The sequence below is a fragment of the Anaerotruncus sp. 1XD42-93 genome (assembly GCF_009917605.1).
GTDB lineage: Bacteria > Bacillota > Clostridia > Oscillospirales > Ruminococcaceae > Anaerotruncus.
Genome location: NZ_QZEG01000014.1, coordinates 1 through 57,671 on the forward strand (window position 1 = coordinate 1; position 57,671 = coordinate 57,671).

A 57,671-nucleotide genomic window follows, 5' to 3' on the forward strand; every position below is an offset into this window, starting at 1 on the left:
CGCCAGCTCGAACCCGTTTTTACGGACAGCGCGCTTGAAAGATTTTATCCCATTTCCAACCTCAAAATTGGTGTTTATCTTACCAATCCGGAGTGGACCCGCTATCTGGAGGAAACCGGCGATACCGAAAATGAGCATGGGATTCCGGGAAAGTTCGAGTATATCGTAGATCTTGCCACCGGCGAAAAAACCGAGGTGATCGAAACTTGGGGGGAAGAGATAGATGCCACCTTTCCAATCCAAGACTTTCATATGGCAGCTATACTTCTGGAACATATTTTACAAAAAATGGAAGCACTTGCGATGCGGCAAACGGGAAAAAATGTCACTCTGCTGGAGTCTGCACATGGGATGCGAATAGCGTAAACGCGTCTAAATGCAACTGTAAAATATATGACAGCGCGATCCAATGCCTGGGATATGCAAAATATGTTTATGCCCAGAACAATTCTAAAAAATGGGGCAGTGCGACCAGCTATACTTATAAAACTGATACGGAAGATGAAAAAAACAGGCTGAAGCGGGACTCAAAAAGTTTGTGGAAGGTCTTAAAACAGGTTCCCATATCCGTATAGATAACAAGCATTCGGTCATCGTTACTTCTACAGGAGTGACCGGCTTCAATACCATTGAGGCGAATGCGGACGGTGCAAGCTGTAAAGTTACCACCAGATTACATCGCTATTCTGATATAGTGGAAAAAGGCCAAACCATATCACAGGGTGTCGTGATAGCACCCTGTGATTCTGTGCATAAGAAGGAGAATTTGTAATGAGAAAATATACTATGTTTGTTGGAAAATGGTTACTTTTATTTATTGGGGTTTCCGTACTTACTCTTGTAAATTCAATTTTTGCTTCTATATATAATTATTTCGGTGTTACCTATACACAATATGGCGCTCTAATTTTCTTCTTGAGCCTTGCAATTTTTATCCTGTTCAATCTTAGCATTGGAGTGTTGCTCTGTTTTCTACTCCACAAACTTCCATTTTTTCGGATCTGCTACCGGGTGCTGCCCCGCAAGCAGATTTTTGGGGCCATCTTCGGACTTGCGCTCGGATTTTTTGCGATTGACGCCAGAATCATAAACTTGCCCTATTGGATAGGCAGGTTTTCACCCAATGCGATGAGCTGCCTGTATTGCATAGGCGTTTTTATCGGCTACGAGCTTTTTTCAATGTTTGCGGTTAAGCGGGCGCAATCCCAAATAAAACAGCAGAATCACAGGGTGTCGTGTTAGCGCCCTGTGATCCTGTGCATAAGAAGGAGAATTTGTAATGAAAAAATATATTATGCTTATTGGAAAATTATTGCTTTTGGTTATTGCGGTTTATGTACTTACCTTTGTAAATTCGATTCTTGCGTCTATGCTAAATTATTTTTATGCTACCTATGAGCAATATTATGGTATTCTGTTCGAACTTTTAGGCTGGGCCGCGTTTGCCCTGTTTAACATTGGCATCGGGATGCTGCTCTGTTTTCTGGTACATAAGCTGCCGTTTTTCCGGACCGGTTACCGGGTATTGCCCCGCAAGCAGATCTTTTGGGTGATCTTCGGACTGATACTCGGATTTTTTGCGCTTGGTACTAGGCTCGTAGACTTGCCTTATGGGGAGATGGAACTGATGCTTCGTGTTCCTCTGCGTTTTATATTTCAGCACCTTCCATGTGGGTGGGACGAAATAGCCGCCGTCCCATGGATAGGAAGGTTTTTGCCTCATGAGGGGACCTGCCTGTATTGCATAGGCGTTTTTATCGGCTACGAGCTTTTTTCTCTATTCGCAGTCAAGCAGATGCAATCCCAGAAAGCGCAAGGATGAGGCTGCAATGTTTTTAGAAGAGGTTCCTTTGGATAATACCATCATACCAAAAGGAAAAACGCTGTTGGGCAGGATTCCCCGTCCAGCGGCGTTTTTGGCGGTTTGTACGGGGAATGGAAAAGTCCTCATAAAAAAGAAAAACCCCCTTGGAAATCCTGCTTTAAAAACGCGAAACAGATTCTCAGGGATACTTCTTTGTATCCGGAGCCAGGACAGAGGCGTCGGATTTTCTTGAAATTTGGGGTCAGCGGAGGGGGCATTGGACACTGTCGGCAAACGCAACATGGACGGTGGAAAACTGGTTGGAGAGGTATTCGGATGAGCTGCATTCCACAGAGGGCGTCCCTTTGATGTCGTGCAGGAGGATCGTGAAAGTGACGGTGGTGCCTTCCCCCGGCTGGGAGGAGAGGGTCACTGCCCCGCCGAGCATCCCAATCGCGAGCCTTGCAAGGGGAAGCCCCAGACCGTTCCCGGAGAATGGATGGTCCCCATGTCGGTAGGAGAAATAAGGCTCAAACACTTGGGGAAGGATATTCTCCGGAATGCCCAGACCGTGGTCTGAAATCGAGAAGAGCAGCCGCTGTCCGGCCTGCCGCACCCGTACGCGCACCCGGTTTCCCTCCCGGGTGAACCGGGAACAGTTGGAGAGAATCTGGAGCAGCGCAATCGAGAGGCGGTTGGTATCGCAGGACGCGGGCAGCGGGCCATCCGGAATATCAGATTCAAGGGGGATGCCGTTGCTTTCGAGTACTACCGAGACCGCTCCAAGCAGCTCCCGCAGATATTGATAAAGGTCTGCCGGGCGCGGTGAAAGCGGGGCAACTGCGTTGAACATGCAGGTATAGTCGAAGATCATCCCGCAGCTGCGCAGCAACTGGAACGCGTTCTGGTTGATGGACTCAAAATAAGGCCCGCTCGCCTCGATGCAGTCGCTTCCGGCGGAAGCACAGACATGCATCAGCCCATGAAGCGATGCAAAAATATTGCTCAACGGCAGCCGGTACTGGCTCGAAAAGCTCGAAAGGACCCGGTTCGCTCCCTGGGGATGCAGGCCGGTTCCGCTTGGGGAGGTAAAGACCGGCTGCACCAGATAGCGGGAAGGGTCTCCAGGGGAAAGCGCGGAAAGCCGCACCGCATTCTCCGAGAGCATCCCGCCCGGATTCATGCTGACAAAAAAGCCGCGCGCAGCAATCTCCTTTTTGACCTCGTCCGGGGCATGGCCGTTTAGAAGAAGCTGCACTCCATCTGGAAGCGCAAGACAGGGCATTGCCTGTACCGCGGCGTCGCTTGCCCAGAGGGGCGAGAAAGAACCGTCTGTGATGACGGCGGGGGTATTAGCGGCCTGAAACATACTGGTGATTTGTTGGAAGAACAGGTCGTCCTGCTGCTGCTTCATGTAATATTCCTTTCCGTATCGGGGGTCTTTTGTTATCTTCTCATTCGCTCATTGGGATATGCAGGGGATTTTTGGTGCCGGACGAAATTCGACGAATTCCGACAAATCAATTATAGTATATTACTTGGTGGTTTTCAATAAAAACCCTTACATAAAGCACGCAGGTTTGAAAAAAATAAAAAAAATCGTTTAAACTTTGACAAAGATATTGTAGTTTTTCAGGAATTGGTATAGAATATAACTATCAAAATTACAGGAGGTTGTTTCCAATGGCAATTAAAGTTGGTATTAACGGTTTTGGTCGTATCGGCAGACTTGTTTTCCGTGCGGCTGTTGCACAGCCTGAGAAGTTTGAGGTCGTCGGGATCAATGACCCGTTCATCGATGTTGATTATATGGTCTACATGACCAAGTATGATTCGATGCATGGTCGGTTCGAGGGTGAGGTCTCCGCTAAAGACGGCAAATTCGTCGTCAACGGCAAAGAGATCAAGGTCTATGACAAGATGAACCCGGCTGAGATTCCGTGGAGCGAGTGCGGCGCGGATTATGTGGTAGAGTCTACCGGTGTGTTCACCACCACCGAGAAAGCTTCTGCCCACTTCACAGGCGGCGCAAAGAAGGTTGTCATTTCGGCTCCTTCGGCGGATGCTCCGATGTTTGTCATGGGCGTCAACCAGGACAAGTACACCAAGGACATGAAGGTCGTTTCCAACGCATCCTGCACCACCAACTGCCTGGCACCGCTGGCAAAGGTTATCAACGACAACTTCGGAATCGTTGACGGCCTGATGACCACAGTCCATTCGACTACTGCAACCCAGAAAACGGTTGATGGCCCCTCCAAGAAGGACTGGAGAGGCGGACGTGCTGCCGCGGGCAACATCATCCCCTCGTCTACCGGCGCTGCGAAAGCGGTCGGCAAAGTTATCCCTGAGCTGAACGGCAAGCTGACTGGTATGGCGTTCCGCGTTCCGACTCTTGATGTCTCGGTGGTTGACCTGACTGTCAATCTCGCGAAACCCGCGTCCTATGACGAGATCTGCAAAGCGGTCAAGGCTGCTGCGGAAGGTCCGATGAAGGGTATCCTCGACTACACCGAGGACCAGGTCGTCTCTTCCGACTTCCTCACCGATCCCCATACCTCGATCTTCGACGCCAAGGCTGGTATCGCTCTGACCGACAAGTTTGTTAAACTGGTTTCCTGGTATGACAATGAGTGGGGTTATTCCAACAAAGTTCTCATGCTCATCGGGCATATGGCTGAGGTTGACGCGAAATAAGCAACGGCTGAAGTTTTCAATGAAACAAAAACCCGCTGTACAGAAAACGCTGTACAGCGGGTTTTATGCTTTCGATGAGAAAACAGTGGAAAAAATCTCAATTTGAATCTGCCTGCTATTGAGAAACCAAGGCCTTGGTGCCTTTTCGTTTTATGCCTCTTTGCCTTGCAGAAAATGAATGAGATTTAGCCGCCCATCAGGATATAGATATTGTGATAGAAGCCGGCATATTGACAGAGTCTTAATCGTATAGTATATTAGAATTATCTTAAATACTATAAGGAGGCATTATGGCAACATCAACAAGACTGGCGCGGGTTGGCAGGGAATGTGTGGCTTGTGGGAGCTGCCTGCGGGTTTGCCCAAAAGGCGCGATACGCATTGTGTCGGGTGTGACAGCTCAGATCGACGGCAATATCTGTATCGGCTGCGGAAAATGCACCAGAATCTGCCCGGCAGATGTGATTACGATTGTGCAACGGGGGGCTGTGGAATGAAACGGAACTGGTATGACTACCTTTGGGCCGCAGAGCTTCTCTATTGGGCATTGGGGCTGTGCAATATCCTTTTTGCCTGGTTGGGCATGTTCTTCTTCTTTATCCCCCTGCTAATGGCCGTGATTGGCGGAAACAAAGTATACTGCAACCGCTATTGCGGACGGGGACAGCTCCTGGGGCTGCTGGGCCGCAGACTTTCCCGAAATGTGCCGCCCCCTAGGTTTCTGCGCAGCTACTGGTTCCGCGGCGGATTTCTGGCATTTTTTATGGTGATGTTCGGGCTGATGCTGCGCAGCACCTGGATGGTATTTTCAGGCGCACCGCTGCGGCAGACGGTGACCCTGCTGTGGACGTTCAAGCTTCCCTGGCAATGGGCGGAGGTAGGGATGGTTTCGCCATGGATTGCCCAGTTTGCGTTTGGCTTTTTCGGTGTCATGATGACATCCACTGTTTTGGGCCTTTTCACCATGGTTCTGTTCCGCCCCCGGTCCTGGTGCGTATACTGCCCTATGGGGACGATGACGCAAGGCATTTGCAGACTGAGACAAAAGAAAGAGGATGTTGCTTGTGGAGGAAAGAGCAAAGAAGATTGCAGAGCTGCTCAAAATACTGGCCAATGAACACCGGCTGCTGATCCTCTGTGCGTTGATGCGGGGGCCGTTAGCTGTAGGGGAGATTCACCGATCTACTCCCCATATCACCGCTTCGGCGCTGTCCCAGCATCTGGGGCATCTGCGTATGGCGGGAATTTTGGAGTCCCGCAAGCAGGGGATGCATGTCATCTATGAAATCCGAGATCAACGGGTGACAGCTTTGTTGGAGGCCATCAAAGAGTATTACTGCGAGGAGCAGCCGGAGGACAGCGAAAAAGACAGCGGGTTTGGTCCTCTAGGTAAGCCCTGATCTGGGCAGATGATCTAAGAACCTGTATTCATAATCAGAGGATGCCGGATGGGCGAGGGATTTTGCTGCCCTGCAAGGCGAAAAAACGCAGACAATCCTTTGTGTATTGCAAGATTTTTCAACGCGGCAGGCCGGCAAAAGACCCGCTCAGACGGTGTCGAATGGTTGTGAATACGGGTTCTAAACTAAAGGGGCGGGATGGGTTATACCGGCCCGCTCTTATCCGTTTACATTGCTTTGGTTGGTGGTATCGGATGTAACTCGAGGAGGCAGCTCCCTACCATTCCTTATGAGAACACCACAAAAGTAGCTTGCCGCATTAGGTGAATTATGATATAATAGCTGCAAAGCAGCTATCATACCGGAGCTATGGCCAGGACGATGTGCAGGCAGAGCCTGCCCCCATCCCGATGGCCAATGATATCGCATCGCTTCGCGATTGTGGTATCATAACTACAGGCACGCCATTATACTGGGGTATGGTCCAGCCTGTCAGAGCGCTCTACGCTTTTGACAGAATCAAAAAAACATATACACAATAATGACTGTAAAGGAAAATGAGCAATGTGGAAAGAAAGCTACCGCCTAGGTGTTGAACGGATTGATAAACAGCATCAGAAGCTTTTTAAAATGACTGGCGCTCTGGTCCAGGCAGCGCGAGACGGTGCCGGAGAAGAAACCTACAAGAAAGCGCTTGACTTTTTAAAAGAGTATGTGGTATATCATTTTCAGGATGAAGAGGATTATCAGAGGGCAATCGGCTATAGCAGGCTGGAAGAGCATATCCAGCAGCACCGCGAATTTGCCGGAAAGGTACAGGAATACGAGGAAAAGCTGATCGAAAACGGGTATGACCAGCGGATGACCAAATATCTGGCCGGAACCTTGACTGCATGGCTGATCCATCATGTGGCAGACAGCGACCAGAAGCTGGTGGCCTGTCCGCGCAAGAAGGCGATGCATCATCAGTCCCAGCACTGCACCGGGCTGTTTGCAGAACGGACGGCCGATGTGCTCGAAAAGATGGCGTGCTTTGCCCGCAGCCAGATATCATTGCATGAGACCAACCATTTTGGCGAACTGGGAGATTTCTTTGTTGAAATCGAGCTGTGTGGAGAGCTGCGGGGGAAAGCGGTCTTTGGATTTTCCAAAGAGTTGTCCTTCAGCCTGATTCGGAGGATGATGCTGTTTGATCTGGAGGAGCCGGATGAGCTGATGCAGTCCGCCCTTTGCGAATTAAGCAATATCGCCTGCGGCAGCACTGCGGTTAAGCTGGACCGGCGTGGAATTATTATCCAAATCAAAACGCCTGTTTTTTCCTGTGGATATGAAGGGCCGGACAATGTGGGCGTTCAGATTGACACTGGAACCGGACGTCTGGAGATTGCGGTTTTTCTGGATGAACAGACGTTGGAACGCCGGTACCGCAGCGGCTATCTACGGTTTTCGGACCTCAAAGAGAAAGACAAAAAATGAACAGGACAAAAAATCGCCCCGACTGCATCTGCAACAGCCGGGGCGGTGTTTTATCGTCAGCACCCAAAAACACAGCGCTTATTTTTGGATTGCGGGCAAAAGCCTGACATGCACATCATTCCTCGTTCATCTCGGCTTCCATCTGTTCTTCAAACATGTGTGCGTATTCTTGGGTTTTTCCAGTGATATAGCCGACTGCCTCGAAGTAAGTCTCCAGCATATAGTCCATCGCGCCCTGCGGATCATAGTATGGGTTGACCTGATCGTCATTCTCCGCCTTAGCGTGCAGGTGATTTTGGGTATACAGCAGCGCAAGGTCCTGAATGGTGCGCGAAAAATCAATTCTCCAATCCTTTTTAGACATAGACAAGCTCCCCTTTTAAAATTGATCTTCTAAGCAGCAGCGAAAAGGCTGCGTCCGTCTTTGCGGGCGCCGGGCGTCCCCACCCGGAACAGGTCTTCCGCATCAGAACGGGTAACTGTGCGCGTGGTTCCGCCTGAGACATATACTCTGCCGCATTCCGGACAGATACCGGTATGCAGAACCACACTCTGGGAGACAACCTCCCGCCCATCTTGCCGGGCCTGCGCCTGCTCATGGAACACATGCTCCATCTCGTGGCTGCGCACAACGCTTGCAGCCGCATCCGGGTTGATCTTACCAGGCGTCTTGAACGAAACTCCCGGGTCGGTAGAACCGTCCTGGTATTTCCGGTTTTCGCAGGTTTCACATTTTTCCGGATCCATCAGGTTTTCCGGCTCCTCCTCATCCTCCTGCCCGGGGAGAAGCGGACCAGCCGATTCCTCCTGCTGAACTTCCTCCGCGCCGGACTGCTGCCATGCGAGCGGGTTTGCGCGTCCGCTCATACTGCCGGTGCCGATTTCTCCGCCGGACAGCGCGGGCATACCGGGCATACTGGTGCGCCAGTCTCCGGTGTCCCCCCCTGCGGAAATGCCCGGCGCCCGGTTGGAGGACGGATTCGGTGCGGAGGCCTTCACCTGAACGGGACTCCGCGCCTGCGAGAACCCCTGCCGCATAGACGGTGTGGAAGCCCCTGTTCTGCGCGGAATCGAATTTCGCTGATACAGGGGGAATCCTGCTGCTGACTGAAGAATGCCGCCAGTCATGATAAACTCCCTCCCAGATTCCAGATTTTAAGGTTGTTTTATGTAAACAATTATCTACTTTTCAGTATAAATAAAAATAGCTTGAAATACAAGAGAAAAAGTAAAAAATCTTCCTGCATAATTTTTCAAAAATGGGCCTGTTCCGGGGTTTTGTTTGGGAAGCTTCTGCCGAAAATAGAGGAACGGAAGAATGGTACATATAAAAACAGCAGGGATTCAGAAAATTAAGGATTGCACAAACCAAAATCCTAATATATAATAGTAAAATGGTAGGTGCCGGATATTGAGGCTTCGGCAGGACTGCCCCATTTTACGTCTTTGCTGTTGCAGGCGAAAGGCATAACAAAATAAAATAATAAAGAGAGGGTTTTTCTATGAAAAAATCGATAAAAACGGCCGTATGGCTGCGAGTGATCGTGATTTTTGTGGCATTGGTATTGAGCGCGGTGTTCACCATTACCGGACTGCTCAATATTCGAAGTTCCTCCCTTTCCTCCAAAACGGCGAATGAAATCCACGTGATTGCTCTGTCGGCGGAAAAAGCACATCTGAACTGGATCGAAAACCTCAGCTCTTCGATCAGCTTTGGAACCGAATTCACCGGAAGTACCGACTATACCAGCTGTTCGCTTGGTAACTGGCTTTATCATACCGACCGCACAGCCCTCCCTGATCCCAGGATTGATGCGATCATGAATGAGATCGAGCCGATCCACCAGCGTATCCACTCCTCCGCATCTGAAATCCTCGGCTGTAAGGACACCGACCATGCCAGGGCACAGGATATCTACCTGAACCAGACTAAGGCGGACGTAAACACTCTGCTCGGCAAGCTGGAAGAGGTGATTGCGATCATCAATGAAGTGGTTGTCGATGATGCCCGTCTGCTCCAGAATGCAGAGCTGCAAACGATCACTGTGTTTGTTATCTCGATGCTGATGATCTTTATTGTCTGTATCCTCCTGATCCGCTACATCATGCATAGCGTTGTTTCTCCAATCACCATCATCACCGAATCGAGCCAGAAGCTCGCGAAGGGAGAACTAAATTTCCAGATAGACATCCACAGCGAGAATGAGATTGGCGTACTTGCCGACAGTCTCAACTCCTCGGTAAAGACTTTGAGTACCTATGTAGAAGATATTTCTGACACCCTCACAGAGATTTCGGAAGGTGACCTGACCCGGGAAAACAACCTGCACTATATTGGCGATTTTGTGCGGATTGAACAGTCGATCAAGATTATCCTTGACCAGCTGAATGATATGGTAAGCCGGCTTGCAGCTACCTCGGAAGAGGTTTCCCGTGGCGCGGAGCAGGTCGCAAGCGGTGCACAGTCCCTCGCACAGGGGTCGACCGAACAGACCACCGAGATCGAAAAACTGCTCGAGCGGGTTCATCTCGTCTCCGGGCAGATCGGGGAGAGCGTCCAGAGTGCACGCGATACCAACAGTGCGGTTGCGGCGATGGGAGGACAGATTGATGTTTGCAGCCAGACAATGAAGGATATGTCCGGCGCCATGCAGGAGATCAGCTCAAATTCCAAGGAGATCGGCAACATCATCAAGGCGATTGAGGACATCGCCTTCCAGACCAACATCCTCGCACTGAACGCTGCGGTGGAGGCTGCAAGGGCAGGCACCGCAGGCAAGGGATTTGCAGTCGTGGCGGATGAGGTGCGCAACCTCGCTGCCAAGAGCGCGGAAGCAGCGCAGAGCACGACCGCCCTGATCGAGAAGTCCCTGAAGGCGGTTTCCCGCGGGGTTGATCTGACCGGTTCCACACAGGATTCCCTCGACGCGGTGATTAACGATGCACGCATCGTGACCGACAGGGTCCGTGAAATTTCCGATGCATCCGCCGCGCAGGAGATGTCGGTTTCGGATATCTCGGTCGGCCTCGCGCAGATCTCACAGGTTGTCCAGACCAACTCCGCTACCTCCGAGGAGAGCGCTGCGGCAAGCGAGGAGTTGTTCGGTCAGGCGCAGATCGTGAAAAATCTGGTTGGGCAGTTCAAGATCAAGACAGCTATTGTTTCGGCTGGCCATCGGGCTGAATTCTGATTTCCCATATCCTTTCAGAGGGCGTCTGCCGGTTCAGGCAGGCGCCTTTGTTGTTGTCTGTTCCCCTTCTCGGTTACACCGGGGGGCTTTCTTTTTTCAGAGTCCTTGTTTGCATTCTGGCAGGAGGAGCTGCGAAAGCCTCTCACTGGCCTGGCTGCGAACCGGGCAGCGTTTTCCGCAAGGCTTACCGCTTACTGTTGAAAAAGACAACCATTCTTCCTCTTTAACTGGCCTATAACCGGATCTGTCCCGCCCAGGCCCAGAAAGCCGTATTTGCATGGAAGTGCATTTCCACAAAAAAGGGGGGGAGCTACAAGGTACGCCGGAATGGCCGCCTGAAGCGCTCGCCGTGGTTCGCAGCCTGTACGCTGCGCCCAGCCTGGGCGATAACCGATGCTGCAACTCCACGCTTGCAGCCCGCGCATCCACGGCCCTCTTCCTCGTAATTTTCGAAAAGAGGGGGAAAACATAAAAAGGCCCGCGCCTGTGGAGGCAGGCGCGGGTATTTACGCAACTGAAAGTAGGAAGTTATCTGGAGACTTTTTTGAAAGCAACCGCACCGGCAGCGGCCAGCGTACCGATCCCACCGAGGATCGCGGCTGTGACCATGTCGGAACCACCGGTCGAAGGAACCGGTTTTTTCAGGCTGACCTTCTCAATGACCTCATCCTGCACCGCATCGAGGTCCAGCTCGGTGTCCGAAACGATATAGTTGGTGAGTTTGCGGGTCTTAATGCTCCAACCCTCAATATCATCCCAGTTCTCATAGTAAGTAAATTCGCTGGTGATATCCGAGAGGGTCCCGTCCGGATTGCGGGTGTAGATATAGACGTGTTTCGGGTTCAGGGCATTGTCGGAATCGGTATTCCACGGCACGCCCAGTGTCAGAGTTGCGCGGGAAGTGGAGGGGACGGTCGGTGCGCCGACAAAGGTATAGAACCAGAGCTCTGCGCCTACCGGGTCCGCATATTTGCGATAGATCTCGCTGTCCGCCTTGGTGGAGAGCTTGGCATAAAATTTGGAAGCTTCGCTGCTCGCATCAAACCGGAGGGTCGCCATCTCGCCCCACGAGATATAGTTTTCGTCGTTGGATTCGGGTTTGAAGATAAACCCGTCGCCCGCTTCCGCATCGGCGGAGGAACCCGACATCTCGTCATTGCTGATCCAGAAGGTCAGCTCATATTCCGCGGTGTCGTATGTATCCACCGAAACGCCGTTGTCCACCAGGATATCCTTGTAAACGCTGGTTGCAAGGTCGCCTGCATTGACATATTTGCGGGGCTTGAAGGTCACTTCAACGGTCGCCTTTTTTTCTCCGGCCTCATGGGTGGAGCCGGTGGTGACCTTCAGATAAGCGGTGCGCTTGTCAGGCGTGCTGCCGCCAAGATTCTTTCCGTTGACCAGCTCGACCGATTTGATCAGCGAGCGGCCTTCTCCTTTTTTGGATGCCTTGAAGCTGAACAGGCTTCCATCCCCCAGCTTGTTGATTGCATTGGCATTTTCGCCGCTGTCCTTTACCTGATAGGTGGTGCCATCCCGTTTGGTAAAGGTGATGCTGGAATCCAGGTCTTCAACCGGGATATAATAGGTGCTGTCCGGGCGGACTTCGTCAAATACCAGCCCATTTCCAGAGAGTGTCAGGTCACCATGGCTGTTATACGCATCGGCGGCAAGGGCGGATACCCCCATGCCGGCGACCAGCGCAACGGCCATCACGCAGGAAAGGATTCTCTTCATTCGTAATTTGCCTCCTTTGAAAAATCCAGCTTTGAAATCGTAACCAACAGGGTCCTCCAATCCCTCTCTGTTACGTTTCCAAGTATAACTATTTGTATATTCAATGTCAAGGTATCGTGCTTTCCAAATTATTCATATTGCACTATATATACCTCTGAAAATCCAATATAACCCGTCAATATTGCTGAATTATTCCAATTTCAGGGCCTTTTATGAAAAAGGTTCCTCTATTTCCTGATACATGATATACTTTAAGTATTATTTTCCTTTGCTGCCAGTATTTTTGGAAACGCACAAAACCCCGCTGTGTTACCACAGCGGGGCCTACATTTCCATATACCCACGCACAGGGCGGTTGGAGAGACCCGTCCCGTTTTGGGGGTTGTGTGCGGCTGTCCGGAGGGAACATCCGCATACCCGCAGCTTACAACCGGCCTTGCAGCCTGTTTTCCGCCTCGGGGTGGGCTTGCATATCACACTGTGCCTCCAGCCTCTGTCCCCTCCGGGCCAGACAGCAGCCTTTTGTTGACCACTGTATCCGAAACGCACAAAGGTCTATACAGTGAAACATGCTTCCCGCCGGATCCCGTTGCACAGAACCCGGCTGTTCAATTTGTCGCACGCGAATCCAACTCAGGGTCAGGCTCGCGAGAACTTGTCCGCGTGCCTTTGCTTGCGCTGGGTACGCGGGCGGATGCAGAGCGCCGCTTCCCACTTTCCAGCCGTTCCGAGACTGTTCAGCGCGAACGCTGCCCGAACCCGTCCCGGCTCGGTCCACAGGAGGCGATGCTGTAACCCGGATGGCCAAGCTGTCGGACAGAGCCTCCCAAAAGAGAAAGCCTGTCGTTTACAGCTGCCCGCCCGGAAGCAATCGGTTCTGTCAACGACTGGAACCCTCCGTTCCATTGATTGCTGAACCTATTATACCGCGAATCTGGTAGAAAGTCAATCTATTTTGTAACCGTTTTGTAACTTTTGCAATTTTTTTGTTACCGGTTTGTAATACTTCCCGCAAAGAACGTTCTGGTTCGACCATTTTACAGCTTTTTTCGGGCCTTTAGAAGGGTTCGCAGAGAGGCGCGGGAAAAGATTTATTCCCACATTTCACACTCTGTTCAAAAAGTGATGTTATAATATGCACAACATACGTCTGTGCATATTGTGTCAGGGCGAAAACCGGCGGGACTGGTTTTCGCGCCGGTTCTTAGTGTGTAAGCGGATGGGGCGCCGGCTTCCAACAGGGAAGCCTGTGCGAGAGCTATGATATTTATGGGAGGAGCATTATGATATTAAAACGGTTTTTGGCGATATTCTGTGCATTTGCGGTTCTGCTTGGCGGATGCGGAAAGGACGACTCCGCCCCGGAAAATCCGGAGGATGCCTCTTCTGTTTCGGAATCAGAAGAATCGGTCCCGGAAGAATCGGAACAGGAGTCGTCAGATGAAGGCTCCAAAGAAGAGTCCGAGACATCCGGCGACACTTCCAGTGCAGGGGGAGAAAGCAGCGGAGATGGTGCTTCCAGCGGGGAGGAAAGTACCCCGGTTCCGGAGCAGCCCAAGTCCCCGCCGCGCGTCTCGCTCTCCAACCGCATCATTGAGCTGGGCGAGGTTCTGGTTTTGCATATCTCCAATGTGGAAAGCTCAGAGGTCGTTGCGGACACCGACCTGCCGCACAACTCCCTGTTCTATCCGGATGGTGATGGGTTGACCGTCCTGCTCCCGATCTCCTATAATGAAGCGCCCGGCAACTATACCCTTTCGATTCAGGCGCGGGATAAGACCTTCGACTATACCATTATGGTTGTTGACCGGGAGTTTGAGGTTCAAAACCTCACGATTTCTGAGGACACCGTCGGTGCGACCGATACCGCCGAGGCAAACCAGGAGTGGGAACAGAAGATCGAGCCGCTTAAGATGCTCGCAAGCCCTGATAAATACTGGGAAGGACCGTTCATGCAGCCGGTTCAGGGGGAGATCACCACTGAGTTTGGCAGCATCCGCTATACCAACGGTTCGGCCTCCTCGACCCGGCACAGCGGCATCGACATCGCAGCCGCCCAGGGCACATCAATTGCAGCCGCCAATAACGGGAAAATCCTTTTTGCGGATTTCCTACAGCTCACCGGGAATACGGTCGTGATCGACCATGGGTTTGGCCTCAAGAGTTTCTATTATCATATGGATTCCCTGAATGTGAAGGAAGGGGATATGGTTCAAACAGGGGATATTGTCGGTACGGTTGGCTCCACCGGCTATTCGACCGGGCCGCATCTCCATTACAGCCTCCTGGTAAACAACGTGTTTATCAACCCGTGGACTGCGTTTGAACATGGGATTTGATCCCGCGAAGCCGCAGTTTCTGCCGCTCATCTGCCTATGTTAAAACTGCCCGGGATACTTGATGTATCCCGGGCGGTTTTTCTGCGTCCACCCTCTGCCCGCGGGAAACCCACCAGGTTCCCGCCCTTCAAACGGCCCAGGGAGGTCTTTTTCCGGTCAGTCCAGAAGGGTAAGGGTGATTTCGTATTTGGAGTCGAGCGCATTCTGAAGCTCAGCGTCCTTTTTATATTTTGCGATTGCCGCAGAAGATTTTGCGGTCGGCTGGAGGGTGCCCGCACCGGCGACGCATCCGCCCGGGCAACCCATCCCTTCCAGCAGGTAACCATTATATTTGCCGGCTTTGGCGAGCATAAGCATCTTTTTGCACTCCTGTAAGCCCTGTGCGGAAGCGATCTTGACTTCCCGGCTGGGGTCAAGCCGCTTGACCGCGTCGGCAACCGCCTGCGCGACCCCGCCGCTCACCGCGAATCCGCGTCCGGCGCCGGTCGCCTCAAGCAGCGGCTTGTTCGCCTCGCAGGATTTGAAGTCCACCCCTTTCGCGACCACCATCCCCATCAGTTCCTCGAAGGTCAGCACAAAATCGACGTCGCTGCGGATGGTGCGGCGGCTCGCCTCCAGTTTTTTGGCGGAGCAGGGGCCGATGAACGCAACCTTGCAGTTTTTGTGCTCCTTCTTTTGCAGGCGGGCGGTCAGGACCATCGGGGTCAGCGCCATGGAGATGTAGGGCGCGAGGTCGGGGAACAGCTTCTTTGCCATGACCGACCAGGACGGGCAGCAGGAGGTTGCCATAAACGGCTGTTCGCTTGGTACAGAGCGCATGAAGTCCTTCGCTTCCTCGATCGTGCAGAGGTCTGCGCCAATCGCAACCTCAACCACGCTGTCGAACCCGAGCTGCTTCATCGCGCTGTTGAATTTTTCCGGGGTGAGGTCGGGCCCGAGCTGCCCGAGGAAGGCGGGCGCGACGATCGCAATCACCCGGTCCCCCTTCTTGATCGACTGGATCAGCTGGAAAATCTGCCCCTTGTCCGCGATGGCACCGAACGGGCAGTTGACCAGGCACATCCCGCAGGAGACGCATTTGTCATAGTTGATGGTGGCGCGTCCATGTTCGTCCGAACCGATCGCATCCATGCCGCAGGCTTTGGCGCAGGGGCGCTCGAGCTTGAGGATCGCCCCATACGGGCAGACATCCTTGCAGCGGCCGCATTTGACGCATTTGGACTGGTCGATTACCGATTTGCCGTGTTGAATCGAGATCGCACCTTTGGGGCAGACCTCCTTGCAGGGATTTTCCAGACAGCCCTGGCAGGCATCGGTCACATGGAATTTTTTATCCGGACAGGCGTTGCAGGCGAATTTGATAATATTAATCAGCGGCGGATCGTAATATTTTTCCGCGATTGCGCTTTCATCGATTCCCTGCGAAAGCGGTGCGTGTTCATCTACCGGGCGCAGCGGCAGGCCGATTGCAAGACGCAGGCGCTCGCCGATAATCGCCCGCTCCAGAAAGATCGAATCCCGATAGCTGGCGATCTCCCCGGGCAGGATTTTATAGGGCAGCTCATCAATGCGGGAATAGTCCCCGCCCTCGTAGGCGAGGCGCGCGACCTCGGTAAAGACCTTGCGCCGTATATCGGTGACAGAAGAATAGATACCTCTCATACAGTCTACCTCATTTCCAGACAGTTTTTTTGGTGTGCGGCCAACGGCTTGTACCGGTTGTAGAACATGGCGAAACACTCCAAAGTGAAGAGTAGTACAAATCGGCGGTTTTGTCAAGAAATACCGGGCCTTTTCAGAAGTTTCCCCGGAAATTCATGCAAGCGGGCGGATGCTGATTTCCCCCCACCGGAGCGTCTCCTCCCGCCCGTCCGGATAGCGGACGGTCAGCCCCCCGTCATCCGCGACCGAAACGGCACGCGCGGTACGGGGCGGGACCCCCTGCCCACAGATCTCGATCTGCCTGCCGAGCGCGGTCGACCGCCTCCGGTATTCATCCAGGTACGAACGGGCGGGGAAATCCTCCGCAAAGAAAAACAGATGGCGCAGGATGGCGGCAGCAAGCTCGTTGCGGGTGGCACATGGGCGCCCGCTTCCGAAGAGGGAACAGGCAATCCCGTCCAGCTCGGGGGGGAAGGGGGCATCGGTGAGGTTAAGCCCCACCCCGACGACCACTGCTTCGACTGCGCCGCTCTCAAACGCGGTGATCCCCTCGGTGAGGATGCCGCCGGCCTTTTTTTTGCCGAGCAGCAGGTCGTTGACCCACTTGATCCCAAGCTGGATGCCCGTGGTTTCCTCGACCGCCAGACAGACCGCAACCGCTGCCGCGATGGTGACCAGCACCGCATCCGCCGAGCCGATTTCAGGGCGGAGCAGGACGCTCATATAAAGCCCGGCGCCGACGGGAGAGAAAAACGTACGCCCCAGCCGCCCGCGGCCCTCGGTCTGCCCGCTGGCAAGGACGGTGGTGCCATGGGCAGCGCCCTCGATGGCCAGTTTTTTGGCGGCCTGATTGGTCGAGGGGAGGCTCTGTTCCAGAAAGAGCGGGAGGTTGAACGGGAGGCGGGAGCGGATCCCCTCGGCGGAGAGCAGGTCGGAGTCCGGGTCGAGACGATAGCCCCTGTTCTGGACAGCCTCAATCCGGTATCCCTCTTTTTTGAGCTGGTTGACCGCCTTCCAGACCGCAGCCCGCGATATGTTCAGCTCCTGGGCGATCTGCTCCCCCGAAAGGGACACGCCGCGGCTCTGTTCGAGCAGCCGCAGGATGGTTTGTTTTGCAGCAGGCATAGGTCCTCCCGGTCACTCGGACAGGCGGATTACGTCGAGGTCGTAGGGGACGAACAGCTGTCCGTGATAATACACCCTGCCCTCGGCGGTGTAAAGCGCCTGCCGTTGTTCATAGTTTTTGTCCTCGGTGTGCCAGAGCACGAGATTGGGGACGCCGAGCCGCTCCGCAAGCTGGCACGCGTCCTTGACTGTGCTGTGGTGCTTCTCGTAGGGTTTGAACCGTTCCCGTTCCCCGTACAGGCAGAACGCCTCGCTTAAAAGCCAGTCACACCCCGCGACATACGGCTCGCAGAGCGGGTTGTACGGCTCATCTCCCAGGCAGGTGAGCCGCCCTGCGCCGGGCAGTCGGAAGGTAAACCCGAACTGCGGGGCCTTGGTCGAGTGGATGTCAAAAAAGACAGTTTCGCAGCCAAGGAGGTTGAGAAGGTCGCCATCCGCAACCGGGACGAGCCAGATCCGCTGGTCGAACAGGCTGGTGAATTTTTTTTGCAGGGTAAAGCCGCAGATCGCCCGGATCGGCTCGACCAGCCCGGCGTGGCAATAGATCCGGAAATCCCCGTCATAGGCCCCGCTGCGCATCAGCGTCGCAATCCTGCGCACCACCCAGACCACCCCCAGCAGATGGTCACAGTGCTCATGGGTGACAATCATGTGATGCAGCCGGCTGTAGGCGATCCCGGCCGCTTCCAGGCGCGCAAGGATACCGTTTCCGCCTCCGGCGTCGGTCAGGAGAACCCCTTCTTCGGTGTCAATCGCGAAACAGGTATTGTAACATTTGGTGCACATGGCGTTTCCGGTGCCGAGGACGATCAGCTGTTCCATCTCTGTCCCAGTCCTTTCCGAGGCGTTCAGGACGGTTCGCCATTCCCTTTCCATGGCTGAACTGTCGGTAGTTCGATTATAGCGTTTTTCGCGCATTTTGTAAACACCGATACGGTTTTTACAGCTCGTTTTTCCGGAAAAACGTCCAAAACAGAGGGGGATTCTGTGCGGATTTCAGAGGATTTTATGAATAATTATGCATAAGCTGGAGAAAATACCGAAAATCTATTGACTTTTCAGACGCTCTATGCGATTCTATACCAAGAGGTAGTTTCCCTGTGACGTCAAAGCCAGAGGTTGTGCGAAACGGCGCTTTGGCGGCAAGTAGCTTGAGATGGAGGGGTTAAAATCATGGAACCTTATTATGCTGGCATTCTTTCTCTTTTGCCTCCGGTGATCGCGATCACGCTGGCGCTGATTACCAAAGAGGTGATTTCCTCGCTGCTGGTCGGTATCCTCACCGGAACACTGATCTATTCGCTGAACACAGGCCTGAACCCGATTGTTGGAACGGTGGACATCACATTTAAGCTGATGACACAGAGGATGGATGTCAGCATCCTGCTCTTTCTGGCGCTGCTGGGCGCGCTGGTCGTGGTGGTTTCGATGGCGGGCGGTTCCCGCGCATACGGACGCTGGGCATCCGAGAAGCTCCGGAGCAAACGCAGTGCACAGCTTGCCACCAGCGCGCTGGGGGCGCTCATCTTCATCGACGATTATTTCAACTGCCTGACAGTCGGCACCGTGATGAAGCCGGTCACCGACAAATATGGCGTTTCGCGCGCCAAGCTCGCCTACATCATCGACGCAACAGCCGCGCCGGTCTGCATCATCGCGCCGGTTTCAAGCTGGGCGGCAGCGGTCGGCTCCAACCTACAGATCACAGGCGCGTTTGAGAGCGACCTCGCCGCGTTTGTTTCCACCATTCCTTATAACCTTTATGCGCTGCTCTCTATTTTTCTGGTGGTGGTTCTGAGCTGCACCAACCTCGATTTTGGCCCGATGGCGAAAGCCGAGCAGCGTGCCAGGAGAGGGGACCTCGGTGCAATCGACACCAGCAGCTCGAGCGGCATGAAGATTTCTGAAAAGGGACAGGTATACGACATGCTGATCCCGGTGATCGCGCTGATTATCTTTTCGGTGCTTGGGATGCTCTATAACGGCGGCTATTGGGGTGAAGACCCCGCCTACCATTCGATCGGCGCGGCATTCGGAAACTGTGTGGCGGCCGAAGCGCTGGTGCTCGGCGGGTTCGGGGCACTGGTCGTTGCGTTCCTGCTCTTTGTGCCGCGGGGGGTTGTCCGATTCCGCGACTTCATGGGCGGCATCGGGGAAGGGGTCAAATCCATGGTTCCTGCGGATATCATCCTGATCCTCGCATGGACCATCTCGGGCGTCTGCCGCGACCTGCTCATGACTGGCGAGTTCGTCCGGGATTCGGTTGAGAAAAGCAGCATCCCGGGTGCGCTGCTCCCGGCGATCATCTTTATGATTGCGGCGTTCCTCTCGTTCGCGATGGGTACCGCATGGGGAACCTTCGGCATCCTGATCCCGATTGTGGTCCCCGCCTGTGCGGCAATTGCGCCCCAGCTTCTGGTCGTTTCGCTTTCGGCAACCCTTGCGGGAAGTGTGTTCGGGGACCACTGCTCTCCGATTTCGGATACCACCATCCTTTCTTCGACCGGCGCGGGCTGCAACCACATTGAGCACGTCTCTACCCAGATGATGTATTCGATTCTGGTGGCCTGCTGCTGTGTGGTCGGCTATCTGGTAGCGGGATTCACCAATGCGAATGTCCTGTTGACGCTGGTTGCTTCGGTGGTTGTGCTGATGGTTGCGCTGGTGATCCTGCATAAGCAGTCTGCCGCGTCCGCCGATTCCTGAAAACAAAGCCATCCGGCACACAGGGTGCGCCGGATGGCTGCATAAGAATCGACCGGGTCAGGGGTGGTGTTCTGAAAGGGCACCACTCCTTTTGGTTTTGTCTGTTATCTCTGCACAGCAGAACCCGTTTGATGTCCTGCCGCATTTCAAACCGCAATTTTTTGCAATCCAGCGGCCTGCGGAATCGCGTATACTGTTCGTGGAGCAGGACAACTGCGCCAACATACAGAAAGGACGTGTTCAGGATGGCATCTCAAAATCTGTTTGAAAAGTTCGACCATAGCGGCAGGCTGCTTTTGCCGGATGCGGCGGTCCCATTCGGGGAGATCCCATGGACAGCACACCCTGCGTTTGAAGGGGTATCACTCAAGCCGCTCGTCTGTTCGGAGCAGACCGGCGGTCAGTTCAGTTTTCATCTGGTCCGGGTTGCCCCGAACCGGGAGATCGGACTCCATGTCCACGCAGGACAGGTGGAAACCCATGAGGTGGTCTCCGGCAGCGGCATCTGTGTCAACAACGGGACTGAGCTGCGGTATGCACCGGGCGTCATCTCGATCTTCCCGGTCAACCAGCCGCACCGGGTAACCGCAGGTCCGGACGGGCTGTGCCTGTTTGCCAAGTTTATTCCTGCTTTGGAGTGAGCTTCCGGAGCGATGCACAGGAGGTTAGGTAGGCTGAAGGGGTCAATCCCACATACCGCTCAAACAGCCTGATGAAGTGGCTTTGATCGCAAAAACCAGCGGTCAGGGCCGCTTCTGTCATGGTGCCGGACCGGCCCAGAAGCCGCTGCGCCTTCCGGACGCGGTTCTGCATCTGGAACTGGTGGGGCGTCAGGCCGACCGCCTGCTTGAAGCGCCGGATCAGATGGTACTTGCTTACAAAAGCGGCTTGGGCCATCTCGTCGATGCTGACCCGGGATTCCGGGTGCTGTTCCAGCTGCCTTTTCAGCCGCTCGATCGAGGGATCGTCAATTTCGGGCTGTGGGACCGCGCACAAGCCTTCCAGGCATTCCAGCAGCGGCGCAGGCAGGGCTGTTCCCATCCGGGCCTCCAGCATGTCAGGGAGCGGCGGCGCAAGGCCGGTTCCGGATGGCGGCAATCCCTGGCTTTGGATGCATAGGCTCAGGAGGGTATACGGCCCATCTGCCCGGATGCTGTGGGGCGTGTACGGCAGGATTCCAAAGACCGCCCCTTCCTGGCAGAGCCGAGGGCCATCCCCGTCTGTCAGGATGATCCCGCCTTCCAGCACCATGCCGGCCGTCAGGACCGAGACATGGCTGTGCGTGGGGTAGGAGATGCTGGAATGTTCACACAGGATCAGCTCCGCATGGGTCGTTTCGTCGTGTAAATATTGAATCCGCCCAGTTTTTGCCATACGATCACCGCCATAAAAATCAGAAGTTCCCCTGCTTCAAGGATACCATAGAAGGTGAAAAAAGGAAAGACGGGCCCTGTTTATTTGGTCAGCGTACCGCCGGGGGTTTCGATCAGCAGAAGGATCTGTTCTTCGGCACCGGTTGCGGCGTTGATATAGGTCAGCAGCTTCTGCCCGCCCTCCGACTGCGCCAGAAATTCATAGGTGAGCACCTCGTTCTGTCCACTGGTTGGGATCAGCGCCACCCGGCTGGACAGGATGGTCAACGAGGGGTTCACCGATGCGAGCGCCTCTTCTTCAGTGATTGCGGGTGGTTCAAGTGCGCGCTCCCGGTGGTTGTTGATATAGCCGCGCGCATCATAAAAGACGATCCCACCGTCGTCCAGCGCAACGCCCACCTTCACCAGATCGGTGTAGAGGGTCACTTCCCCGTTTGTCGCCGCATAATTGACGGTGCAGATCCCATCGTTTGTCTCGTAGTAGGTCGCCCGCATCCCGTCCAGCCCGAGCAGGTTCAGATAGCGGTCCGCGTGTTCAAACACGGTGTCTTTGCTCAACCGCTGTTCCCCGGCCTCCCGGTCGTTTATCAGGTAGGTCACAAGGCCGCCCGCCTTGGTCACACCGACCGAAATCCCCTCCCCGGTGAACAGGTAGGACGGCATATTGGAATTTTCCTCACCCGCAGGCGTGAGATCGGACGGCCTGAGCCGCGCCGCCGATGCCGCCCGCTGCAACGCCTGCTCGGGTGTCACGAGTGCCAGCCCCTGGGTCATACGGGGGCGGCGGGTCAGAAGATGGTCGGAGAACGGTCCGTCATAGATCAGGGTGGGGTATCCGGTCATCGTCTGTTCGATCTCCTCAAATCCCGCCGCCACTCCCTGTGCCCGGGTGCCTTCGGCCTCCTCGCCGGAAGGATGGGCGGTGCGCAGTGCGGCAACGTCGATCTGTCCGTCTCGGATTTTCTGCTGCATCTCATCAACATAATCCCGCAGCCCAGCCGCATATTTTTGCAGCGCCTGGGCGTTTTTCTTCTCATCCTGGGTCAGCACGCCGCCTGCCGCCACTTTTTTGGAAAGCGCCATCGCATAATCCCCCACCTGCGAGAGAAATTTATAAGTGCCGTCCATATGCAGCTCGCTGACCGGCAGGGCAGAAAGTGCGGATTTCGCCCCGCCGCTCTCCTTCCAGATCCGAGCGGAAAGCTGGGAGAGCTGCACCCCTGTGCCGATATACTGCCCCTTGTCCAGATCGGTCGAGAGGTTGGCCAGATAGCTCGAAAGCTCCCCCAGTGAGCGCGCGTAGCTGTTCTCAAGCTGGCGCCGGTAGTCGGCCGCCTCTGTAAAATGCTGGGCTGACAGCCCGCCGAGCACGAGGACCAGCGCAGCGGTATAGCTGACCGCCCGCACAAAAGCCCTCCTGGAAATAGAAATCTGCATAAAAGATCACGCCCTCTTTTCCCTGTTTTTTATCTAGTTTTCCATCCGGAGCGGGAAATATTTATGCCGGCTCCAAGTTGAAAGACCGCGAATTTTGTTGTATAATAGGTGCGATACACTCCGGAAGGCGCCCTTGCCCTTTGGAGGCTGTTTGAAAATAAAAACCGCCTGAAAGCGGTTAAAGGAACGATCAACCAATGGAAGCCTATCTTGACAACGCCGCGACTACCCGGGTCTGTGATGCGGCGGCAGACGCTGCCCTGCGGATGATGCGGGAGTGCTATGGGAACCCGTCCTCCCTGCATCGGATGGGTGCCAGTTCCGCGCGGGAGCTGGCGCAGGCGCGGGAAGCTGCCGCCGGGCTGCTGGGGTGTCAGGGCGAATGTATCTGTTTTACCTCGGGCGGCAGTGAAGCCAACAATCTGGCGGTTTTCGGCGCGGCAAACGCCAAAATCCGCCGCGGCAGAAAGCTGGTCACCACGGCCGCGGAGCATTCTTCGGTCTCCGCAGCGATGAAGCGTCTGGAGGAGACCGGCTGGACGGTGACCTGGGTGCGGCCCGGCCCATCGGGTGGGATTGACCCTCAGGCGGTCGCTGATGCGGTTGATGGGGAAACCACCCTGGTCAGCATGATGATGGTCAACAACGAGACCGGCGCGCGATTCCCGGTCGAGCGGGCCGCGCAGCTCATCCGCGCGAAAAACCCCCAGACGCTGATCCACTGCGATGGGGTACAGGCGTTCGGAAAATTGCCGCTCAAGGTTGCCCGGACCGAAATTGACCTGATGAGCGTCAGCGGGCACAAAATCTGTGCGCCGAAGGGCAGCGGCGCGCTCTACATCCGGCGGGGGGTGCGGATTCTGCCGCTGATCTATGGCGGCGGACAGGAACGCGGCCTGCGTTCCGGCACCGAAAGCCTGCCCATGATCGCCGCATTCGGCGCAGCATGCGGTCAGCTCGCCGGGCAGGTGCAGAAAAATCTCGCACATGCGCAGGAGCTGAAAGCCCATCTGCTCAAGCGGGTGGAACAGATTCCCGGGGTACAGGTCAACTCGCCGGACGATGGTTCCCCCTATATCATCAACCTTTCGGTCCCCGGCTACCGCTCGGAAACCATGCTCCATTTTCTCGAAAGCCGGGGGGTCTATGTCTCGAGCGGTTCCGCCTGCTCAAAAGGGGCGTCCAGCCCGGTGCTGGCCGCAATGGGACTCCCCCCCGCAGTGATCGACAGCGCCCTGCGGGTCAGCCTGATCTACGACACCACCCCCGGTCAGATCGACCGTTTTGCCGATGCACTCGAAGAGGGGATCGCTTCGGTGGCGCATTAGAAGGTACGTGGGCCTTTTTCGGGGGGGGCTTTTTCACTTGCAAAAGCCCCCTCTTGGCTCTGACTAAAAGTCGGAGCCAATTCACCCCCAAAATGCGCTTCTCAGGCGGGCACCCGGCGTCCAGTCAGGTGTTCCTCCGCGTGCGCGCGGCGGAGGCCCTGCGATTTTTTTCAAAAAATCGAGTAAAACTTTCGTTTGATACCTTACTTTATAACGAACCAAATGTTTCGCCAGCCTTTTCAAAGGCTGCGGATTCCAAAGGCAGGGCCTTTGGCCGCGCTTCGCAAAGCGTGGAACTCTTTTTATGAAAGGGAAACCATAAGATGAAAGAACTGATCCTGCTCAAATGCGGCGAGCTGGCCCTGAAAGGGCTGAACCGCCGGATGTTCGAGGATGCACTGATGCGCAACTGCCGCAGACGGCTTGAGCCGCTCGGGAAATTTAAAATCCGCTCCTCCCAGTCGACCATCTATGTCGAGCCGCAGGAGGAGGGGATTGATCTGGACGAGGCGGTCGACCGGCTGCTCAAGGTGTTCGGTGTGGCTGCGCTCACCCGATCGGCGGTGGTCGAAAAGTCGTTTGATGCGATCAGGCAGTCTGCGCCCGCCTACCTCGCGGACGATCTCGGGCGTGCCCGGACCTTCAAAGTCGAAGCCAAACGGTCGGACAAATCGTTCCCGATGAAATCCCCCGAACTCTGCAACGAACTCGGCGGGGTTCTGCTCGAGGCGTTCCCGCATCTGGCGGTGGACGTGCACCAGCCGGATGTAACTGTCTATGTCGAAATCCGGGAGGCGGGCGCCTATCTGCATGTAGACCAGCTCCACGGTGCGGGCGGCCTGCCGGTGGGTACCTCGGGCAGGGCCTGCCTGCTGATCTCAGGCGGGATCGACAGCCCGGTCGCCGGGTATATGATGGCCAAGCGCGGCCTGCAGGTGATGGCGGTGCATTTTGTCAGCCCGCCCTATACCAGCGAACACGCGCTCGAGAAGGTCAAGACCCTCTGCAAAAAGCTGACCCCCTACTGTGGGCGGGTCCGGCTGGCGGTCGTTCCGTTCACAAGGATGCAGGAGGCGATCCGGGATAACTGCCCCGAAGAGCTGTTCACCGTCATCATGCGCCGGTATATGATGAAGCTGGCTGAGCGGGTCGCGCAGGAGAACGAATGCGGTGCGCTGATTACCGGCGAGAGCGTGGCGCAGGTCGCAAGCCAGACGATTCAGGCGATCGCCTGCACCGACGTGGCCTGCCAGATGCCGGTGCTCCGTCCGGTGATTGGGATGGACAAGGATGAGATCGTCAAAATTGCCTACCGGATCGATACGTTTGAAACCTCGATCCTCCCGTATGAGGACTGCTGCACCGTTTTTACCCCGCGGCATCCCAGAACCAAGCCGCGCCTGGAGATGGTGCTGAAAGCGGAGCAGGCGATGGACGAACAGCTTCTGGAAGAGGCGTTCGCGGGGATCGAATATTGCAACATTGGATGAAGCTCCCGGCAGGACAGAACAGATGGGGAGCCGAAACAGGGAGGCTGACGATTTGATAGCGGAAATCATCGGTGTAGGACAGGCGCTGCTCGACGGGCAGACGCTGGATACGGTTGCAGACCTGATTGCGGAGCAGCTGGAGGGCTGCGGCGTACAGACCGAAGATGTCTGTGCGGCTGGCAGCGATCCGGTCAGATTGCGCGGCGCGATCGGTCGGGCGATCGGACGCAGCGACATCGTGGTATTGGTTGGGGGGCTTGGGATGACCCCTGCCGACATCTCAAAAGAAACGGTCTGCGCAGGGCTTGGGCGTCGTCTGGTGCTGCATGAGGAGAGCCAGCGCAGAATCCGGGAAGCCTACCTGCACGCGGGGCGGCAGATGCCCCAGCAGGCGGTCAAGCTGGCGATGATGCCCGAACAGTCGATCGTCTTTCCGGGCGTCAAGGGGGTTACCCCCGGATGCGCGATCTCGGCCGGGCGGCAGTTCCTTCTGATGATCCCCGATAACCCGGACGAGTTCCTTCCGATGTTCCACAAGAGCATTGTGCCGTATCTGTCCAGATTTTCCCCGGCGGCGGTTTTTACCAGGACCCTCAGCCTGTTCGGGATCGAAGAAGCCGAGCTGCGCACCCTGCTTGAGGGGTACCTGGATTCCGAAAATCCAAAGGTCGAGCTGTTCCCGTCCAACGGCGAATTTCTGGTGCGGATCACCGCGAACGCCGAAAACAAGGAGGAGGCTGCCGAACTGCTGAACCCAGTTCTGTTTGAAATCCGGGCGGTCCTCGGGGGCAGTGTCTACGGGGTGGATGTGCAGGGCGGGCTGCCCGCGGCCACCGCTGCGCTGCTGCAGGAACGCGGGATACAGGTGAATGTGGGGGAATCGGGCACCAATGGCCTGCTCGCTGACCTGCTCACCGGGCAGTCGGACGGGCGGGTGGTCGCCTACAGCGTGTCGGCCTATGCGAGCCATGTCAAAAAAGACGCCCTCGGCATCCCGGACAAGGTGCTGAAAAGATACAGCCCGGTCAGCGAGCAGATCGCGGTACATATGGCGCATGGGGCATTGCAGCAGGAGAACGCCGCGTTTGGGGTGGCGGTCACCTGCAATACCGCCCTGCGCGGCGAGGACCCCAAAAAGAACGGCCTGCTTTATGCGGCGGTCTGCGACGGCAAACAGGTCTGGGTGCGGCGGGTCCTCCTGCCGCAGGATAGTTCGGGGGATTACGTGCGTCACATGGCCGCGATGCATACCCTCAACCTGCTGCGGCTCTGTGCGGGGACGTCCGGCTGTCCGGGCGGCATCCCGGTTGATGAAGCGCTTGATCCCAAATTTGCCCTGCCGAAACAGGAAAATGCATTTGTCTCTGCCCGGAAATGGGAGAGCGGCAGCAAACCCGCACCAGTGCTTCCATCCCAAAACCGCGCATGGTATGCGGCAGTCTTCCCGGTGAAAGGGGATACTCCCGGCGCGGTGTTCCGCAAGCTGCTTCTTCTGGCCGCACTGGTGGTCTTTCTCGGATCGGCCACGTTCCTGATCCACTACTACCTGTCCGGCAGGTCCAACGCCGCCCTCTATGACGAGCTGAGACAGGTCTATCTCACCGGGGCGGACGATCAGCAGGCGGAAGAGGCGGTCGCCCGCGGGAAGTTTCCGGCAGGGTACCAGAGCAAATTCCTGAACCTTTACCAAACCAACGAGGACCTGGTGGGGTGGCTTTCGGTGGGGAAAAACCTGTTCAGCTATCCGGTGGTGCAGGCGGACGACAACGAACGCTATCTCAATACAAATTTCCAAAACAAGTCCAGCCGGTACGGGACTCCGATGCTGGATGCGGGCAACAGCCTCGCGTCCGAATCGGACAACTACCTGATCTATGGGCACAACATGTCCGACGGGCAGATGTTCGCCGGACTGACCCGTTATAAACCTGCGGAAGGCGGGCTGGGATTCCTGAATGCCAACCCGACCATCTCGTTTGCGGATGTTTATGAGGACAACGAATATGAGATTGTGTCGGTGTTCATCACCAATGTGACCGACAAATATGGCGACGTGTTCTACTACAACGACTATCAGGACCTGAGCGACCCTGCCCGGTTTATCGAATTTACCGAAGAGGTCACCGCCCGGTCGTTCTACACTTCGGACATTGAAATCCAGCCGGGCGACCGGTTCCTCACCCTTTCAACCTGCTCCTATGAGTACGGGCCAAAATCCCGGGATGCGGATGTGAGGACAGTTGTTGTTGCCCGCCGCTTGCGGGATGGGGAATCCCCGTCCGCCTCCTATGCGCTGAATCCCTCCCCGCGGATGCCCTCCGGCTTCACCGACCATCAGGGCGGGCAGTCGGCCCCGCAGGATGCGGACAGCATCCCTTCTTCCGGCAATGCGGCGGATGTGATCGACGCACTTGCGCCGGTCGTGGATCCCGATTCGCTCGACGACCACGAATACAGCGCCTATGCGGCTTACGAGTCGATCAAGCAGGCGCTGGTTGATGCGGAGCAGGCTGCGAAAGCTACCCGGCAGGCCGCACAGAAGGCCGCGTCCGCAGCGGATGAAGCTTCCGCACAGAGTGAAGCCGAAAAGGCGGCACTGGAGATGAAAAAGGCCGAGGACGCCTATTGGCGGATCGCGGACCATGTCGGGGTGCTCAACGACCTTCGGGAGGAGCGTTCGACCGAATACATCGAAAGTATCTGCGAGCGTGCGCAGGCCGCACTTGTGCAGGCGGAGGCATACCGCGACGCCAGCAGCCAGAGCGCGGCACAGGCCGGGCAGACCGGCGGTGGCGCACCGGTCGCCTCGATGGAGGTGGCCAGTTCCGCGCCATCAGCGGGCAGTTCTGCACCGGCACCGAGTTCCACGCCTGCGCCGAGCAGTTCCGCACCGGCCCTGTCCAGTTCTGCGCCAGCGCCGGGCAGCTCTGTACCGGCACCATCCAGTTCCGCGCCTGCGCCGAGCAGCTCTGTACCGGTATCGTCCAGTTCCGCGCCCGCGCCGAGCAGCTCCGCACCGGCACCATCCAGTTCCGCGCCCGCGCCGAGCAGCTCCGCACCGGCACCGTCCAGTTCCGCGCCTGCGCCGAGCAGCTCCAGGCCGGTACCATCCAGCTCTGTCCCCGTAAAACCGGTGGTCAGCAGCTCGAGCCGGGAGGATGTCGCTGCCCGCAACAAGGAGGCGCTGGAAAAGACCGAGGAATATCAGCAGACCCTCGACGATGTGGTTTCGGACGCGCGGGAGGTGCGGGAGATCGCGCGGGATGCCTCGGACGAAGCCTATGACGCCAAGACCGCCAAAGCGGTGCGTACCGCTGCCGACCGGATCGAGGATGCACTCGAAGAGATCCGCTCCCTCTGCGGGGAGGTGGAGGACACCTCGGACGGATTGAAAACCCTTTATCAGCGGACCAACCTCCAGCAGACCCGGGAGGCTGTTCAGGATGCGGCGGATATCCTGGAGGTTTTGGAGGAGTACGAATCCGAGGTCGAGGAACTTTGGGTCGACGCGGATAACAAGGCGTACAAGCTGGAAAATGAGCCATCCAGTTCCGCGTCCTCCTCTTCCAGCGGTTCTTCTTCCGGCAGTTCTTCGAAAGGGGACGAGGACGATGAGGACGATGAGGACGATGAGGACGGCCGCCCAACCAGTGCCGGGGAACTGACCATCTCGATCAGCGGGAAAAAGACCACCGGCTCCGCCTCCGAGATCGTCCAGCAGGTGGTGATGGCGGAAATGGGCAGCTCGTTCAACGACGAAGCGATCAAGGCGCAGGCGGTCGCCGCATACAGCTATATCCTCCACCAGAACCGGGGCGGGACGATCCCTGCGTTGGGGGTCAAGACCCCAAACGACCGGATGAAAAAACTGGTGGATTCGGTGATTGGCGAGGCGGTCTATTACAACGGCAGCCTTGCATTTACCCCGTTCTATGCCACCAGTGCTGGTATCACCGTCTCTTCGGAGGACACCTGGGGCGGCTCCTATCCATATCTGGTCTCGGTGGACAGCAGTGTTGACGAGCAGGCCGGCGGCTACGAACGGACAGTGACTATGAGTACCAGCAAGGTTGCCGAGCGGATCAAAAAGATATTGAAAGAGGACATCTACGATTACAGCGACGACCCCGAAGACTGGATCGAGATTTTGAGCTACAGCAAGGGCGGCAGGTATGTCCGCAAGGTGCGGATCGGCAAAGACGAGGTCAGCGGCCGGTACATGCGCGAGAATGTGTTTGGCCTGCGTTCGGCAGCGTTCGAAGTGGTCTGCGACGGCGATTCCTTCCAGTTTACCACCTATGGCTATGGACATGGGGTTGGAATGAGCCAGACCGGCGCGAATCTTTACGCTGCAAAAGGCTGGGATTACGTTGACATCCTGACTCACTATTACCCTGGGACTACCGTAAAGTAAACAGATGGCCGCCGGTGCACATATTGTGCACCGGCGGCAGTGTTTTGCAGCTCGAAACCGTCTTAGAGCCTGTTTAAGAACGGAGGAAAAGGCGACGGTTTCGATTGCCCAAGTGGGCTTTTAAAGCGTACAGAGTTCTTTTTCCAGATCGAAGGTATCTTCGTTCTTCCAACGATAGAGCGTCCGACGGCTGACCCCGAGCTGTGTGCTTGCCTGGCTCGCGGAAATCCGGTTTTCACACCATGCCAGGAATACCGGGTGATCCCGCAGCGCCTGCTTTCCGGTGGGCCTGCCGAACTTCACCCCGCGCATCTGGGCGGCGGCAATCCCTTCGTGCTGGCGGCGCCGGATGTTCTGCCGCTCGTTTTCCGCCACAAACGAGAGAAGCTGCAATACAAGATCGGAGATCAGTGTACCGAGCAGGTCGCGGTTTTGCCGGGTATCGAGCAGCGGCATGTCGAGCACCACAATATCTACCTCAAGGTCATGGGTGATCCTGCGCCATTGTTCCAGAATCTCGCTGTAGTTACGGCCCAGGCGGTCGATGCTGCACACGATCAGCAGATCCCCTTTTTTGAGCCGGCACATCAGCTGGTGATAGGCCGGACGGTTGAAATCCCGGCCGCTTTGTTTGTCAATAAAGATGTTTTGTGGGAGAATCTGGAACCGCCCGTTCATCGAGATCATCTGTCGGTCCTCATACTGGCTTTTGGATGAGACGCGGGCATAGCCGTAGGTATTGTTCATCGTTGTTCCATCCTTTCTCAATACGCAGCCGGCCCTGCGCATCCGCGCAGCCGGCTTTATGTCTACGGCTGTTCACTTGCGCAGCGGGCTTTTTACCGCCTGCGAAAGCAGCCGCCAGCCTCCATTCTGTGTATCAAAATTCCAAAGGAAAAAATGGAATTCACGAAAAAACGGTCACCGCATCCCATTTATCGGGATGCGATGACCGTCCGGTTTTTATCTTTCGAGCTCTTTATGCCCTCTACGACTGCCTGCCGCAGCATTTTTTATATTTTTTCCCGCTTCCGCAGGGGCAGGGGTCGTTGCGTCCCACCTTGCCGGGTTCACGCTTGGCCGGCTGGTTGGGGATGCTCCCGTCGCTCCCGCTTTCAGCAGCGGGCTTTGCGACCTGTTCGCGCTTAGGCTCTTCATTGGTGCGGAGCTGGATGGTGAACATCAGCCTGACAGTATCCTCCCGAATTGACTCGATCATTGCGTCAAACATATCAAACCCTTCGATCCGGTATTCAACCACCGGGTCTTTCTGGGCGTAGGAGCGCAGGTACATGCCCCGCTTCAGCTCCTCCATGTCGTCGATATGCTGCATCCATTTGGTGTCTACCACCCGCAGCAGGACCACCCGCTCAACCTCCCGCATGATTTCGGGGGTAAACATCTTCTCGCGTGCCTCGTAAATCTTCATCGCCCGCTCGTTGAGCATGTCCTTGACCTGTTGGTCAGTCACTTCCGCGAGCTGCTCGGTGGTGAACCGCAGGTCCTGTTCGACCGTCAGCCAGCCGAGGAAGTAGTCCCGCAGCCCGGTAAGGTTCCAGTGGTCGTGGACCTCCTTGTCCACCAGGTAGCGGTCAACCGTACCGTCGATCGTCTCCTTGACCATCGTTCGGACAGCGCTGCTCAGGTCCTCGCCGTCGAGCACCTTGGCACGCTGGGAGTAGATGATCTCGCGCTGACGGTTCATGACATCGTCGAACTGGAGCACGCTCTTGCGGATGCCGAAGTTGCGCGCCTCGACCTTCATCTGCGCCGACTCGATCGAGTTGGTGAGGATCCGCGCCTCGATCGGCATATCGTCCTCAGCGCCGAGCATGGTCATCATGTTCTGAATCCGCTCGCCGCCGAACAGCCGCATCAGGTCATCTTCCAGCGACATGAAGAACCGGGTTTCGCCCGGGTCACCCTGACGTCCGGCGCGCCCGCGCAGCTGGTTGTCGATCCGGCGGGATTCGTGGCGCTCGGTGCCGATGATGAACAGCCCGCCCGCCTCACGGACCTTTTCGGCCTCGACGTCGATCACCTTTTTGTGTGCGGCCATGCTCTCGGTGAACAGCTTGCGCGCTGCATTGATCTGCTCATCGTCGGTGTCGGCGAAGCCGGTCGCCTCGCTGATCACATCATCCTCGTACCCGGCCCGCCGCAGCTCGGCCTTGGCCATGAATTCGGCGTTTCCGCCGAGCATGATGTCGGTGCCGCGGCCCGCCATGTTGGTTGCGATCGTCACCGCGCCCAGTTTGCCCGCCTGTGCAACGATCTCTGCTTCCTTCTCGTGGTACTTGGCGTTGAGCACCTCGTGTTTGACCCCATGCCGGGCGAGCATTTTGGAAAGCAGCTCGGACTTTTCGATCGAGATAGTGCCCACCAGCACCGGCTGGCCCTTTTTGTGGCATTCGATGATCTTTTCGATCACCGCGTTGAATTTCGCCTGTTCGGTTTTATAGACCACGTCCGCGTGGTCGTGGCGCTGGATCGGCCTGTTGGTCGGGATCTCGATGACATCCAGCTTGTAAATCTCCATGAACTCATCCGCTTCGGTCTGGGCGGTTCCGGTCATGCCCGAGAGCTTGTTGTACATCCGGAAGAAGTTCTGGAAGGTGATGGTGGCGAGGGTCTTGCTCTCCCGCTCAACCTTGACCCCTTCCTTTGCCTCAATCGCCTGGTGCAGCCCCTCATTATACCGGCGCCCTAGCATCAGGCGTCCGGTGAACTCGTCCACGATGATGACCTCATCATCCTTGACCACATAGTCCACATCCCGCTGCATGATCCCATGCGCGCGGATCGCCTGGTTGATGTGGTGCTGAAGCTGCATGTTGTCCGCATCGGTCAGGTTCTCGATGCCGAAATAAGCCTCCGCCTTTTCAACGCCCGACTGGGTGAGGGTGACCGTCTTGGCCTTCTCATCGACGATGTAATCGCCGTCCACATCGTCCTGCTCCTCCTTGTTGTCCTTCTCGGCAACCCGGAAGCATTTGAGGGTGCGGGCGAACTTGTCCGCGCGCTGGTAAAGGTCGGTGGACTTGTCCCCCTGTCCCGAGATAATCAGCGGGGTGCGCGCCTCATCCACCAGGATCGAGTCGACCTCGTCGACGATCGCGTAGTAGTGTCCGCGCTGGACCTGTTCGCGCTTATAGATAACCATGTTGTCGCGCAGATAGTCGAACCCGAACTCGTTGTTGGTACCATAGGTGATATCGCACCGATAGGCGGCGCGGCGCTGGTTGTTGTCCAGCCCGTGGACGATCAGCCCGACACGCAGCCCCAGAAACCGGTAGACCTTGCCCATCCACTCCGAGTCGCGCTTTGCGAGGTAATCGTTGACGGTGACAATATGCACCCCTTCGCCGGACAGCGCGTTGAGGTAGGCCGGCAGAGTCGCGACAAGCGTTTTGCCTTCACCGGTGCGCATCTCGGCGATCCGCCCCTGGTGCAGCACAATGCCGCCGATGATCTGCACCGGGAAATGCCGCATCCCCAGAACCCGGTCGGCCGCCTCCCGGCAGACCGCAAACGCATCCGGCAGGATGTCGTCGAGGGTCTCGCCGTTCGCCAGGCGTTCCTTGAGCGCCGGGGTGCAGGCTTTCAGCTCCTCGTCGCTCATTGCGCGGTATTTCTCCTCCAGATCAAGCACCTTTTTCTGGATCGGGTAGATCCGTTTCAGCTCCCGTTCCGAATAGGTCCCGAAGATTTTTTGCATAATTCCCATTTTGTCACCTCATATGATTCATTGTTCCTGTGCTCCCGCATATTCAGAGCCGTACAATCGAAGTACTTGCCTTTAAGTATTTTGACTATATCAGCAAAGATAAAACGATCAAAAATTAAGACACCTTAACTTATATAGTCTACACTTTGAAACTGTCAATGTCAAACCCTTTTGGGGAAAACAAGGTAAATAAATTGTTAAAATCTGCTCATCGTCCCCTATTTAATAAGAAGCTGGGGTTCCAAACACGTGCGGAAGGATGGTTTTCCCGCTTTGCGAATTAGTATTTACCGTTTTGTATCAAAAAACGCCAAAAGTGGATCGGAATTTACTGTTTAATTTTTAACAAAAACCGGTCCGGAACGCTTGATAATTCCAAGGGAAGCTAATATAATAAAAGATAGTCAAGCCCCATGTTCAACAAACCGAAAGGAGTACCGATATGAACTATTCTCATGAAGTGGAGAGAATGTGCGTTCTCGCCAAAGGACCCAAGCATGGTCCCGCCCCCATTCCCGAAGAGGGGAAATGGGTAAAAGCCTACCAGATTCCGGACATCTCCGGCCTGACCCACGGTGTGGGCTGGTGCGCACCCCAGCAGGGCTGCTGCAAGCTGACCCTGAACGTCAAGGAGGGCATTATCGAAGAAGCGCTGGTGGAAACCCTCGGCTGCTCGGGCATGACCCATTCGGCGGCGATGGCGGGCGAAATCCTCGTCGGCAAAACCCTGCTTGAGGCGCTCAATACCGACCTGGTCTGCGACGCGATCAATGTTGCGATGCGCGAGCTGTTCCTCCAGATCGTCTACGGACGTACCCAGACCGCCTTCTCCGAAAACGGCCTGCCGATCGGCGCAGGGCTTGAGGACCTCGGAAAGGGCCTGCGTTCGCAGGTTGGGACCATCTTCTCGACCAATGCAAAGGGTGTGCGCTATCTCGAGATGGCGGAAGGATATATCCTCTCGGTTGCGGTAGACGGCAACGGCGAAGCGATCGGTTACAAGTTCGTCAAGGTTGGCAAGATGCTCGAGGACATCCGCCACGGCAAAGACCCCAAGGAGGCATTCGAGAGCAATATCGGAACCTATGGCAGATACGAGAACGCGCCGAAATATATCGACCCGCGTGAAGAATAAGAGGAGAGGGAGGCAACACAATGGTTAAGTTTGAAGGACAGGAAAGAAGAATGCCCAAGATTGAGGCCTGCCTCAAGGAATATGGCATCTCTTCCCTCGAGGATGCAAAAGAGCTTTGCCTTTCGAAAGGCATTGATGTAGAAAAAATCGTCAAAGGTGTACAGCCGATCGCGTTTGAAAATGCGGTCTGGGCCTACACCCTCGGCACTGCGGTAGCGATCAAGAAAGGCACTTCCAAGGCAGCGGACGCTTCTGAAGCAATCGGGATCGGCCTGCAGGCGTTCTGCGTGCCCGGATCGGTTGCGGAGCAGCGTTCGGTCGGCCTCGGCCACGGCAACCTCGGCGCAATGCTGCTGCGCGACGAAACCAAATGCTTCTGCTTCCTCGCGGGGCATGAGTCGTTCGCGGCCGCGGAAGGCGCAATCGGCATCGCCCGCAATGCGAACAAGGCCCGCAAAGAGCCGCTGCGGGTAATCCTGAACGGGCTCGGCAAGGATGCGGCCTATATCATCTCCCGCATCAACGGGTTCACCTATGTCGAAACCGAGTACGATTTCTCGACCGGTGAGCTGAAAGAGGTCCGCACCATCCCCTATTCGGATGGTGAGCGTTCCAAGGTCCGCGTCTACGGCGCAAACGATGTGCTCGAGGGCGTTGCGATCATGAAGCATGAGAAGGTGGATGTTTCGATCACCGGCAACTCGACCAACCCGACCCGGTTCCAGCATCTGGTGGCCGGCACCTATAAGAAATGGGCGTTTGAGAACGATGTGAAATACTTCTCGGTCGCATCGGGCGGCGGCACCGGACGTACCCTGCATCCGGACAACGTCGCAGCCGGCCCGGCTTCCTACGGCCTGACTGACTCGATGGGCAGAATGCATGGGGATGCACAGTTTGCAGGTTCGTCCTCTGTCCCGGCGCACGTCGAGATGATGGGCCTGATCGGTATGGGCAACAACCCGATGGTCGGCGCAACTGTCGCATGTGCGGTCGCGGTCGAAGAAGCCGCGAAAGCTGGCAAGTTCTGATTTTAGTCTGCTTGGAAAACGGGATGCGAATCCGCATCCCGTTTTTTGTATCCCTGGGCAGGCGCATAGGTCCTCTGCTCCCGGGCGGATGCCTCTGAGCCTCGGTCTTTTCGATCCCAATATCAAAGCTTAGCGGTATTTGGAGGGTTCCGCTGTCTTTCCATAGTATCGTCAATCATGTTTACCTGGGCATCAAAAATCGCCCGATACCGGGTACAGCAATCATCCTCTTCATCGGTAATGCGAATCGTGCAGGAGACCATGTCAATAGGCGGGTTAAAGTTAAAATTTTTAGTGATAGAAACAAACTCGTTGTAAAAATGGTATTGCTCCAGTACCGTGATCAAATCTGCCCGCATACATTCTGTAAAGCTATCTGTATCATCTTTATACCAGCTTGTAAGATATTCTTGCATGGATGATCTCGTCTTATCAAAGATTCTTGATTTCTCAATAAAGATGGAGAACTGCTCCGGATGAACAGGAGCGGAATACAGGTTATCTTGCATAAAACCCCTCCTAAGCATACAACTTTTAATAATTATTCCTGCTTTTATATCATATTTTTTGTCTGTTGTAAAGAAAACCCTGAGGTAAGCCGTATCTGAATGCAGCACCCGTTAAAAAGGAGTTCTCCCTTTTCAGATTGGTGTTGCCGAACGCGGATTTGCTAAACCATTCGTTAAGATATTCAAAGTGGGTAGTCATCCACTAGTGGATGACTACCCGATAAACTGGAAATTACTTCTCTTTATTCAATCCTAACATTTACTGGCCCTACTGTAAGATTCCCTCCACCCGCTATCGTGTACCACTTGCCTTTTTGCAACTTGATTTTTTCTGATACACCGGATGTAATGTACCCTATCACATATTCTTCACCCGTCTCAACGTCAGTGAAAACTACGTCTGTATCACAGTCACCGCTTACTTTTACAGTGCCAAATAGTGGTTGTATTTGCTCTGACTTAACCGGATTTCCTCTGTCTGCAAGTGTGAATGTATGGGCCTTTTGAATATTAGAATAAAAGAGAATTGCAATTACAAAAATTGCCACCACACATGGAATTATCCATTTTCTTTTCATTAAAACGCCTCCAGAACTTTCGATTTATCGAGCTGATTATAGCACAGGGCATCTGTCATATCAATGTTCCTCTGCAGAAATCGCCGGAGTTATATTCCAACAACACTTATTTCAAAAGGGACAAGGAGTTCTATTGATTGACAAAAGCAGACTTTCAAGGTAAAATAAACAGATAAAAGATTGTCTGAATTTGGGACAGTGGGAGGACGGCGGATTGCAGATGGTTCGGAGTATGACAGGCTATGGGCGCGCCCAGCGGATTATAGATGGGCGGGACATCACGGTGGAAATCAAATCGGTCAACCACCGTTTTCTGGAATTCACTGCCCGTGTCCCCCGCGGATGCGGTTATCTGGAAGAAAAACTGAAAAGCTATATGCAGGGCAGGGCTTCGCGCGGCAAGGTGGAGGTTGGCGTCCAGATTCAGACGGTAGAAGCGGCCAACACGGTTGTAGAGGTCAATCAGGAACTGGCGGGGGCGTATATCCACGCCCTGCGGGAGCTCGGCAAACAGTATGGGCTTACCGACGACCTTTCGGTCTCGTCGATCTCCCGTTTTTCAGAGATTTTTACCGTCCGCCGCGCGCCGGAGGACGAGGATGCGGTCTGGGAAGCGGTGCAGGCAGTGACCGGGGAGGCCGCCGAACGGTTCCTGCGGATGCGGGAACTGGAAGGAGAAAAGCTCCAGGACGACCTGCTCGACCGGCTTTCGCAGATTGAGCAGCGGGTCGGGCTGGTTGAGGAGCAGTCCCCGCGCACCCTTGCGGCCTACCGGGAGCGGCTGACCGCGAAAATCAGCGAGGTGCTCGACGACCGGCAGATCGACGAAGCGCGGATCCTGACCGAGGCGGCTGTGTTTGCCGACCGGATTGCGGTGGACGAAGAAACGGTGCGGCTGCGCAGCCATATTGCGCAGTTCCGCGGGATTCTGGGGCAGGGCGGCGCCGTCGGGCGGAAGTTGGACTTCCTGGTGCAGGAGATCAACCGGGAAGCCAATACCATCGGGAGCAAGGCGCAGGATGTCGAAGTAGCCCGGCTTGTGGTCGAGATCAAAAGCGACATCGAAAAGATACGGGAGCAGATTCAGAACATCGAATAAGGGGTAGCTTGTATGAAACTGATCAATATAGGCTTTGGCAACATGGTTTGCGCAAACCGGCTGGTGGCGATTGTCAGCCCGGAATCCGCCCCGATCAAGCGGATCATCCAGGATGCGCGGGAACGCGGTTCGCTGGTGGACGCAACCTATGGGCGGCGCACCCGGGCGGTGATTATTACCGATTCGGACCACGTGATCCTCTCGGCAGTGCAGCCCGAGACCGTTGCAAACCGGCTGGTGGATGACGAGGATGATGAGGAAGAGGTCGATGATGATGCGTAAAGGGCTGCTGATCGTGTATTCCGGTCCGTCCGGCGTGGGCAAGGGGACCATCCTCGGCCCGTATTTGAAGGAACATCCGGAAGCGGTGCTTTCGGTTTCAATGACCACCCGCGCCCCGCGCCCGGGAGAAACCGACGGGGTGGAATACCATTTTGTGACCCGGGAGCAGTTTGAATCGGAGATCGCCGCGGGCGGCCTGCTCGAATATGCACAGTATAGCGGGAACTATTACGGCACCCCGCACCGGATGGTTGAGGAACAGCGTGCACAGGGGCGGGATGTAGTGCTCGAAATCGAGGTGCAGGGGGCGGCGCATATCCGCAAGGTCTGTCCGGACGCGGTATTCATCTTTGTGATGCCCCCTTCCTATGAGACGCTGGAAAGCCGCCTTTCCGGACGCGGCACCGAACCGCCCGAGGTGGTGCAGCGGCGTCTGGAAGCCGCGCGCACCGAGCTGCGCTGTGCGGCCGAATATGATTACATCATTGTCAACGATGATCTGGAAGAGGCACGTGCGCGTCTGGGCGCGGTGATTATCGCCGCCAGATGTGAGGCCCGCCGGATGAAAAATATGATAGATAAGGTGGAACAGAACGTATGAATATGCTCAGACCCTCGATGGCTTCGATGCTCAAACCGGGCGACAACTACTACGCATTTGTAGTTGCGGTGGCAAAACACGCCCGGGAGCTGGCGCAGGAGGCCGAGGATTCGCATGAGATCATGGAGGAAAAGCCGGTGAAGAAGTCTGTGGAAGATTTTTCCGCTGGAAAGTTCCGTATGGGCGAGGTCCATCAGGAGATCGACCAATAAGCAGACGGCCCTGTAAGATTACAGGGCCTGTTTTTTCAGACAGGGGGAATCTGTTTTGTTCGACGGAAAAACCATTGTGCTGGGGGTGTCCGGGGGGATCGCGGCGTATAAAGCGGCGCAGCTTGCGAGCGATCTTGGCAAAACCGGCGCGGATGTGCATGTCATCATGACCCGCAATGCAACCGAATTTGTCTCGCCCATGACCTTCGAAACGCTGGTCAACAATCGGGTGGCGGTGGACACCTTTGACAGAGGTTTTGAGTATAACGTTGAGCATGTTGCGCTGGCGAAAAAGGCGGACGTGTTCCTGATTGCGCCCGCAACCGCGAACGTGATCGCGAAGATGGCAGCCGGAATCGCTGACGATATGCTTACCACAACCGTGTTGGCTGCGCGGTGCCCGAAGATCGTCGCGCCCGCGATGAACACCGGGATGTATGACAACCCGGTGACCCAGCGCAACCTGCAAACCCTGCGGGCGTTTGGGGTGGCGGTGGTTGAGCCGGAGAGCGGGTATCTTGCCTGCGGGGATACCGGGCGCGGGCGGCTGGCGGAGGAAGGCGCCCTGCTGGAAGCGGTGCGGGATGCGCTGACCCCCAAGGATTTGGCGGGACTTTCGGTGCTGGTGACCGCCGGGCCAACCCGAGAGGCGATCGACCCGGTACGGTATATCACCAACCATTCGACCGGGAAGATGGGCTACGAAGTCGCGGCGGCGGCGAAGCGGCGGGGCGCATCGGTCACGCTGGTGAGCGGCCCGACCAGCCTGAAACCGCCCTATGGGGTCACATTTGTCCCGGTCCATACGGCGCAGGAGATGTTCGATGAGGTGACCTCCCGCGCATCCGCCCAGCAGATGGTTGTAAAATGCGCGGCAGTGGCGGACTACCGCCCGGCAACAACCGCAGAGGACAAGATCAAAAAACAGGATGGGGAGATGCAGATTGCGCTGACACGGACGCGGGACATCCTCGGCTGGCTGGGGGAACACCGTGTGCCCGGGCAGGTACTCTGCGGGTTTTCGATGGAAACGCGGGATATGGTGGAAAACAGCGCTGCCAAGCTGGAAAAAAAGCGGGTGGATATGATCGTCGCGAACAACCTCAAGGAGGCCGGCGCGGGATTTGGCACCGAAACCAACATTGTCACCATCCTGACCAAAGCGGGCGCGGAGCCGCTGCCGATCATGGGCAAAGATCAGGTCGCGGATGAGGTTCTGACCCGTCTGCTTGCCTTGCGTACAGGGACTGGGCCCTGATTCTAAACTTCGTATCTTTTCCGGAGGAAGAGCGCTTTTTCTCCCGCAGAAAATACCTGATTGCTGCCGCGGCATCAAGGCTCTGTCCCTTGCCCCATGATTTTTTGAAAAAATCCAGCAATACGCTTAGGGGCTGTTTGAAAAATCGAAATAGCCGTCTTTTTCTACAAAAAGCGGCGGCTGCCGCGTCAAAAATGCGCGGAATACAGCAAGTATTCCTGTGCTTTTTTCCTTGCGGCCGCTCACTTTTTACGAACCATCCATCTATTTCTCTATTTTCAAACAAGCCCTATTCTCTTTCAAACCAAAAGTTTCGTCCACCTTTTCAAAGGTGGCGGGGTCGAGGGGCAGGGCCCCCGGCCCTATAGCAGAGGAGGTCAGGAATGCCGCAGACAGCACAGATTGTGGTGGAGAACGCAACCATTCATTTCGATAAGCCGTATTCCTACCTGATTCCAGAGGGGATGCCGGTCCGCCCCGGATGCCGGGTCACCGTCCCGTTCGGCGCGGGCAACCGTACCCGGTTCGGCATGGTGCTCGCCCTTTCCGAGTCCGGGGACATCTCCAGGCTCAAGCCGGTTGCCTCCCTCGTGGACGCCCGGCCGCTTCTCAGCCCGGATCTGCTCTCGCTGGTCGAATGGCTGCATGAGCATACCTTCTGCGGCTATTATGACGCAGTGCGCACCCTGCTGCCGCCTGGCATCGGGGTGGAACTGAAATATACCTACGAGCGCGCAAAGGACGCAGGCCCGCCCGAGGACCTGCCGCCCGAACAGCAGCAGATCCTGGAATATCTGAACGGGCGGGGCAAACCGGTCCGGGAGGAGACGCTGCTCGCCGCACTCGGCCTGGATGCTGAGTCCCCCAGCCTGCGCGCCCTCTGCGAAGCGGGTGCGGTGATCAAGTCGCAGGAGGTGCGGCAACGGGTGCTGGACGAAAAACTGGTGATGGTGCGTTTGGCGGACGGGATCACCGAATTGGGGGACATCACCGATGTAAAAATCACCGCCAAGCAGAAGGCGGTGGTCGAGCTGCTCGCGCAGGCAGGACAGGCTACCCTGAAAGAGGTCTGTTATTTTGCAGGGGTGGGAAAAACGGTGGTTGACCGTCTGGAAAAGGCAGGGGTCACCCATTATTTCACCCGGGAGGTTTATCGCAGCCCCTATGAGGTACGTACGGCCCGGGAGGATGCCTCTGCGCTCTCCCTCTCGGACGAACAGCAGGCTGCATACCGGACCCTCTGTGAACTGGCCGATTCGGGAAAGCCGCAGGCCGCGCTGCTCTATGGGGTGACCGGGTCGGGGAAGACCGAAGTCTTTCTCCGAACGATCCAGCACCTGCTCGGGAGCGGGCGCGGCGTGATCGTGATGGTGCCCGAAATCTCCCTGACCCCCCAGATGATCGAACGGTTCCACCGGTATTTCGGGGACCGGGTCGCGGTGCTGCACAGCGGCCTGACGATGGGCGAGCGGATGGACGAATGGAAGCGGATCCGGGACGGCGGCGCACAGATCGTCGTCGGCACCCGGAGCGCGGTGTTCGCGCCGCTTGCGCGGATTGGGATGATCGTGATGGATGAGGAACAGGAGGCGACCTATAAGTCCGAGATGTCCCCCCGCTACCATGCGCGGGATGTGGCGCGGGTGCGTGCCGCCAGCCATAATGCGTTGCTGCTGCTCGCCTCGGCGACCCCGAGCGTCGAGAGCTTCTACCGGGCAAAACAGGGGCGGTACCATCTCATACAGCTAAAAAACCGGTTTGGGGCTGCGAGGCTGCCCGATGTCACCATCCTCGACATGTCGACACAGGCGCTGAACGCGGCGTCCGGCTCCCTCTCGGCGGAACTGATCGGCCAGCTTCGCCAGAACCTCGAAAACGGCGAACAGAGTATCCTGCTGCTCAACCGGCGGGGGTACAACACGCTGGTGAAATGTTCGATCTGCTCGGCCGTGGCAGGCTGCCCCAACTGTTCGGTCGCCCTGACCTACCACACCGCAAACGGGCTTCTGATGTGCCACTACTGCGGTTATACGGCGCGTCCGGACGAGACCTGCCCGACCTGCGGGAGCAAGTTCCGGCGGTTTTCGGGAGCGGGCACCCAGAAGGTGGAGGAGGAGCTGCGGGAACTGCTGCCGCAGGCGCGGGTGCTCCGGATGGATATGGACACCACTATGGCACGATTTTCCCATGAAAAACATTTTGCTGATTTTTCGGCGGGAAAATATGATATAATAATCGGGACGCAGATGGTTGCGAAAGGGCTGGACTTTCCAAATGTCACCCTTGTGGGGGTGCTTTCGGCGGACAGTTCGCTCTATGCGCAGGATTATTGCAGCTTTGAGCGGGCGTTTTCGCTCTTCACACAGGTGGTCGGGCGGAGTGGGCGTTCGGATAAGGCGGGACGCGCCTATATCCAGACATTCACCCCCGAAAACCCGGTGATCGCGCTGGCGGCGATGCAGGATTACGACAGCTTCTACGAAAGCGAGATCGAAAACCGACGCATCCACCTCTATCCGCCGTTCTGCGACATGGTCGGGATCGGGTTTTCCGGGATCGACCGGGCGGAGGTGCAGGCCGCGTCCAGACAGTTTCTGGCGCAGTTTGCCGCGTTTGCCAGCGCCGAATACAGCGACCTGCCGCTGCGGGTGCTCGGGCCGTGTGAAAGCGCGATCCCCCGGATTTCCGGGAAGTACCGCTGGAGGATGGCGGTCAAATGCACCTTCGGCGCACGCACCCGGGAGCTTCTCTGGCGGACGGTGCGATGGTACCATGCGCAGAGCCGGAACCGTCCGGTCTCGCTTTATGTCGATCCGCGGTATGAAAGTTCGATCTGAGGGTTGAAGTTTCTGCCCGGGCCGGCTCGTTAAAATCAAAAGAGAACCATGTGACAGCATGAAGATCAAAAGCAGAATTGGGAGGAACAGAAAAATGGCAATCCGCAATATCTTGAAGGAAGACGACCAGCGCCTGCGCAAAAAAAGCCGGGCCGTTACCGAGTTCAACGAACGGCTCTGGACGCTGCTTGACGATATGTACGAAACGATGGTCGACGAGGGGGTCGGGCTGGCTGCGCCGCAGGTGGGGGTTCTCCGCCAGGCAGTGGTCATCGACGTCGGCGAGGGAAAATGGGAGTTGGTCAATCCCGAGATCGTCAGCGAAGAGGGCGAGCAGTGCGACACCGAGGGATGCCTGTCCATACCCGGCGTCTGGGGAGTGGTGCGCCGTCCCAAAAAGCTGCATATCTGTGCGCAGGACCGGTTCGGCAAGCCGTTCGAATTTGATGCGGAGGACTTTTTCGCGGTCGCCTGCTGCCATGAGATCGACCACCTTTCGGGCGTCCTCTTTACCGACAGGGCCGAACGCCTTCTGACACCGGATGAATTGAGGGAAGCCGAATGAGGATTGTGTTCATGGGTACGCCGGATTTTGCGGTCCCCTGCCTGGCGCGCCTGATCGCAGACGGCCACGAGATCGCCGGGGTGTTCACCCAGCCGGACAAACCCAAGGGGCGGGGATATAAGCTCGCGCCGCCGCCGGTCAAGGAATTGGCGCTTGCCAACGGGCTGCCAGTCTGGCAGCCGGAAAAACTCCGCGACGGTACCGCGCTTGCGGTTTTGCGAGAGCTGGCCCCCCAGCTGATCGCGGTGGTTGCCTATGGGCGGATGCTGCCAAAGGAAATCCTTGATCTGCCGGAATACGGCTGCATCAATGTGCATGGATCGCTGCTGCCAAAGTACCGGGGTGCAGCGCCGATCCAGTGGAGCGTGCTTAACGGTGACCTGACAGCGGGTGTGACCACCATGTACATGGCCGAAGGGATGGACACCGGGGACATGATCCTTTCCCGGTCGGTTCCGGTGGGGGAAGATGAAACATCGGGGGAGCTGTTCGACCGGCTTGCGGTGCTGGGCGCGGAGGCACTCTCTGAAACGGTGCGGCTGATCGCCGGGGGCAACGCCCCGCGCACGCCGCAGGATGATGCACAGGCGAGCCGCGCCAGTATGCTGACCAAAGAGATGGCAGTGATCGACTGGTCGAAATCCGCGCGGGAGGTACACAACCTGATCCGCGGGATGAACCCCTGGCCGACAGCACATACCCGGCTGGGCGGCAAGGTGCTGAAGGTGCACCGGTCGCGGGTCGTGGAAGGCGCAGGGGAACCGGGCATCGTGCTCGACGGGAAAAGGCTGATCGTCGGATGTGGGGAAGGCGCGGTCGAACTGGTGGAAATCCAGCCCGAGGGGAGCCGCCGGATGCCCGCCGCCGACTATCTGCGAGGGCATCCGGTTGAAACCGGCACCCGGCTGGGGGAATGACCAGAGGTTTTGCCCCTCAATCCCGCAGCGGTGCATAGTCCAACCGGCGCGAAGCGGTGGCTCTTGGGCCGGCGATCAAGATTGGCAAAGCGTTTAGGGCCTCAAAACTTCAAACAAGGGGGAGCTGTATGTTTGACCTTTATTATCTGATTCTGGTCGTCCCGGCGTTGCTGTTCGCGAGCTGGGCTCAGATGCAGGTTTCCAGCACGTTTGACCAGTATTCCAAAGTCCGCTCGTCGCGCGGGATCACAGCCGCACAGGTTGCGCGGCGGATTCTCGATGCAAACCGCCTCCAGCAGGTCCGGGTGGAACGGATTGCGGGGAAACTCACCGACCATTTTGACCCGAGCAGCGGCGTGATCCGCCTGTCGGACGACGTTTATGGCAGCAGCTCGGTGGCGGCGATCGGGGTAGCGGCTCATGAATGCGGGCACGCAGTCCAGCACGCCCAGAAATATGCCCCCATGCAGCTGCGCGCCGCGATCATCCCAGTGACCAACCTTGGCTCCAAGCTCTCGATCCCGTTGTTTGTGGCAGGGCTGATCCTGAGCTATCAGCCGCTTTGCAACATCGGGCTGCTGCTCTTTTCGCTGGCGGCGATCTTCCAGCTCGTGACCCTGCCTGTCGAGTTTGACGCCTCCGCCCGCGCGCTGCGCACGCTGGAGAAGGAGCGGTTTCTGGAGTCCTCCGAGCTGCGCGGCTCCAAACGGGTGCTTAAGGCCGCCGCACTGACCTATGTGGCCGCGCTGGTGGTCTCGCTGGCACAGCTGCTGCGGCTGGTACTGATCTCCCGCAGCCGCAACCGAGACTGAAACCGGAGGGAACAGATGAAGAATGCGAGAGAAACCGCTGTGCAGGCGCTTCTGCGTCAGAGTACGGAGAATGCCTATTCCAACCTTGTGATCGACGCACTGGCCACGAAAAACCGTCTGGATGCGCGGGACGCCGCATTCGCGGCTGCGCTCTTTTACGGAACGCTCGAGCGGCGGCTGACCATCGACCATATCCTGAAACAGTACAGTGCGCGGCCGCTCACAGCCCTGTCCCCGCAGGTGCGGGAGACGCTGCGGGCTGGGGTTTGCCAGCTTGTTTGGATGGACGGCGTGGACGATTACGCGGCAGTGAATGAGAGCGTCAATCTGGTGAAGGCGCTCGGACAGGCAAAGGCGTCCGGTTTTGTCAATGGGGTTCTGCGCAGTTTCCTGCGGGATGGAAAGCGCATCCCCCCGGTGGACGGTGGGCGCGCCGAACAGCTCGCGGTGGAATATTCCTGCCCGGCGTGGCTGGTCGGCCGGTGGCTTGAAGCCTATGGGGAACCCGCCTGCCTGCGGCTGCTCTCCCAGTCGATCGGGCGTCCGCCGCTCTATCTGCGCGCCAACACCCTGATGGTTTCCCCCGAACGGCTGGCGGAAATCCTGACTGGCGAGGGGGTTCCCTGCACCGTGGAAACGGAGCCGGACGGTTGTATCGCGGTCGAGGGCAGAGTACCGATCGAACGCCTGGAATCGTTCCGGTCGGGGTTGTTCCATGTGCAGGACCGGGCGTCCCAGCTCTGTGCCGCTGCGCTTGATCCCCAACCGGGCGAGCGGGTGCTGGATGTCTGTGCGGCGCCGGGCGGCAAGTCCTTCACCGCTGCCGAGCGGATGCGGGACGAGGGGGAGTTGGTCGCCCGTGACCTGCATCCCAAACGTGCCGCGCTGGTGCGTCAGGGGGCACAGCGGCTTGGGATCGAGTGTATCCGGGCTTCCGCGGGAGACGCGGGGATCTATGACCCCGCACTCGGCAGCTTTGACCGGGTACTCTGTGATGTTCCCTGTTCCGGCTTTGGGGTGATCCGGCGCAGGCCGGAAATCAAGTATAAAAGTTGGGAATCGGTCCGGAATCTTCCGGAAATTCAGTATAAAATCCTGCAAACCTCCTCACACTATTTAAAGACGGGCGGCAGTCTGGTCTATTCGACCTGTACCCTGCTCCCCGAGGAGAACGAACAGACCGTCGCGCGGTTCCTCGAGGGGAACCCTGAGTTCACGCTTGAATCTCAGCGCACCTGTACCGGCGAAGCGGCGGATACCGACGGATTTTTCATATCCGTCCTGAAAAAGCGGTGAACAGCATGGAAAAGAGTGACCTCAAGTCTCTGACAGAACAGCAGATCGAAGCGGAATTTGTCCGGATGGGCCAGCCAAAATTCCGCGCCCGGCAGGTCTACCGGTGGCTGCACCAGAAACAGGTGTCTACTTTTGCCGAAATGACCGACCTGCCAACCCCGCTTCGCGGGCAGCTTGACGAAAAATTCTACATAAACACCATCCGCATCAAAAAAAGACTTGTTTCCAGCATAGATGGTACGGTAAAATATCTCTATGAGCTGCGGGACGGCAACTGTGTCGAGGCGGTGCGGATGCAGTATAAGCATGGGGCCTCCCTCTGCATCTCGACACAGGTGGGCTGCCGGATGGGCTGCCGGTTCTGCGCTTCCACGCTGGCAGGCTGGGTGCGCAATCTGACCGCCTCCGAGATGCTTGATGAAGTCTATACCGCCCAGCAGGATCTGCGCGGACGGATTTCCAATGTCGTACTGATGGGGATTGGGGAGCCGCTCGACAACTTCGACAATGTGATGGCGTTTCTCGAAATCCTTTCCTCCCGGGAGGGGATCAATCTCAGCCTGCGGCATGTCTCGCTTTCCACCTGCGGGCTGGTGGATGGGATCCGGGCGCTTGCGGAGAAAAAGCTCCAGCTCACCCTTTCGGTTTCGCTGCACGCGCCCAACGACAGCATCCGCAGCCAGTCGATGCCGGTAAACCAGCGGTACAATATGGACGATCTGCTCGACGCCTGCCGGGACTACTTCGAGCAGACCGGGCGCAGGATTTCGTTTGAATACGCGCTGATTGCAGGGGTGAACGACGCGCCCGCACACGCGGAAGAGCTGGCCTCCCGTCTGAGCGGGATGGGGGCGCATGTCAACCTGATCCCGGTCAATCCGGTGGCTGAAACCGGGTACCGCCGGGGAAAGCGCGCGGGGATCGAGGCGTTCCAGGCGCAGCTCGAGCGGCTGGGGGTCAACGCGACCATCCGGCGGGAGCTGGGGACAGATATTGCGGCCGCCTGCGGGCAGCTGCGCAGGCAGGACACTGAGACAGCGTAAGTTTTTGGCCCCCAGACCAAACTTGCAGGCGTAAGGTGCCTTCCTTGGCCCGGACTGCGAGCCGCAGCGAGCGTTTCGAGGCCAACCGCCGCAGGCGGCTCTTAGGCCGAGATCGCGCAAAGCGTGCTGCCCCTGCGTGCTGTCTTGCGGGCGAGGGGGTCAAAGGCAACGGAAGTTTGGATTCCAGCCCAAACTTCCGGGGCGCAAGCGCCCTGCTTCGGGGGACTTCTCGGACCTGCGGTCCGAAGCGCGGCATACGCCGCGACGCCCCCTCAGTTTGCCTTACGGGCGAGGGGTCGGTGCCCCCTCCCCGTAGGCCCCTCCCTTCCGGGCTGGGTGCCGCTTTTTTCCCAAAACCAAAGTTTTACTCAATTTTTTTCAAAAAACTGCGGGGTCGAGGGGCAGCGCCCTCGACGCGCTCCGCACTGCGAGCCGCAGCGAAGCGTTTCGAGCGCAACCCGCCGAAGGCGGGCTCTTGGCGCGAGATGAGCGCGGAACGCTTTCTCCTGTGAAGCGCTTTTTTCGGGTGAATTGCCGCGAAGCGGCAAGAGGGGGATTTTTGCAAGTGAAAAAAACCCTTGCAGGAATAAATGCGGAACAGGCTTTTAGAACCAAAAGTTTCGTCCACCTTTGAAAAGGTGGCGGGGATTGAGACAACGTAAGTTTGGTTCTGGACTAAACTTACAGGCGCAAGTGCCTTCCTCGGGTCTTCTCGGTCCCAGAGGGCACCGGACTGCGAGCCGCGGCGAGCGTTTCGAGGACAACCGCCGCAGGCGGCTCTTGGGCCGAGATCGCGTTTCACGCGACACTCGGGCAGGATGCGCCTTGCGGGTTAGGGGTCAGCGGCCACTCCCCGCAGGCCCCACCCCGATGGGGCAAAGTGCGCTTTTTATCTGTTCTTTTCTTTCACTGCCGCTGGATGAGGCTCTTAGCGCGGAGACCGGCGTACATAGGCCAACCGGTGCAGAGCGGCGGCTCTCAGGCCGGAGTAAAAAATCGCGCGGTCGAGGGGCGGTTATCAATATAAAATTCCGAGGTGCGGGCTTTCGGGCGACGTAGTATACACATCTCTTTTAGGGGGCTTTCGATTGATCAAGATTTATGGAGGGACCGACCGGGGACGGGTTCGGGCGACCAATCAGGATACCTATGCCTACAAGGTGGTTGACGAGGAAACCGCCTTTGCGATCGTCTGTGACGGGATGGGCGGCGAGAAGGGCGGGCATGTTGCGAGCGCCAAGGCCGCAGAGGTGATCGGCCAGGCGCTGACCCGCGGCCTGACCCCGCAGCTTCCGGCCGGGTCGGTCAAGTCGCTGCTGATCTCGGCAGCTGCTGCGGCAAATGCGGTGGTCTATGAGATGGGATGCCGGGACGAATCGCTCGACGGGATGGGTACAACAGTGATCGCGGTTGTGGTGAAGGGAGACCTGCTCTGCGCGATCCACGCGGGAGACAGCCGTCTCTATCTCTTTGAGAATGATGGGGAGAACCCTGGCGCTGCACAGCGCCTGACCCGGGACCACAGTGTGGTGCAGCTGCTGATCGACAGCGGCGAGATCTCTGAGCAGGAGGCGCGCAACCATCCGAAGCGCAATTACATCACCCGCGCTCTGGGAGTGGAGCGCAGCACCGAGGTGGAATATACCGAACGGGCCTTCCGAAAAGGACAGCTTCTGCTCTGTTCCGACGGGCTATATAACTATGCCCCGCCGGAGGAACATGCCGCTCTGATTACCACCTGTACCAGCGAGCAGGACCTTTTCCTGCTGATCGACGAGGCGAACAAGGCAGGCGGCGCCGACAACATTACCGCCGTCATCGTCGCAAAGTAGGAGGAACCATTTGATGGATAAATATTTAGGCAAAAAGCTCGAGGGCCGGTATGAGGTCATGGAGATCATCGGCATCGGCGGCATGGCAAACGTCTATAAGGCGTACGACGTGCTCGAAAACCGGGTGGTTGCCGTCAAGATTCTGCAGGAAGAGCATATGAATAATGAGGATATGCGCCGCAGGTTCAAGAACGAGAGCAAGGCAATGGCGGTGCTCAACCATCCGAATGTCATGCGGGTCTACGACGTGAGCTTTTCCGACCGGATGCAGTCGATCGTCATGGAGTATATCGACGGGATCACCCTCAAGGAATATATCGAGCAGCAGAAGGTGCTCCGCTGGAAAGAGGCAGTCCATTTTACCGTCCAGATCCTCCGGGCGCTCCAGCACGCGCACGACAAGGGCATTGTCCACAGGGACATCAAGCCGCAGAATATCATGCTGCTGTCGGATGGGACGATCAAGATCACCGATTTCGGGATCGCGCGGTTCGCCCGCAGCGAGACCCGCACCCTCACCGACAAAGCGATCGGCTCGGTGCACTATATCAGCCCGGAACAGGCGGCAGGCGGCGCGATCGACGCCCGCACCGACCTCTATGCGGTTGGGGTGATCCTTTACGAAATGCTCACCGGCCAGGTCCCGTTCGAGGCGGACACCCCGGTTTCGGTTGCGCTCAAGCAGATACAGAGTACAGCCGTCCTGCCCCGGGAGCTGAACCCCTCGATCCCCGAGGGCCTGCAGGAAATCACCATGCATGCGATGGAGAAGGAGCTCTCCAAACGGTACCAGAGCGCGGCGCAGATGCTCCGCGACATCGACGAGTTCAAGCGCGATCCTTCGATCCTTTTCGAATACAAATACCTCGACGTCAAAAGCCCTGCCGCCGAGAGCCGGTATTCGGATGCGATCCAGAGCGCGCGTAAGGAGAAAACAGTGAAAGACAAGCGCAAAAAGAAAAAGAGAAGAAGCAGGCGTGCCCCGATCATCCCGGTGTTGGCGGGGGTGACCGCCGCGTTCGTGATCGTCTCAGCGGCGTTTATCGGCTGGATGATCTATCTGAACAACCCGTTTGTATCGGTCGAGGACGATATCGTCCCCAGCCTGGTGGGGGAAAAATGGGACAACGTGAAGATTTCCCCCAAGTACGCCAACTTTAACCTCGATCCCACCGAGCTGGAATACAACAACGAATACGGCAAAGGGGTGATCTTCGACCAGGAGCCGCGCGCGGGCAGTAAGGTTAAGGTCGGCTCGACCATCAAGGTCAAGATCAGTACTGGTAAGCTCACCACCCGCCTGCCCAGCTTTGTCGGGCAGGATTCCGCGCAGGTGGTCGCCCAGCTCAACGAATGGGGCATCAACTACGAAGAGAAGATGCTGTTTGACGACAGCATCCCGTCCGGCGGGGTTATCAAAACCCTGCCCGAAGCGGGGGCAGAGGTCGCCGCAGACGAAACGGTGATCCTCTATGTCAGCATGGGGCGGGAGGAGACGCTGGTAACGGTGCCCGACCTGACCGGTATCAGCCTGAATGATGCGAAAACCCTGCTGGATAACTATAAGCTGCGGATCGGTAAGATCACCTATGACGAGCGCAGCGACGAACCGCAGGGGACGATTATCCACCAGTCGGTGGCTCAGGATTCGCAGGTCGAGCAGAACACGGTGATCGACCTGGAGGTCGCGGGCAACAGCGGGGGAAGCATCCGGCTGACCGTGATGATCCCGCTGCCTGAGCAGGTCAACCGGATGGTCGAACTGGTTGCGCTTCAGGATGGCATCCAGATCCAGCGGGAGCAGGTGAACCCGTCCGAGGCGAAGACATGGAAACCGGTCTTTTCCGGGGAGCCGGACCAGATTTCCGAAATCAGCATCCTGATCGATGGGGCGGAATATCAGGTCTATGAGCTGGATTTTGAGGCAAAGGGACACCGCATACTGGCGGATTTCACAGAGGACTTCTCCGAGTGAGAGGGCTACAGTCTACAGGCGCGCGGGCGGCTTCCGGATCGAGGCCGCCCGCGCCGGAACAATGGGGGGCCGTATGAACACACAGAGCGGATTGATCGTCAAAGCGACCGGGGGATTCTACTATGTGGAGTCGGAGGGCGCTACATACGAATGTCGGGCGCGGGGGCTGTTCCGCAAGGAGGGGGTCAGCCCGCTGGTCGGTGACCGGGTGACCGTTGAGCCGACCGGCGAGGCCACCGGGCAGGTGCAGTCGATCCTGCCCCGCAAAAACCAGCTTGTGCGCCCGCCGCTAGCCAACCTTGATACCTTTGTGGTCGTTGCATCGGTCGCCGACCCTGCGCCCAATCCGTTTGTAATCGACAAGATGCTGGCGATCGCCTGTCACAAAGGAATTTCCCCGATGCTGGTCATCACCAAAAGCGACCTTGGCGCTCCCGACCGGATGGAGGAGGTCTACCGGATGGCAGGCATCCCCCTGCTTGCGGTTTCCAACCAGAGCGAACAGGGGCTGGACCGCCTGCGGGAAGCGCTTTCCCATGGGATCAGTGCCTTTTCCGGGAATACCGGGGTTGGGAAGTCCAGCCTGCTCAACCGGCTCGATCCCCGGCTGGCCCTCGCGACCGGCGAGACCAGCCAGAAGCTCGGGCGGGGGCGGCATACCACCCGGCATGTCGAGCTGTTCCGGATCGGCAAGGATGGTTATATTGCGGACACGCCCGGCTTTTCGGCAGTCGAGCTGGAGCGGTATGAGGTCATCCTGAAGGAGGAGCTGGCGGAGTGTTTCCCCGAATTTGCCGAATTTACCGGGGATTGCCGGTTCACCGGCTGTTCCCATACGGTGGAAAAGGGTTGCGCGGTGCTTGAGGCAGTGCAGGAAGGCAGGATACACCCGTCCCGCCACGCGAGCTACTGCGCCCTTTACGAGGATGCAAAGAAGATCAGAGAATGGGAGCTGAAACGATGAGCAGATGTATCCTGTTTTCGGGCGGCCCGCTTTCCGACTGCGACCAGGTCGAAGTCAAGGTGGGGCCGGGGGATTTTGTGATCGCCTGTGACGCGGGATGCCGGACAGCGGCACAGTTCGGCGTACGTCCCGACCTCGCGGTTGGGGATTTCGATTCGCTGGGTGGGCCGGTGCCGGGAGGAATCCCGGTGCAGAAAGTCCCAGCGGAGAAGGATGATACCGATACCATGCTTGGGCTGCGGGTCGGCCTGGAACAAGGGTTCCGGGAGTTCCTGCTGGTCGGTGGGTTCGGCGGCAGGCTCGACCACACGGTCGCCAACCTACAGGCGCTCGGCTGGCTCTGCCGGCAGGGCGCGTCGGGACAGATTCTCTCCAACCGGAACCGGGCGTGGGCGGTGCGGTGCGGCACCCTTGCCCTGCGCAGGCTCGATGGATGGCATCTTTCGGTGTTCGCGTGGGACGGGCCTTGCCGGGGTGTCACGCTCGAAGGGCTGCAATACCCCCTTCGGGATGCGGAACTGACGCCCAGCCTGCCGATCGGCGTCAGCAATGAATTTGCGGGGGAATATGCGCGGATTACCGTCACAGATGGTACCCTGCTGGTCATTGCAGCAGAAGAATGCCGCTAAAAATTGTGGGTAAAAGCCGCCAGCGCGGCGACTGGAAGCGGGGTTGCCGTAAGCAGACTTATTGCCGCAGGCTTGAAGAAGGTCCAAACGATTTTTTCAGCGTTTCCATGACTAAGAGGAGGATGGGTCAGATGGCAGTTATCACAGAACGGGAATTTTTCACCACCAGCAAAGGTGGAAAAGCGGTGCTTTACACCCTCAGAAACCGCGCGGGGAGTGAGGTGGAAATTACCAATTTTGGAGGTGCGATCGTCTCGATCAGGGTGCCTGATCGGAACGGGGCGTTTGCCGACGTGGCGCTGGGTTTTGACAGCGGAGCGGGCTATGAAGGACATGCCTATTTTCTCGGGGCAATGATCGGCAGGTGCTGCAACCGGATCAAGGCCGGGCGGTTTACCCTGAATGGGAAGGCGTACCAGCTCGCCTGCAACGACAACGGAAAAAACCACCTGCATGGCGGGGTGCATGGGCTGGAATCCAAGCTCTGGGATGCGGAGGTCTCCCAGCAGGACGGCGAGGATGTTTTGACGCTGCGTTGTGTCTGCGAGGATGGAGAGGAAGGGTATCCCGGCCGGCTCGAGATTTCGGTGGCGGTCACCTTTTCGGAGGATCATGCGCTGAAGCTGCAATATCAGGCGGTTTCGGATGCGGACACCGTTTGCAGCCTGACCAACCATTCCTATTTTAACCTGTCAGGGCACGCCTCGGGAGATATTTTGGGACATGAGCTTAAGCTGTATGCCAGCCGGTTTACCGAAGCGGACGCGGAGAGCATCCCGACCGGGCAGGTGCTGCCGGTAGCGGGGACGCCGATGGATTTCCGGGAGTTTCACCGGATTGGGGAGCGGATTGGGCAGGACTATCCCGCGCTGATCTACGGGAATGGTTATGACCATAACTGGGTGCTTGACCATCCGGATGGAACACTCGCTCTGAGCGCGGAACTCTACGACCCGGAGAGCGGACGCCTGCTGGAGTGTTATACTGACAGTCCTTGTATGCAGGTCTATACCGGCAATTTTATTGATGGAAGCAGTTGTGGGAAGGAGGGCTGCTGGTATCAGCAGCGGGCAGGGATCGCGCTTGAAACGCAGTATGCGCCCGATGCGGTCAACCATCCGGAGTGGGACAGCCCGATCCTCCGCAAGGGGGACCGGTATGCACATGCTACAATCTACCGGTTCTCTGTGAAATAACAAATAAAAAAACGCCTTCTGGGTTTCCAGAGGGCGTTTTTCAGGCGCTTTACTCGGCTTTTTCCGAAGGGGCGTTGTGCTGGGCGGCCGACTCTCTGCTGCGCCGGTTGGTGTACAGATAGACCATCACCGAGCCGCCGGTCACCAGTGCCCCGCCCAGCAGCGAGGTCGCGGGAATCTGTTCCCCGAGCGCGGCCCAGCCGAGCAGGATGGAAAAGAGAATCCCCGAATAGTCGTAGATGCTGATTTCCGCTGCGGGCGCCATCTGATAGGCATAGGTCACAAGGATCAATCCGAACGAACCGGAAGCCGAAATGAGCAGTAGGAACAGCCACTGGCGAAGGTCGGGCAGGATGAATCCGTTGAACAGCATCAGGGGGAATGCCGCCAGCATACAAAATGTCGAGAAATACATGGTGATGGTCATGGTATCCACCTTGCCCTTGAAATAGCTGAGCAGCGTATAAGCGACACCGGTTGCAACCGCAGACAGAAACGCCATCAGCAGCGGCAGGACATTGGAGTTGAAGCCGGGCCGCGCAACCAGCACCGCGCCCGCAAACGCGAGGATCAGCGCAGGGATCTGTACCGGGAGCAGTTTTTCCTTGAGAAAAACCATCGCCAGAATCGTGACCCAGAAAGGGGAGGTTTTCAGGAGGATTGCCACATCGCCCTGATTGGCGTGTCCGGACGCATAGAACGAAGCAGACACTGCAAAAAATCCAAAGACCGACCGCAGAAACAGGAGGAGCTGATACCTGCGCGGGCCAAAGAAGGAGCCGCCGGTTTTGCGGAGAATCACCCAGGCGACGAGGGCATTGAACAGATTTCGGAAAAACATCTGCTCCATGACAGGAATCTCGTTGATGCAGCGGATTGCCACCGACATTACCGACAGCAAAAATGCCGACAGGATCATCAGAAGGATACCCTTTTGTTTTTGTGGCATGGGAGCCCCTCTCTTTCTGTCTCAAGATCAACGGCGGAGACTCCGCCCCTCACCGCATTTGACTGCCGCCTCTGCGGCGCGTAAAGGCCAACCGGCGCGGAGCACCGGCTCTTAGGCCAAAACAAAGATGGACAAAACTTTTGGTTTTATAGATAGCAGATAGGATTTTTAAAACTTGGCTCTAACGGATGGGATAGACGATTTGCGTAAGCAGCTCCTCCGCGGGTGTTTTGTCGGCATCGTTTAAATAAATCTCGTAGGAAACCCCGGTATTCTCCAGCGAATGTTCCTTTTCATATGCCATAATTGCGGAGTATGCCCTTTCGAGCGTGGGGTATGGGCCTTTATGCGTCATGAGGATGGCTTTCCCCCCGTATGTTTTGGTCATGTAAAACTCGCCAAAGTCCGGGACAGGGTCTGCAACAGGAAATCCCCACTCAATATCAAATTCGGAAAAGTCAGGCTTCATATTCGTATATTTCAGATATGGAGGTCCGGACATCTCTTTGCCCTGTTCGGATAAATACGCCAAAAGTTTCCCACACATCTCGCCTATGGCTTCGTGGATATTGCGCATGCTTACTGCTGTTCTCTTGCTTGCCACAGCAATTTGCGGGGTTAAGTTTGCAACTTCCATTTTCATTGACAGGCTCCTTTGAACTGTTTTTTGGTGGTTGGCTGTCTGATGGCTGGCTTCACTGTATAAAAGAATGGCTGTGAATATAAAATTCTTCCTGAGAAGCCTGATACCGTTTTTCTTTGGGTGCAAATTGTTGGTCGAACCGCTCCGCCTCCGCGCTGTCGACGCTGTGATAGGCCGGGCTGTCGGAATAGGTCCATGGACCCTCTTCTACAGAGAGCGCGCCCGGCTTCAGCTCTTTCGCCAGCATGGCGGACGGGTATATGCCGCCCTCCATGCAGATGTTGTATTTTTTACAGCTTTTGAAACCGAGGCCGACATAGTTGCCGGGATTGCCAAAAATGACAATCAGGTCATATCCAAGTTCCAGCGCCTTACAAAACGAATGCTCTAACAGAGCCTTTCCGTACCCTTTGCGCTGGAAGTCCGGATGGATGCAGACCGGGCCGAACGTCAGGATCTGTTTTTTCCTGCCCAACTGGCTGGTCAGGGTGGATTTGGTATACATCACATTCCCGATCACCTGACCGTCCAGCTCGGCGACAAAATCCAGCTCCGGAACAAAGTCCGCATGTCCCCGCAGAATATGCGCCAGATAATGTTCCTCGCATCCCGGTACATACAGGTTCCAGAATGCTTCCCGCGTGATCTGTTCTACAATGGCGTAATCTTTTTCTGTCTCATTTCGAATCTGAAGACGTTCCATAGTGGATTTTCCTTTCCGACAAACCCGCCAACATAGACGGGGGCCTCCTTCATCCCTGTTTTCCCACAAGTGCGGCTGCCCCGGCGGTCAGCGCGTCCAGTGCCGCCAGAGATTCCGCCTCGCTTTCACCCCGGACAGAGAGGTAGAGTTTCAGTTTCGGTTCTGTGCCCGAGGGCCGAACGATCAGTTTGGTATCCCCGGAGAGCCGGAATTCGAGCACGTCCGAAGGGATCAGCCCGGTGGGATCGTTTTGATAATCCACCAGATGGAGGACCTTCTGTCCGGCGATTTCGGCGGGCGGAGCTGTGCGCAGAGAGTCCATCAGGGATTTCATCTCCCGCATCCCATCCTGCCCTTCAAAGGCCCAGCTCAACAGGCTGTTCTGATAAAATCCAAATTTCTGATAGAGTGCATGGAGCGCGTCCAGCAGAGTCATCTGCTGCCCCCGGTACCATGCCGCACATTCACAGGCAAGCATCACCGCGTTCACCCCGTCCTTGTCCCGGACGTGCGCCCCGGAAAGATACCCATAGCTCTCCTCAAATCCAAAGAGATAGCGGTCGGCTTCCCCTGCGGCTTCCAGCAGACCGATCTGCTCGCCTATGTATTTGAAGCCGGTCAGCATCCGGCGCAGCTCCACACCGTAGGCCGCTGCCACCGGCGTGGCCATGTCGGTCGAGACAATGGTGGTCACCGCCA

At 56.9% G+C, this 57,671-nt stretch carries 51 protein-coding genes (1 of these 51 running past the window's edge); 34 read left to right on the top strand and 17 right to left on the bottom strand.

Annotated features, from left to right (window positions below):
* The 4 genes from D5269_RS07395 to D5269_RS07410 all read left to right on the top strand — a co-directional run.
* A partial coding sequence (locus D5269_RS07395) for a hypothetical protein (protein ID WP_158604896.1) occupies positions 1-366 on the top strand: 366 nt, incomplete at its 5' end.
* Between the two features lie 405 nt (positions 367-771).
* The gene (locus D5269_RS07400; RefSeq protein WP_016315777.1) at positions 772-1,242 is read left to right on the top strand and encodes a hypothetical protein; all 471 of its coding nucleotides are present in this window, start codon (positions 772-774) and stop codon (positions 1,240-1,242) included.
* Positions 1,243-1,279: 37 nt separating this feature from the next.
* Positions 1,280-1,822 carry a hypothetical protein gene (locus D5269_RS07405; RefSeq protein ID WP_016315778.1) on the top strand — a complete coding sequence of 181 codons (543 nt, stop codon included), beginning with the start codon at positions 1,280-1,282 and terminating at the stop codon, positions 1,820-1,822.
* Positions 1,823-1,829: 7 nt separating this feature from the next.
* The gene (locus tag D5269_RS07410) at positions 1,830-2,057 is read left to right on the top strand and encodes a hypothetical protein (RefSeq protein WP_022788392.1); all 228 of its coding nucleotides are present in this window, start codon (positions 1,830-1,832) and stop codon (positions 2,055-2,057) included.
* Between the two features lie 9 nt (positions 2,058-2,066).
* Here D5269_RS07410 and D5269_RS07415 read toward each other — a convergent pair whose 3' ends face one another.
* Complete coding sequence (locus D5269_RS07415) at positions 2,067-3,218, bottom strand: sensor histidine kinase (RefSeq protein ID WP_016315779.1); 1,152 nt, start codon at positions 3,216-3,218, stop codon at positions 2,067-2,069.
* Positions 3,219-3,487: 269 nt separating this feature from the next.
* Between D5269_RS07415 and gap the strand changes: the two genes are divergently transcribed.
* The 5 genes from gap (at position 3,488) to D5269_RS07440 (ending at position 7,377) form a co-directional block, all read left to right on the top strand.
* Positions 3,488-4,501 (top strand): type I glyceraldehyde-3-phosphate dehydrogenase, encoded by a 1,014-nt coding sequence (gap, locus tag D5269_RS07420; protein ID WP_016315780.1) that lies wholly within the window; start codon positions 3,488-3,490, stop codon positions 4,499-4,501.
* Between the two features lie 290 nt (positions 4,502-4,791).
* Positions 4,792-4,998, top strand: a complete 207-nt coding sequence (locus D5269_RS07425; RefSeq protein ID WP_016315781.1) for a 4Fe-4S dicluster domain-containing protein — start codon at positions 4,792-4,794, stop codon at positions 4,996-4,998.
* Positions 4,995-5,618 (top strand): 4Fe-4S binding protein, encoded by a 624-nt coding sequence (locus D5269_RS07430; RefSeq protein WP_120484526.1) that lies wholly within the window; start codon positions 4,995-4,997, stop codon positions 5,616-5,618. The genes D5269_RS07425 and D5269_RS07430 overlap by 4 nt, the downstream gene beginning before the upstream one ends.
* Positions 5,566-5,901 carry a metalloregulator ArsR/SmtB family transcription factor gene (locus D5269_RS07435; protein ID WP_016315783.1) on the top strand — a complete coding sequence of 112 codons (336 nt, stop codon included), beginning with the start codon at positions 5,566-5,568 and terminating at the stop codon, positions 5,899-5,901. Before D5269_RS07430 ends, D5269_RS07435 begins: the two co-directional genes overlap by 53 nt.
* A gap of 564 nt (positions 5,902-6,465) precedes the next feature.
* The gene (locus D5269_RS07440) at positions 6,466-7,377 is read left to right on the top strand and encodes a bacteriohemerythrin (RefSeq protein ID WP_120484527.1); all 912 of its coding nucleotides are present in this window, start codon (positions 6,466-6,468) and stop codon (positions 7,375-7,377) included.
* A gap of 115 nt (positions 7,378-7,492) precedes the next feature.
* Here the strand turns inward: D5269_RS07440 and D5269_RS07445 are convergent, their stop codons facing one another.
* Both D5269_RS07445 and D5269_RS07450 read right to left on the bottom strand, forming a co-directional pair.
* A complete protein-coding gene (locus D5269_RS07445) occupies positions 7,493-7,741 on the bottom strand; it encodes a hypothetical protein (protein WP_120484528.1) in 249 nt (82 codons plus the stop codon).
* 29 nt (positions 7,742-7,770) lie between these two features.
* Positions 7,771-8,505 carry a hypothetical protein gene (locus tag D5269_RS07450; RefSeq protein ID WP_016315788.1) on the bottom strand — a complete coding sequence of 245 codons (735 nt, stop codon included), beginning with the start codon at positions 8,503-8,505 and terminating at the stop codon, positions 7,771-7,773.
* A gap of 374 nt (positions 8,506-8,879) precedes the next feature.
* Here D5269_RS07450 and D5269_RS07455 point away from each other — a divergent pair, with 374 nt between their 5' ends.
* Complete coding sequence (locus D5269_RS07455) at positions 8,880-10,568, top strand: methyl-accepting chemotaxis protein (RefSeq protein ID WP_120484530.1); 1,689 nt, start codon at positions 8,880-8,882, stop codon at positions 10,566-10,568.
* 528 nt (positions 10,569-11,096) lie between these two features.
* On the opposite strand, the gene D5269_RS07460 is transcribed toward D5269_RS07455, so the two are convergent.
* The gene (locus tag D5269_RS07460; protein WP_120484532.1) at positions 11,097-12,305 is read right to left on the bottom strand and encodes a hypothetical protein; all 1,209 of its coding nucleotides are present in this window, start codon (positions 12,303-12,305) and stop codon (positions 11,097-11,099) included.
* A 1,283-nt stretch (positions 12,306-13,588) separates the two neighbouring features.
* Here D5269_RS07460 and D5269_RS07465 point away from each other — a divergent pair.
* Entirely contained in the window at positions 13,589-14,644 is a 1,056-nt protein-coding gene (locus D5269_RS07465; protein ID WP_166545153.1) for a M23 family metallopeptidase, read from the top strand.
* A gap of 156 nt (positions 14,645-14,800) precedes the next feature.
* Here D5269_RS07465 and D5269_RS07470 read toward each other — a convergent pair whose 3' ends face one another.
* From D5269_RS07470 to D5269_RS07480, 3 genes are all read right to left on the bottom strand, one after another.
* On the bottom strand, positions 14,801-16,306 hold the full coding sequence (locus D5269_RS07470; protein ID WP_120484535.1) for a 4Fe-4S dicluster domain-containing protein: 1,506 nt from the start codon (positions 16,304-16,306) through the stop codon (positions 14,801-14,803).
* 153 nt (positions 16,307-16,459) lie between these two features.
* Positions 16,460-17,431, bottom strand: coding sequence for a biotin--[acetyl-CoA-carboxylase] ligase (locus tag D5269_RS07475; protein WP_120484536.1), 972 nt, complete (start codon positions 17,429-17,431; stop codon positions 16,460-16,462).
* A 12-nt stretch (positions 17,432-17,443) separates the two neighbouring features.
* Positions 17,444-18,253 (bottom strand): MBL fold metallo-hydrolase, encoded by an 810-nt coding sequence (locus D5269_RS07480; protein ID WP_120484557.1) that lies wholly within the window; start codon positions 18,251-18,253, stop codon positions 17,444-17,446.
* Positions 18,254-18,604: 351 nt separating this feature from the next.
* Here D5269_RS07480 and D5269_RS07485 point away from each other — a divergent pair, with 351 nt between their 5' ends.
* Positions 18,605-20,137, top strand: a complete 1,533-nt coding sequence (locus D5269_RS07485; RefSeq protein WP_120484537.1) for a Na+/H+ antiporter NhaC family protein — start codon at positions 18,605-18,607, stop codon at positions 20,135-20,137.
* Between the two features lie 245 nt (positions 20,138-20,382).
* Positions 20,383-20,778: a cupin domain-containing protein gene (locus D5269_RS07490; RefSeq protein ID WP_120484558.1), complete on the top strand. Its 396-nt coding sequence runs from the start codon at positions 20,383-20,385 to the stop codon at positions 20,776-20,778.
* Here the strand turns inward: D5269_RS07490 and D5269_RS07495 are convergent.
* On the bottom strand, positions 20,759-21,511 hold the full coding sequence (locus D5269_RS07495) for an AraC family transcriptional regulator (protein ID WP_016315797.1): 753 nt from the start codon (positions 21,509-21,511) through the stop codon (positions 20,759-20,761). The two genes, D5269_RS07490 and D5269_RS07495, sit on opposite strands and share 20 nt — an antisense overlap.
* Positions 21,512-21,591: 80 nt before the next feature.
* Positions 21,592-22,947 carry a germination protein YpeB gene (gene ypeB / locus D5269_RS07500; RefSeq protein ID WP_016315798.1) on the bottom strand — a complete coding sequence of 452 codons (1,356 nt, stop codon included), beginning with the start codon at positions 22,945-22,947 and terminating at the stop codon, positions 21,592-21,594.
* Positions 22,948-23,144: 197 nt separating this feature from the next.
* Between ypeB and D5269_RS07505 the strand changes: the two genes are divergently transcribed.
* From D5269_RS07505 to D5269_RS07515, 3 genes are all read left to right on the top strand, one after another.
* Positions 23,145-24,275, top strand: a complete 1,131-nt coding sequence (locus tag D5269_RS07505; protein WP_120484538.1) for a cysteine desulfurase family protein — start codon at positions 23,145-23,147, stop codon at positions 24,273-24,275.
* A 323-nt stretch (positions 24,276-24,598) separates the two neighbouring features.
* Positions 24,599-25,765 carry a tRNA uracil 4-sulfurtransferase ThiI gene (thiI, locus tag D5269_RS07510; RefSeq protein ID WP_120484539.1) on the top strand — a complete coding sequence of 389 codons (1,167 nt, stop codon included), beginning with the start codon at positions 24,599-24,601 and terminating at the stop codon, positions 25,763-25,765.
* A 52-nt stretch (positions 25,766-25,817) separates the two neighbouring features.
* Positions 25,818-30,179, top strand: coding sequence for a SpoIID/LytB domain-containing protein (locus tag D5269_RS07515; RefSeq protein WP_166545154.1), 4,362 nt, complete (start codon positions 25,818-25,820; stop codon positions 30,177-30,179).
* 120 nt (positions 30,180-30,299) lie between these two features.
* Here the strand turns inward: D5269_RS07515 and D5269_RS07520 are convergent, their stop codons facing one another.
* Positions 30,300-30,926 carry a recombinase family protein gene (locus D5269_RS07520; RefSeq protein WP_016315802.1) on the bottom strand — a complete coding sequence of 209 codons (627 nt, stop codon included), beginning with the start codon at positions 30,924-30,926 and terminating at the stop codon, positions 30,300-30,302.
* 241 nt (positions 30,927-31,167) lie between these two features.
* A complete protein-coding gene (secA, locus tag D5269_RS07525) occupies positions 31,168-33,906 on the bottom strand; it encodes a preprotein translocase subunit SecA (RefSeq protein ID WP_120484541.1) in 2,739 nt (912 codons plus the stop codon).
* Between the two features lie 442 nt (positions 33,907-34,348).
* On the opposite strand from secA, the gene D5269_RS07530 reads away from it, so the two are divergent.
* Both D5269_RS07530 and D5269_RS07535 read left to right on the top strand, forming a co-directional pair.
* Positions 34,349-35,041: a hypothetical protein gene (locus D5269_RS07530; RefSeq protein WP_016315804.1), complete on the top strand. Its 693-nt coding sequence runs from the start codon at positions 34,349-34,351 to the stop codon at positions 35,039-35,041.
* Positions 35,042-35,061: 20 nt separating this feature from the next.
* A complete protein-coding gene (locus D5269_RS07535) occupies positions 35,062-36,072 on the top strand; it encodes a GGGtGRT protein (RefSeq protein WP_016315805.1) in 1,011 nt (336 codons plus the stop codon).
* Between the two features lie 122 nt (positions 36,073-36,194).
* Here D5269_RS07535 and D5269_RS07540 read toward each other — a convergent pair whose 3' ends face one another.
* Both D5269_RS07540 and D5269_RS07545 read right to left on the bottom strand, forming a co-directional pair.
* Entirely contained in the window at positions 36,195-36,581 is a 387-nt protein-coding gene (locus D5269_RS07540; protein ID WP_120484542.1) for a hypothetical protein, read from the bottom strand.
* Between the two features lie 242 nt (positions 36,582-36,823).
* A complete protein-coding gene (locus tag D5269_RS07545) occupies positions 36,824-37,159 on the bottom strand; it encodes a hypothetical protein (protein ID WP_016315807.1) in 336 nt (111 codons plus the stop codon).
* 220 nt (positions 37,160-37,379) lie between these two features.
* On the opposite strand from D5269_RS07545, the gene D5269_RS07550 reads away from it, so the two are divergent.
* From D5269_RS07550 to D5269_RS07625, 16 genes are all read left to right on the top strand, one after another.
* Positions 37,380-38,258 carry a YicC/YloC family endoribonuclease gene (locus D5269_RS07550; RefSeq protein WP_031219649.1) on the top strand — a complete coding sequence of 293 codons (879 nt, stop codon included), beginning with the start codon at positions 37,380-37,382 and terminating at the stop codon, positions 38,256-38,258.
* A 12-nt stretch (positions 38,259-38,270) separates the two neighbouring features.
* Complete coding sequence (locus D5269_RS07555; protein ID WP_016315809.1) at positions 38,271-38,540, top strand: DUF370 domain-containing protein; 270 nt, start codon at positions 38,271-38,273, stop codon at positions 38,538-38,540.
* Positions 38,527-39,141, top strand: coding sequence for a guanylate kinase (gene gmk, locus D5269_RS07560; RefSeq protein ID WP_120484543.1), 615 nt, complete (start codon positions 38,527-38,529; stop codon positions 39,139-39,141). Before D5269_RS07555 ends, gmk begins: the two co-directional genes overlap by 14 nt.
* Positions 39,138-39,353: a DNA-directed RNA polymerase subunit omega gene (locus D5269_RS07565; RefSeq protein ID WP_016315811.1), complete on the top strand. Its 216-nt coding sequence runs from the start codon at positions 39,138-39,140 to the stop codon at positions 39,351-39,353. Before gmk ends, D5269_RS07565 begins: the two co-directional genes overlap by 4 nt.
* A gap of 55 nt (positions 39,354-39,408) precedes the next feature.
* Entirely contained in the window at positions 39,409-40,611 is a 1,203-nt protein-coding gene (gene coaBC / locus D5269_RS07570) for a bifunctional phosphopantothenoylcysteine decarboxylase/phosphopantothenate--cysteine ligase CoaBC (protein ID WP_120484544.1), read from the top strand.
* Positions 40,612-40,994: 383 nt separating this feature from the next.
* Complete coding sequence (gene priA / locus D5269_RS07575) at positions 40,995-43,448, top strand: primosomal protein N' (RefSeq protein ID WP_120484545.1); 2,454 nt, start codon at positions 40,995-40,997, stop codon at positions 43,446-43,448.
* 94 nt (positions 43,449-43,542) lie between these two features.
* Positions 43,543-44,013: a peptide deformylase gene (def, locus tag D5269_RS07580; protein ID WP_016315814.1), complete on the top strand. Its 471-nt coding sequence runs from the start codon at positions 43,543-43,545 to the stop codon at positions 44,011-44,013.
* The gene (gene fmt, locus D5269_RS07585) at positions 44,010-44,930 is read left to right on the top strand and encodes a methionyl-tRNA formyltransferase (RefSeq protein WP_016315815.1); all 921 of its coding nucleotides are present in this window, start codon (positions 44,010-44,012) and stop codon (positions 44,928-44,930) included. Before def ends, fmt begins: the two co-directional genes overlap by 4 nt.
* A 128-nt stretch (positions 44,931-45,058) precedes the next feature.
* The gene (locus D5269_RS07590; protein ID WP_016315816.1) at positions 45,059-45,742 is read left to right on the top strand and encodes a zinc metallopeptidase; all 684 of its coding nucleotides are present in this window, start codon (positions 45,059-45,061) and stop codon (positions 45,740-45,742) included.
* 15 nt (positions 45,743-45,757) lie between these two features.
* A complete protein-coding gene (rsmB, locus tag D5269_RS07595) occupies positions 45,758-47,038 on the top strand; it encodes a 16S rRNA (cytosine(967)-C(5))-methyltransferase RsmB (protein WP_016315817.1) in 1,281 nt (426 codons plus the stop codon).
* Between the two features lie 5 nt (positions 47,039-47,043).
* Positions 47,044-48,081, top strand: a complete 1,038-nt coding sequence (gene rlmN / locus D5269_RS07600; RefSeq protein ID WP_120484546.1) for a 23S rRNA (adenine(2503)-C(2))-methyltransferase RlmN — start codon at positions 47,044-47,046, stop codon at positions 48,079-48,081.
* Between the two features lie 1,088 nt (positions 48,082-49,169).
* Positions 49,170-49,913 carry a protein phosphatase 2C domain-containing protein gene (locus D5269_RS07605; protein WP_016315819.1) on the top strand — a complete coding sequence of 248 codons (744 nt, stop codon included), beginning with the start codon at positions 49,170-49,172 and terminating at the stop codon, positions 49,911-49,913.
* A gap of 13 nt (positions 49,914-49,926) precedes the next feature.
* Positions 49,927-51,888, top strand: coding sequence for a Stk1 family PASTA domain-containing Ser/Thr kinase (pknB, locus tag D5269_RS07610; RefSeq protein WP_120484550.1), 1,962 nt, complete (start codon positions 49,927-49,929; stop codon positions 51,886-51,888).
* Positions 51,889-51,961: 73 nt separating this feature from the next.
* On the top strand, positions 51,962-52,852 hold the full coding sequence (gene rsgA / locus D5269_RS07615; protein WP_016315821.1) for a ribosome small subunit-dependent GTPase A: 891 nt from the start codon (positions 51,962-51,964) through the stop codon (positions 52,850-52,852).
* Positions 52,849-53,481, top strand: coding sequence for a thiamine diphosphokinase (locus tag D5269_RS07620; protein ID WP_120484551.1), 633 nt, complete (start codon positions 52,849-52,851; stop codon positions 53,479-53,481). The genes rsgA and D5269_RS07620 overlap by 4 nt, the downstream gene beginning before the upstream one ends.
* Before the next feature lie 131 nt (positions 53,482-53,612).
* Positions 53,613-54,677 carry an aldose epimerase family protein gene (locus tag D5269_RS07625; protein WP_016315823.1) on the top strand — a complete coding sequence of 355 codons (1,065 nt, stop codon included), beginning with the start codon at positions 53,613-53,615 and terminating at the stop codon, positions 54,675-54,677.
* 49 nt (positions 54,678-54,726) lie between these two features.
* Here D5269_RS07625 and D5269_RS07630 read toward each other — a convergent pair whose 3' ends face one another.
* The 4 genes from D5269_RS07630 to D5269_RS07645 form a co-directional block, all read right to left on the bottom strand.
* Entirely contained in the window at positions 54,727-55,626 is a 900-nt protein-coding gene (locus D5269_RS07630; RefSeq protein WP_016315824.1) for a DMT family transporter, read from the bottom strand.
* Positions 55,627-55,807: 181 nt separating this feature from the next.
* A complete protein-coding gene (locus tag D5269_RS07635) occupies positions 55,808-56,269 on the bottom strand; it encodes a GyrI-like domain-containing protein (protein ID WP_016315825.1) in 462 nt (153 codons plus the stop codon).
* Positions 56,270-56,321: 52 nt separating this feature from the next.
* Positions 56,322-56,972 carry an N-acetyltransferase gene (locus D5269_RS07640; RefSeq protein ID WP_120484553.1) on the bottom strand — a complete coding sequence of 217 codons (651 nt, stop codon included), beginning with the start codon at positions 56,970-56,972 and terminating at the stop codon, positions 56,322-56,324.
* A 49-nt stretch (positions 56,973-57,021) separates the two neighbouring features.
* Positions 57,022-57,671, bottom strand: partial view of a phospho-sugar mutase gene (locus tag D5269_RS07645; RefSeq protein ID WP_016315828.1) — the 3' end only. The gene runs 1,033 nt beyond the window's last position; only the last 650 of its 1,683 coding nucleotides appear in the window; its start codon lies beyond the right edge, outside the window; its stop codon occupies positions 57,022-57,024.

Bases quoted from the DNA above. Each gene is read 5' to 3' on its own strand.
- D5269_RS07400 (WP_016315777.1), top strand. From the start codon at position 772: ATGAGAAAATATACTATGTTTGTTGGAAAATGGTTACTTTTATTTATT.
- D5269_RS07405 (WP_016315778.1), top strand. From the start codon at position 1,280: ATGAAAAAATATATTATGCTTATTGGAAAATTATTGCTTTTGGTTATT.
- D5269_RS07410 (WP_022788392.1), top strand. From the start codon at position 1,830: ATGTTTTTAGAAGAGGTTCCTTTGGATAATACCATCATACCAAAAGGA.
- D5269_RS07415 (WP_016315779.1), bottom strand. From the start codon at position 3,218: ATGAAGCAGCAGCAGGACGACCTGTTCTTCCAACAAATCACCAGTATG.
- gap (WP_016315780.1), top strand. From the start codon at position 3,488: ATGGCAATTAAAGTTGGTATTAACGGTTTTGGTCGTATCGGCAGACTT.
- D5269_RS07425 (WP_016315781.1), top strand. From the start codon at position 4,792: ATGGCAACATCAACAAGACTGGCGCGGGTTGGCAGGGAATGTGTGGCT.
- D5269_RS07430 (WP_120484526.1), top strand. From the start codon at position 4,995: ATGAAACGGAACTGGTATGACTACCTTTGGGCCGCAGAGCTTCTCTAT.
- D5269_RS07440 (WP_120484527.1), top strand. From the start codon at position 6,466: ATGTGGAAAGAAAGCTACCGCCTAGGTGTTGAACGGATTGATAAACAG.
- D5269_RS07445 (WP_120484528.1), bottom strand. From the start codon at position 7,741: ATGTCTAAAAAGGATTGGAGAATTGATTTTTCGCGCACCATTCAGGAC.
- D5269_RS07450 (WP_016315788.1), bottom strand. From the start codon at position 8,505: ATGACTGGCGGCATTCTTCAGTCAGCAGCAGGATTCCCCCTGTATCAG.
- D5269_RS07455 (WP_120484530.1), top strand. From the start codon at position 8,880: ATGAAAAAATCGATAAAAACGGCCGTATGGCTGCGAGTGATCGTGATT.
- D5269_RS07460 (WP_120484532.1), bottom strand. From the start codon at position 12,305: ATGAAGAGAATCCTTTCCTGCGTGATGGCCGTTGCGCTGGTCGCCGGC.
- D5269_RS07465 (WP_166545153.1), top strand. From the start codon at position 13,589: ATGATATTAAAACGGTTTTTGGCGATATTCTGTGCATTTGCGGTTCTG.
- D5269_RS07470 (WP_120484535.1), bottom strand. From the start codon at position 16,306: ATGAGAGGTATCTATTCTTCTGTCACCGATATACGGCGCAAGGTCTTT.
- D5269_RS07475 (WP_120484536.1), bottom strand. From the start codon at position 17,431: ATGCCTGCTGCAAAACAAACCATCCTGCGGCTGCTCGAACAGAGCCGC.
- D5269_RS07480 (WP_120484557.1), bottom strand. From the start codon at position 18,253: ATGGAACAGCTGATCGTCCTCGGCACCGGAAACGCCATGTGCACCAAA.
- D5269_RS07485 (WP_120484537.1), top strand. From the start codon at position 18,605: ATGGAACCTTATTATGCTGGCATTCTTTCTCTTTTGCCTCCGGTGATC.
- D5269_RS07490 (WP_120484558.1), top strand. From the start codon at position 20,383: ATGGCATCTCAAAATCTGTTTGAAAAGTTCGACCATAGCGGCAGGCTG.
- D5269_RS07495 (WP_016315797.1), bottom strand. From the start codon at position 21,511: ATGGCAAAAACTGGGCGGATTCAATATTTACACGACGAAACGACCCAT.
- ypeB (WP_016315798.1), bottom strand. From the start codon at position 22,947: ATGCAGATTTCTATTTCCAGGAGGGCTTTTGTGCGGGCGGTCAGCTAT.
- D5269_RS07505 (WP_120484538.1), top strand. From the start codon at position 23,145: ATGGAAGCCTATCTTGACAACGCCGCGACTACCCGGGTCTGTGATGCG.
- thiI (WP_120484539.1), top strand. From the start codon at position 24,599: ATGAAAGAACTGATCCTGCTCAAATGCGGCGAGCTGGCCCTGAAAGGG.
- D5269_RS07520 (WP_016315802.1), bottom strand. From the start codon at position 30,926: ATGAACAATACCTACGGCTATGCCCGCGTCTCATCCAAAAGCCAGTAT.
- secA (WP_120484541.1), bottom strand. From the start codon at position 33,906: ATGGGAATTATGCAAAAAATCTTCGGGACCTATTCGGAACGGGAGCTG.
- D5269_RS07530 (WP_016315804.1), top strand. From the start codon at position 34,349: ATGAACTATTCTCATGAAGTGGAGAGAATGTGCGTTCTCGCCAAAGGA.
- D5269_RS07535 (WP_016315805.1), top strand. From the start codon at position 35,062: ATGGTTAAGTTTGAAGGACAGGAAAGAAGAATGCCCAAGATTGAGGCC.
- D5269_RS07540 (WP_120484542.1), bottom strand. From the start codon at position 36,581: ATGCAAGATAACCTGTATTCCGCTCCTGTTCATCCGGAGCAGTTCTCC.
- D5269_RS07545 (WP_016315807.1), bottom strand. From the start codon at position 37,159: ATGAAAAGAAAATGGATAATTCCATGTGTGGTGGCAATTTTTGTAATT.
- D5269_RS07550 (WP_031219649.1), top strand. From the start codon at position 37,380: ATGGTTCGGAGTATGACAGGCTATGGGCGCGCCCAGCGGATTATAGAT.
- D5269_RS07555 (WP_016315809.1), top strand. From the start codon at position 38,271: ATGAAACTGATCAATATAGGCTTTGGCAACATGGTTTGCGCAAACCGG.
- gmk (WP_120484543.1), top strand. From the start codon at position 38,527: ATGATGATGCGTAAAGGGCTGCTGATCGTGTATTCCGGTCCGTCCGGC.
- D5269_RS07565 (WP_016315811.1), top strand. From the start codon at position 39,138: ATGAATATGCTCAGACCCTCGATGGCTTCGATGCTCAAACCGGGCGAC.
- priA (WP_120484545.1), top strand. From the start codon at position 40,995: ATGCCGCAGACAGCACAGATTGTGGTGGAGAACGCAACCATTCATTTC.
- def (WP_016315814.1), top strand. From the start codon at position 43,543: ATGGCAATCCGCAATATCTTGAAGGAAGACGACCAGCGCCTGCGCAAA.
- fmt (WP_016315815.1), top strand. From the start codon at position 44,010: ATGAGGATTGTGTTCATGGGTACGCCGGATTTTGCGGTCCCCTGCCTG.
- D5269_RS07590 (WP_016315816.1), top strand. From the start codon at position 45,059: ATGTTTGACCTTTATTATCTGATTCTGGTCGTCCCGGCGTTGCTGTTC.
- rsmB (WP_016315817.1), top strand. From the start codon at position 45,758: ATGAAGAATGCGAGAGAAACCGCTGTGCAGGCGCTTCTGCGTCAGAGT.
- rlmN (WP_120484546.1), top strand. From the start codon at position 47,044: ATGGAAAAGAGTGACCTCAAGTCTCTGACAGAACAGCAGATCGAAGCG.
- pknB (WP_120484550.1), top strand. From the start codon at position 49,927: ATGGATAAATATTTAGGCAAAAAGCTCGAGGGCCGGTATGAGGTCATG.
- rsgA (WP_016315821.1), top strand. From the start codon at position 51,962: ATGAACACACAGAGCGGATTGATCGTCAAAGCGACCGGGGGATTCTAC.
- D5269_RS07620 (WP_120484551.1), top strand. From the start codon at position 52,849: ATGAGCAGATGTATCCTGTTTTCGGGCGGCCCGCTTTCCGACTGCGAC.
- D5269_RS07625 (WP_016315823.1), top strand. From the start codon at position 53,613: ATGGCAGTTATCACAGAACGGGAATTTTTCACCACCAGCAAAGGTGGA.
- D5269_RS07630 (WP_016315824.1), bottom strand. From the start codon at position 55,626: ATGCCACAAAAACAAAAGGGTATCCTTCTGATGATCCTGTCGGCATTT.
- D5269_RS07635 (WP_016315825.1), bottom strand. From the start codon at position 56,269: ATGAAAATGGAAGTTGCAAACTTAACCCCGCAAATTGCTGTGGCAAGC.
- D5269_RS07640 (WP_120484553.1), bottom strand. From the start codon at position 56,972: ATGGAACGTCTTCAGATTCGAAATGAGACAGAAAAAGATTACGCCATT.